Annotated in this window: 53 protein-coding genes and 1 pseudogene (1 of these 54 only partly in view); 30 read left to right on the top strand and 24 right to left on the bottom strand. The window is 59.6% G+C overall.

All coding sequences use genetic code 11. The features are described from left to right. Positions 1-420 carry the 3' portion of a DUF1109 domain-containing protein gene (locus MFF62_RS07490; protein WP_238261739.1) on the top strand. 222 nt of this gene lie to the left of the window's left edge, so 420 of the gene's 642 nt are visible here — the last part of the coding sequence; its start codon lies beyond the left edge, outside the window; it ends in the stop codon at positions 418-420. A gap of 11 nt (positions 421-431) precedes the next feature. On the opposite strand, the gene MFF62_RS07495 is transcribed toward MFF62_RS07490, so the two are convergent. Genes MFF62_RS07495 through MFF62_RS07505 form a run of 3 tightly spaced genes read right to left on the bottom strand, consistent with a single transcriptional unit; the run spans position 432 to position 2808 of the window. Beyond that, complete coding sequence (locus tag MFF62_RS07495) at positions 432-914, bottom strand: hypothetical protein (RefSeq protein WP_238261741.1); 483 nt, start codon at positions 912-914, stop codon at positions 432-434. Positions 915-924: 10 nt separating this feature from the next. Continuing rightward, positions 925-1872 (bottom strand): PDR/VanB family oxidoreductase, encoded by a 948-nt coding sequence (locus MFF62_RS07500; protein ID WP_238261743.1) that lies wholly within the window; start codon positions 1870-1872, stop codon positions 925-927. Positions 1873-1881: 9 nt separating this feature from the next. Then, complete coding sequence (locus MFF62_RS07505; RefSeq protein ID WP_238261745.1) at positions 1882-2808, bottom strand: pyridoxamine 5'-phosphate oxidase family protein; 927 nt, start codon at positions 2806-2808, stop codon at positions 1882-1884. A 135-nt stretch (positions 2809-2943) separates the two neighbouring features. On the opposite strand from MFF62_RS07505, the gene MFF62_RS07510 reads away from it, so the two are divergent. The 3 genes from MFF62_RS07510 (at position 2944) to MFF62_RS07520 (ending at position 5027) form a co-directional block, all read left to right on the top strand. Beyond that, complete coding sequence (locus MFF62_RS07510; RefSeq protein WP_238261747.1) at positions 2944-3843, top strand: LysR family transcriptional regulator; 900 nt, start codon at positions 2944-2946, stop codon at positions 3841-3843. 159 nt (positions 3844-4002) lie between these two features. Then, positions 4003-4374 (top strand): DsrE family protein, encoded by a 372-nt coding sequence (locus MFF62_RS07515; RefSeq protein WP_238261749.1) that lies wholly within the window; start codon positions 4003-4005, stop codon positions 4372-4374. 98 nt (positions 4375-4472) lie between these two features. Beyond that, a complete protein-coding gene (locus MFF62_RS07520) occupies positions 4473-5027 on the top strand; it encodes a cysteine hydrolase family protein (RefSeq protein ID WP_238261751.1) in 555 nt (184 codons plus the stop codon). A gap of 81 nt (positions 5028-5108) precedes the next feature. On the opposite strand, the gene MFF62_RS07525 is transcribed toward MFF62_RS07520, so the two are convergent. From MFF62_RS07525 to MFF62_RS07550, 6 genes are all read right to left on the bottom strand, one after another. Further along, a complete protein-coding gene (locus tag MFF62_RS07525) occupies positions 5109-6080 on the bottom strand; it encodes a Bug family tripartite tricarboxylate transporter substrate binding protein (protein WP_238261753.1) in 972 nt (323 codons plus the stop codon). A gap of 46 nt (positions 6081-6126) precedes the next feature. Continuing rightward, positions 6127-6639 carry a 2,4'-dihydroxyacetophenone dioxygenase family protein gene (locus tag MFF62_RS07530; protein ID WP_238261756.1) on the bottom strand — a complete coding sequence of 171 codons (513 nt, stop codon included), beginning with the start codon at positions 6637-6639 and terminating at the stop codon, positions 6127-6129. Between the two features lie 58 nt (positions 6640-6697). Next, positions 6698-7666: a Bug family tripartite tricarboxylate transporter substrate binding protein gene (locus MFF62_RS07535; protein ID WP_238261758.1), complete on the bottom strand. Its 969-nt coding sequence runs from the start codon at positions 7664-7666 to the stop codon at positions 6698-6700. A gap of 255 nt (positions 7667-7921) precedes the next feature. Next, on the bottom strand, positions 7922-8899 hold the full coding sequence (locus MFF62_RS07540) for a zinc-binding dehydrogenase (RefSeq protein WP_238261760.1): 978 nt from the start codon (positions 8897-8899) through the stop codon (positions 7922-7924). A 169-nt stretch (positions 8900-9068) separates the two neighbouring features. After that, complete coding sequence (locus MFF62_RS07545; RefSeq protein WP_238261761.1) at positions 9069-10100, bottom strand: LacI family DNA-binding transcriptional regulator; 1032 nt, start codon at positions 10098-10100, stop codon at positions 9069-9071. Between the two features lie 200 nt (positions 10101-10300). Further along, positions 10301-10843, bottom strand: a complete 543-nt coding sequence (locus MFF62_RS07550; protein WP_238261763.1) for a VOC family protein — start codon at positions 10841-10843, stop codon at positions 10301-10303. A 211-nt stretch (positions 10844-11054) separates the two neighbouring features. Here MFF62_RS07550 and MFF62_RS07555 point away from each other — a divergent pair, with 211 nt between their 5' ends. The 5 genes from MFF62_RS07555 (at position 11055) to MFF62_RS07575 (ending at position 14824) form a co-directional block, all read left to right on the top strand. Beyond that, positions 11055-11834: an SDR family NAD(P)-dependent oxidoreductase gene (locus tag MFF62_RS07555; protein ID WP_238261765.1), complete on the top strand. Its 780-nt coding sequence runs from the start codon at positions 11055-11057 to the stop codon at positions 11832-11834. 91 nt (positions 11835-11925) lie between these two features. Beyond that, positions 11926-12360, top strand: a complete 435-nt coding sequence (locus tag MFF62_RS07560) for an ester cyclase (protein WP_238261767.1) — start codon at positions 11926-11928, stop codon at positions 12358-12360. A gap of 165 nt (positions 12361-12525) precedes the next feature. Continuing rightward, complete coding sequence (locus MFF62_RS07565; protein WP_238261769.1) at positions 12526-13587, top strand: maleylacetate reductase; 1062 nt, start codon at positions 12526-12528, stop codon at positions 13585-13587. A gap of 39 nt (positions 13588-13626) precedes the next feature. Next, a complete protein-coding gene (locus MFF62_RS07570) occupies positions 13627-14469 on the top strand; it encodes an intradiol ring-cleavage dioxygenase (RefSeq protein ID WP_238261771.1) in 843 nt (280 codons plus the stop codon). 178 nt (positions 14470-14647) lie between these two features. Next, complete coding sequence (locus tag MFF62_RS07575) at positions 14648-14824, top strand: hypothetical protein (RefSeq protein WP_238261773.1); 177 nt, start codon at positions 14648-14650, stop codon at positions 14822-14824. Between the two features lie 128 nt (positions 14825-14952). Here the strand turns inward: MFF62_RS07575 and MFF62_RS07580 are convergent, their stop codons facing one another. After that, positions 14953-15627, bottom strand: coding sequence for a hypothetical protein (locus MFF62_RS07580; protein WP_238261775.1), 675 nt, complete (start codon positions 15625-15627; stop codon positions 14953-14955). A gap of 259 nt (positions 15628-15886) precedes the next feature. Between MFF62_RS07580 and MFF62_RS07585 the strand changes: the two genes are divergently transcribed. The 8 genes from MFF62_RS07585 (at position 15887) to MFF62_RS07620 (ending at position 22943) form a co-directional block, all read left to right on the top strand. Beyond that, entirely contained in the window at positions 15887-16417 is a 531-nt protein-coding gene (locus MFF62_RS07585; RefSeq protein ID WP_238261777.1) for a hypothetical protein, read from the top strand. 228 nt (positions 16418-16645) lie between these two features. After that, the gene (locus tag MFF62_RS07590; protein WP_238261779.1) at positions 16646-17881 is read left to right on the top strand and encodes an amidase; all 1236 of its coding nucleotides are present in this window, start codon (positions 16646-16648) and stop codon (positions 17879-17881) included. 13 nt (positions 17882-17894) lie between these two features. Further along, positions 17895-18275 carry a cupin domain-containing protein gene (locus MFF62_RS07595; protein WP_238261781.1) on the top strand — a complete coding sequence of 127 codons (381 nt, stop codon included), beginning with the start codon at positions 17895-17897 and terminating at the stop codon, positions 18273-18275. Beyond that, positions 18272-19243 (top strand): Bug family tripartite tricarboxylate transporter substrate binding protein, encoded by a 972-nt coding sequence (locus tag MFF62_RS07600; RefSeq protein WP_238261783.1) that lies wholly within the window; start codon positions 18272-18274, stop codon positions 19241-19243. Before MFF62_RS07595 ends, MFF62_RS07600 begins: the two co-directional genes overlap by 4 nt. 71 nt (positions 19244-19314) lie before the next feature. Next, the gene (locus tag MFF62_RS07605; RefSeq protein WP_238261785.1) at positions 19315-20202 is read left to right on the top strand and encodes a LysR family transcriptional regulator; all 888 of its coding nucleotides are present in this window, start codon (positions 19315-19317) and stop codon (positions 20200-20202) included. A gap of 120 nt (positions 20203-20322) precedes the next feature. Next, complete coding sequence (locus tag MFF62_RS07610; protein ID WP_238261786.1) at positions 20323-21045, top strand: glutamine amidotransferase; 723 nt, start codon at positions 20323-20325, stop codon at positions 21043-21045. After that, on the top strand, positions 21042-21974 hold the full coding sequence (locus tag MFF62_RS07615) for a LysR substrate-binding domain-containing protein (RefSeq protein ID WP_238261787.1): 933 nt from the start codon (positions 21042-21044) through the stop codon (positions 21972-21974). Before MFF62_RS07610 ends, MFF62_RS07615 begins: the two co-directional genes overlap by 4 nt. Before the next feature lie 3 nt (positions 21975-21977). After that, positions 21978-22943 (top strand): Bug family tripartite tricarboxylate transporter substrate binding protein, encoded by a 966-nt coding sequence (locus MFF62_RS07620; RefSeq protein WP_238261789.1) that lies wholly within the window; start codon positions 21978-21980, stop codon positions 22941-22943. 134 nt (positions 22944-23077) lie between these two features. Here the strand turns inward: MFF62_RS07620 and MFF62_RS07625 are convergent, their stop codons facing one another. Continuing rightward, positions 23078-23620: a 4-hydroxylaminobenzoate lyase gene (locus MFF62_RS07625; protein WP_238261791.1), complete on the bottom strand. Its 543-nt coding sequence runs from the start codon at positions 23618-23620 to the stop codon at positions 23078-23080. Positions 23621-23733: 113 nt separating this feature from the next. Here MFF62_RS07625 and MFF62_RS07630 point away from each other — a divergent pair, with 113 nt between their 5' ends. Then, positions 23734-24714, top strand: coding sequence for a LysR family transcriptional regulator (locus MFF62_RS07630; RefSeq protein ID WP_238261793.1), 981 nt, complete (start codon positions 23734-23736; stop codon positions 24712-24714). Between the two features lie 198 nt (positions 24715-24912). Beyond that, entirely contained in the window at positions 24913-25707 is a 795-nt protein-coding gene (locus MFF62_RS07635) for an aminoglycoside phosphotransferase family protein (protein ID WP_238261795.1), read from the top strand. A 779-nt stretch (positions 25708-26486) separates the two neighbouring features. Here MFF62_RS07635 and MFF62_RS07640 read toward each other — a convergent pair. Then, positions 26487-27515 carry an AraC family transcriptional regulator gene (locus tag MFF62_RS07640; protein ID WP_238261797.1) on the bottom strand — a complete coding sequence of 343 codons (1029 nt, stop codon included), beginning with the start codon at positions 27513-27515 and terminating at the stop codon, positions 26487-26489. A 142-nt stretch (positions 27516-27657) separates the two neighbouring features. On the opposite strand from MFF62_RS07640, the gene kce reads away from it, so the two are divergent. From kce to MFF62_RS07670, 6 genes and pseudogenes are all read left to right on the top strand, one after another. After that, on the top strand, positions 27658-28593 hold the full coding sequence (gene kce, locus MFF62_RS07645) for a 3,5-dioxohexanoate:acetyl-CoA acetone transferase (protein WP_283205327.1): 936 nt from the start codon (positions 27658-27660) through the stop codon (positions 28591-28593). Between the two features lie 101 nt (positions 28594-28694). Beyond that, positions 28695-30065: an MFS transporter gene (locus MFF62_RS07650; RefSeq protein ID WP_238261800.1), complete on the top strand. Its 1371-nt coding sequence runs from the start codon at positions 28695-28697 to the stop codon at positions 30063-30065. Between the two features lie 39 nt (positions 30066-30104). After that, positions 30105-30845, top strand: coding sequence for a beta-ketoacyl-ACP reductase (locus MFF62_RS07655; protein ID WP_238261802.1), 741 nt, complete (start codon positions 30105-30107; stop codon positions 30843-30845). A 31-nt stretch (positions 30846-30876) separates the two neighbouring features. Next, positions 30877-31668, top strand: coding sequence for an SDR family oxidoreductase (locus MFF62_RS07660; protein ID WP_238261804.1), 792 nt, complete (start codon positions 30877-30879; stop codon positions 31666-31668). A 310-nt stretch (positions 31669-31978) separates the two neighbouring features. Then, entirely contained in the window at positions 31979-32200 is a 222-nt protein-coding gene (locus MFF62_RS07665; protein ID WP_238261806.1) for a hypothetical protein, read from the top strand. A gap of 46 nt (positions 32201-32246) precedes the next feature. Next, positions 32247-32921: pseudogene (locus MFF62_RS07670) on the top strand (excinuclease ABC subunit A); the annotation flags it as partial. A 40-nt stretch (positions 32922-32961) separates the two neighbouring features. On the opposite strand, the gene MFF62_RS07675 reads toward MFF62_RS07670, so the two are convergent. After that, positions 32962-33741 (bottom strand): aldolase, encoded by a 780-nt coding sequence (locus tag MFF62_RS07675; protein WP_238261808.1) that lies wholly within the window; start codon positions 33739-33741, stop codon positions 32962-32964. Between the two features lie 115 nt (positions 33742-33856). After that, positions 33857-34750: a LysR family transcriptional regulator gene (locus tag MFF62_RS07680; protein ID WP_238261810.1), complete on the bottom strand. Its 894-nt coding sequence runs from the start codon at positions 34748-34750 to the stop codon at positions 33857-33859. A 1549-nt stretch (positions 34751-36299) separates the two neighbouring features. On the opposite strand from MFF62_RS07680, the gene MFF62_RS07685 reads away from it, so the two are divergent. The 4 genes from MFF62_RS07685 (at position 36300) to MFF62_RS07700 (ending at position 41539) form a co-directional block, all read left to right on the top strand. Next, positions 36300-37475, top strand: coding sequence for a hypothetical protein (locus MFF62_RS07685; RefSeq protein WP_238261812.1), 1176 nt, complete (start codon positions 36300-36302; stop codon positions 37473-37475). Between the two features lie 73 nt (positions 37476-37548). Continuing rightward, positions 37549-39663, top strand: coding sequence for an AAA family ATPase (locus MFF62_RS07690; protein WP_238261814.1), 2115 nt, complete (start codon positions 37549-37551; stop codon positions 39661-39663). Continuing rightward, positions 39656-40603 carry an HNH endonuclease family protein gene (locus MFF62_RS07695; protein ID WP_238261816.1) on the top strand — a complete coding sequence of 316 codons (948 nt, stop codon included), beginning with the start codon at positions 39656-39658 and terminating at the stop codon, positions 40601-40603. The genes MFF62_RS07690 and MFF62_RS07695 overlap by 8 nt, the downstream gene beginning before the upstream one ends. A 315-nt stretch (positions 40604-40918) precedes the next feature. Beyond that, positions 40919-41539, top strand: a complete 621-nt coding sequence (locus MFF62_RS07700; RefSeq protein WP_238261818.1) for a hypothetical protein — start codon at positions 40919-40921, stop codon at positions 41537-41539. A 211-nt stretch (positions 41540-41750) separates the two neighbouring features. Here MFF62_RS07700 and MFF62_RS07705 read toward each other — a convergent pair whose 3' ends face one another. From MFF62_RS07705 to MFF62_RS07725, 5 genes are all read right to left on the bottom strand, one after another. Then, positions 41751-43691: an ATP-binding protein gene (locus MFF62_RS07705; RefSeq protein WP_238261820.1), complete on the bottom strand. Its 1941-nt coding sequence runs from the start codon at positions 43689-43691 to the stop codon at positions 41751-41753. Continuing rightward, on the bottom strand, positions 43679-44209 hold the full coding sequence (locus MFF62_RS07710) for a hypothetical protein (protein ID WP_238261821.1): 531 nt from the start codon (positions 44207-44209) through the stop codon (positions 43679-43681). The genes MFF62_RS07705 and MFF62_RS07710 overlap by 13 nt, the downstream gene beginning before the upstream one ends. 1 nt (position 44210) lies before the next feature. Next, the gene (locus MFF62_RS07715; protein WP_238261823.1) at positions 44211-45416 is read right to left on the bottom strand and encodes a hypothetical protein; all 1206 of its coding nucleotides are present in this window, start codon (positions 45414-45416) and stop codon (positions 44211-44213) included. 939 nt (positions 45417-46355) lie between these two features. Beyond that, positions 46356-46874 carry a 3'-5' exonuclease family protein gene (locus MFF62_RS07720; protein ID WP_238261825.1) on the bottom strand — a complete coding sequence of 173 codons (519 nt, stop codon included), beginning with the start codon at positions 46872-46874 and terminating at the stop codon, positions 46356-46358. A 15-nt stretch (positions 46875-46889) separates the two neighbouring features. After that, entirely contained in the window at positions 46890-47339 is a 450-nt protein-coding gene (locus MFF62_RS07725) for a hypothetical protein (protein WP_238261827.1), read from the bottom strand. An 87-nt stretch (positions 47340-47426) separates the two neighbouring features. Here MFF62_RS07725 and MFF62_RS07730 point away from each other — a divergent pair, with 87 nt between their 5' ends. After that, positions 47427-47672, top strand: coding sequence for a helix-turn-helix domain-containing protein (locus MFF62_RS07730; RefSeq protein ID WP_238261829.1), 246 nt, complete (start codon positions 47427-47429; stop codon positions 47670-47672). A 260-nt stretch (positions 47673-47932) separates the two neighbouring features. Here MFF62_RS07730 and MFF62_RS07735 read toward each other — a convergent pair whose 3' ends face one another. The 5 genes from MFF62_RS07735 to MFF62_RS07755 form a co-directional block, all read right to left on the bottom strand. After that, entirely contained in the window at positions 47933-50377 is a 2445-nt protein-coding gene (locus MFF62_RS07735) for a hypothetical protein (protein ID WP_238261831.1), read from the bottom strand. Further along, positions 50367-51140 (bottom strand): hypothetical protein, encoded by a 774-nt coding sequence (locus MFF62_RS07740; protein WP_238261833.1) that lies wholly within the window; start codon positions 51138-51140, stop codon positions 50367-50369. Before MFF62_RS07740 ends, MFF62_RS07735 begins: the two co-directional genes overlap by 11 nt. Before the next feature lie 35 nt (positions 51141-51175). After that, positions 51176-52681 (bottom strand): TnsD family Tn7-like transposition protein, encoded by a 1506-nt coding sequence (locus MFF62_RS07745; RefSeq protein ID WP_238261835.1) that lies wholly within the window; start codon positions 52679-52681, stop codon positions 51176-51178. Then, on the bottom strand, positions 52678-54222 hold the full coding sequence (locus tag MFF62_RS07750; protein WP_238261837.1) for a hypothetical protein: 1545 nt from the start codon (positions 54220-54222) through the stop codon (positions 52678-52680). Before MFF62_RS07750 ends, MFF62_RS07745 begins: the two co-directional genes overlap by 4 nt. A 128-nt stretch (positions 54223-54350) precedes the next feature. Next, on the bottom strand, positions 54351-55808 hold the full coding sequence (locus tag MFF62_RS07755) for a Clp protease/crotonase-like domain-containing protein (RefSeq protein ID WP_238261839.1): 1458 nt from the start codon (positions 55806-55808) through the stop codon (positions 54351-54353). Positions 55809-56788 lie beyond the last annotated feature (980 nt).

The raw sequence follows: 56788 nt of genomic DNA on the forward strand, positions 1-56788 counted from the left end.
CTGTGGATGGTTACCCGGCTGGCGCGTCCCGGCATGACCACCGCCGCCGGCTGGCCAGGCATTTCGGCGCCGTTCGCCGCCGTCTGGCTTGGCGCCGCCTACGTGCTGGCGGCAACGCCGGCCGGCGAACGCGCGGCGGCGATACTGGGACAAACCTGGCGCATCTGCCCGTTCGCCATTGCCATGCTGTCCGTGCCGGCATTCATCGCGGTCTTCTGGGCGTTGCGCGCACTGGCGCCCACGCGGCTGCGGCTGACCGGCGCCGTAGGTGGTCTGCTGTCCGGCGCCATCGCCACGCTGGTCTACTGCCTGCACTGCCCGGAGATGGGTGTGGCGTTCTGGGGCGTGTGGTACGTACTGGGCATGCTGGTGCCCACCGTCGTGGGCGCGCTGCTGGGGCCCCGTCTGCTGCGGTGGTAATTTGGTGGCAACTATTGCGGGCAGGACTGCGCATTAACGGGCAAGAGCTCCCGCGCATGCTCCTTCGCCATGTGAACGGCGGTAGCCATACGGTCCAGCAAGATGCTCAGATCCACCTGGGCCATCACTTGCAGCACATCGGCTTGCGTGTAGCCGACTTCGATCATCCTGCCAAGATCGACGCGCCGTGGTGACATCGAGTCATCAAGCAGCGCCTTGACGAAGCGCAGGCACTCCGTGATCTTCGCATCGTGGCTGGTGCCCTGCAGGTTGGCTGTCATTTCCGCCCCATTGATGCCCGCCTCCCTTCCCATGGCCAGCAGCCGCTCCATGAACGAAAGGCCGTATCCGCGCCGTGCCAGATAGAGTGCGATGCTGATGGTCGTTCTCTTGCCCACGCTGCCTTCCCGCACCAGCTCCGACATGCAAGCCATCGTCTGGGCACCAGCCTTGAATTCACCGAGCATTTCCCAGTTCTGCACGAGGTTTTCCATTCCGATGGCCTCAGAGTTCGAGAACGAGAAGTTGCTCTGACGCCCAGGACACGCACGTACACATGCCTTGTGCACGCATCTCTTCCGTCAAGCAGATGTCATGGTGAATGGGCGCGCCTTCAACCACGCGCGTATAGCATTGCCCGCATTCGCCGCGCTTGCAGTCGTATGAGACAAAGGCGTCCGCGCCAATCAATGCGTCAAGCACGGACACGCCACGCGGCACATCGACGAACACTTCGGAAAGGGACAAGTACACCTTCAGTGCGTGAGACTCATGCTGGCTACGCGCGCCAAAACTCTCGAAATGCAAGGCGCTGGCGGGCCACCCCAGCGCTTCGCTGGCCTTGGCTAACGCCTGCATCAGCGCAATCGGGCCACATGCGTAAAGTTCGCGCCCGGCTTCATACGCCCCGAGCATCGCGGTGACGTCCGCACGCCCGGCGTGTTGCGAGAGGTGAGGCACAACGGTCTCATCGACTGCATCGGATAGCGCTTCCAGCAACACCGCACGCTCTTCGCTGCGCACAAGGTAGTGCACGTCGAAGGGTATGTCTTGGGCCCGCAGCGCATGGGCCATCGACAGGATCGGCGTGACGCCGATGCCGGCACCCAGGAGCGTGACGCGGGATGTCGCCTTCGTGGCCAGTAGCGGAAAGCCATTGAACGGCCCCGCGATGTCGATGGCGTCGCCCACCGCATACTCGTCATGCAGACATCGGGAGCCGCCTTTTCCCTCCGCTTCACGCTGCACGGCGATCTGATAGACATCGCCCTGCCCTAGCACGCCAATCAGGGAATAGCGCCGCTCGTACCTGCTGCCATCCACCGCGTCGAACATCACGGTGATATGCGCGCCAGCTTGCCACTCGGGCAACGGCCCACCATCGACACGCCGGATGTGGAATGCCTTGACCGCCCCACCGAGGTCCACGATCTGTTTAATGACATAGGACATGACCTGACCTCAACCTTGGCGCGGAATGAAGGGCGATGCATCGAAATATTCCCAATCCAGCGGTTGGGGTGTTTCTCGCAGAATCCATTTCTTGATCTGGAATTGCCAGTAACGTCCGGTGCCGCCGGTTTCGTTTGTGGGATCGTCCTGATCCCATAGCACTGATGCTGTCCCAGTAAGTTGAAGCACCTGGCCGCGAGAGAAATCGAGTATGCAAAGGCCCGCATGCGGGTCGACCGCAAAGTTTCCGAACGTATTGAACAGGCTGTTGCCGTTGAAATCGGGGATACGCAGTGTCGACGCGTCGACGATGTGGACAAAGCCCTCCGCGCCACCGCGATGCGAGGCATCAGCGCCCGTCTCTGGATGCCGGCTTGCCACGAAGATCGTGTCAGCGTGACGCACGATCCCTTCGACCGCGCTGGTCAGCGACGTGCCATGGACCACCGTCGTGGACTTGCGCACGGTGCCCACCTGCTTCAACTGGCGCCGCTGGATATACCTCGGGCAGTTCGGATAGGCCTCGCGAATGACCACGTCTGCCCCAGCGTCGTCCAGCCGGTTCACGGTACCGTTCACGCGGTATCGCCGCCGCGTGCTCAGTTCGATGAACAGCATGCCGAGGTCCTTGTTCTGTTCGACGTTGGCCCAGACGGGATCGTGCTCATCCCGTTCGGCAAGCGGCACGTTGATCTGAATCGCGCTGCCGTCCCCCGTGTTGACGAACCCCGGCTCGCCGAACAGCAGCGAGGACCAGAGGCGACCCGATGGATCGGTGCTGGCCACCGCGACCATCGTTTGCTTTGCGATGAAGGGCCGCGCGCCGCCTATCACGGTGTCGGTTACCAGCGTCGCATTGCGTTCGGCAATGCTGGTTTCGCCGGCGCTTTGTTGAACGTAACGCTCTCCGGCGTGAAAGGGACTGGTATCGCGCATGGACGCCTCCTGATCAATGGGTCCGGGTGGAATTCGCTTTGGTGACGCCAATTGCTGGCACGATCATTCTGCGAAATAATGCGTAGCGAAAGAAATAGTGCCAGGCGCAAGTCATAATTTCGCGGGGAGTAATGGATGGACCAGATCCACCTGATGACCGTCTTTGTCGCTGTCGGGGAAGAGGAGAGCTTTGCGGCGGCTGCGCGCCGCATGGACTTGTCGCCGGCAGCGATTACACGCGCGGTTTCCGCCCTGGAAGGGCGTCTGGGTGTGAAGCTGCTGCTACGGACCACGCGCAGCGTACGACTCACGGAAGCGGGCCGGCGCTATCTGGACGACTGCCGCCACATCCTCGCCAGCATCGAGGAGGCCAACGAAGGGGCGGCCGGCATCAACTCCGCGCCGCGCGGCAACCTGTCTGTCACCGCATCGGTGCTGTTCGGCAAGCACTACGTCATGCCTTGCATCGTGCGCTTTCTGCAGGCCTACCCGGAGGTCGAGGTGTCGGCCTATTTCCTCGATCGGCTGGTAAACCTGATGGACGAAGGCGTCGACGTGGCCGTCCGTATCGGCCATCTTCCCGACTCCAGCCTGAAAGCCCTTCGCGTTGGCCAGGTGCGGCGATTGGTCTGTGCGTCGCCGGAATATCTGGCGCGGAATGGCGTGCCGAAACATCCTGCCGACCTGGCCCGGCACACGATCATCTCGGCGATCGGCGTTTCACCGCGCGGTGAATGGAAGTTTGGGGCGGCGGAAGATCCCACGATGGTCAAGACAGCGCCGCGCCTGACGGTCACCAGCAACGATGCTGCCATTCAGGCTGCCGTCTCGGGCCTCGGCGTCTGCCGGCTGCTGTCGTACATGATTCCCGACGAGCTGGCGGATGGGCGGTTGAAGATCGTGCTGGCCGATTACGAAGAATCGCCGTGGCCCGTCCATGTCCTGCACCGGGAAAGCAAGTACGGATCATCGAAGGTGCGCAACTTCATCGACGTGCTCGTCGAGCACCTGCGCACCAACCCGCACCTGAATTGACTGCCATCTGAATATCGTTACGCCGCGCGAAAGAATCAATTGAGTATCGCGCCGTTTCACTCGCAATAGTCAATGCCTAGACTGGGCTCATCCAACGCCTGACGCAATGAATGACCAGGCCAGGACAACCCAATCCATCCACTATTGCGGGAGATTTCCATGAAAGCAGCAATCATCATCCTGTCCGATCCCAAGGCCGGTGAAGACGCGCTCGGGCGCATGTTCAACGGACTGGCGGCAGCCTACGATTTCAAGCAGAAGGGTATCGAAGTCGGTATCTATTTCCAGGGGACCGGCACCCGTTGGCCCGGTGTCCTGGCCAAGGCCGATCATCCCATCCACGCGCTATTCAAGGCTGTGGAAGACAAGGTAGCCGGCGTTTCCTGCGGCTGCGCCGATGTGTTCGGTGCCCGCGAAGATGCGGAGAAGGTCGGCTTCGACCTGATCACCGACAACAGCGTCCCGGGCACCTCTGGCCTGCCCAGCATCGCCCAGATTTCCGCCGACGGCTTCACCGTCTTCTCGTTCTGAGATCCCCCACGGTATTCCCGCACGAAGACGCGTGAGCGATCGCTTTCACATCGCTCTCCCCGTTCGCGTGCAACACCTTCGCTACACCAGGAATTGACATGTCCAAAACCGCTTTCATCGTGGTCGATATCCAGAACGACTACTTCCCCGGCGGAAAGAGGGAGCTTTATCGTGCCGAGGCGGCCGCGGATAACGCGCGCTCCGTCCTCGACGCGGCGCGACGCAACGGCGACCTTGTCGTCCATATCCAGCACGTGACGCTCACCGAGAACGCACCGTTCTTCGTGCCGGACACGCACGGTGTCCAGCTCTATCCGAAGACCGCGAATCTTCCCGGTGAGCGCGTCATCGTCAAGCATTTCATGAATCCGTACCGTGAGACCGCGCTTCACGCGCTGTTGCAGCAACACGGCATCGAGGCGGTGGTCGTCATTGGCAACATGAGCCATATGTGCATTGACGCGGTCGCTCGCAATTCGGACGATTTCGGCTATCGCACCACGGTCGTTCACGATGCAGTTGCCACGCACAACCTCGAATTTGATGGCGTCAACGTGCCGGCACCGCAAGTGCATGCGGCTTTCATGGCGGCACTGAAATTCGGCTACGCCAATGTGATCTCCACCGCCGAATTCCTCGCCACTGCGCGGTAGTTGGGGATTTGTAGAAATCCACGTCTCACTGTATTTCTCGCAACTGCGGCGGCATGGGCTGCCGCCGCTTCTTCTCAAGCCTCAATCGAGGCTGATGTTCGCTTCCTTCGCCACGCCCTTCCACACTTCGATTTCGCGCAGGTTCACAGCCGCCTGTTCGGGTCCGCCAAGGTAGTCCGGCGTAATGCCCCAGTCGTTCATCTTGGCCTTGACCGATGCATCCTCCAGCGTGTCCTTCAAGGCGGCAGAGAGCTTGTCCGTGATCGGCTTGGGCGTTCCGGGCGGTGCGTACATTGCCCAGCCAGTCCACTGATCGAAGTCGACGCCTTGCTCCTTGTACGTCTTGACGTTGGGGAAGTTCGACGTGCGCCGCGTACACATCGCCAGCGCCTTGATCTTGCCGGTCTTCACGGCGGCGGTGCCGGAGCCGATATCCAGAAAGCCCACCTTGATCACGTCGCCCATCATCGCCGTCATGACGGCAGCGCCGCCCTTGAACGGGATATGGTCCAGCTTGATGCCGGTCTTCTGTGACAGGACTTCGGCGCAGAAGTGGCCGGTCGAGCCCTGACCCCAGGTGCCGTACTGGATCGGCTTCTCGCTGCGCTTTGCCAGTTCCACGAGCTCGGGAAGGTTGTTGGCGGGCAGATCGTTCGTCGCTACCAGAATGATCGGAGACGTTCCCACACGGGCGATGGTCGCCAGCTTGGTCGGGTCATACGGCAACTGCTGGTACACGGCCGGGGCCAGTGTCGTGGTCGTCATCGTACCGAGGGCAATCGTGTAGCCTTCGGCTTTCGCATGCGCCAGTTGGCCGATAGCGATGGTGCCGGCGGCGCCCGCGATGTTCTCGACGACGAACGACTGCTTGAGCCGCTTGCCGAGTTGCTCCCCGAGCAGCCGTCCGAACGCATCCGCACCGCCGCCCGCCGCGGACGGGACGATCAGCCGGATCGGACGATTCGGGTAGTTGTTGCCCGGGTCGGCGGCGCCCGCAGTTGCGCCCACACACATGCCGATGGCCAGCAGGCCGTAGTGCAAACCTCGTTTCATGAGAATGTCTCCGTTTGCTTTTTATAGGTGGTAAAACACGTTGCCTCTACTTGTTGCCCGTGATCTCCGCGCCCCCCTTCGGCCGGATGTAGCGGGGAATCGGCAAACCCGCCTTGCGGGCCGCCGCAAGAATGCCCTCTTCGATGGCGCCGGCATCCCGCACACTCTGGAACGTGCCCGCTTCGTCGAAGATGACATTGGCGCCGTACACGACCATGAAGCCTTCTGCGGCCTCCGTGGCGTCCGCCGGGACCGAGAACGTATGGACGGAACCGCCCGGCTCATACAGGTAGCTGCCGGCCGTCTGGGCGTCTTCGGGGTACTCGACGTAGTTCCACTGGCCCTTGGTGGTGAAGAAGTGAACCGTACCCGTATGGAAATGTGCAGGCAGGCGCGTACCTGGCTCGAACTTTCCATACAGCACCCAGATGCCGTTTTCGCGGTCGAGGAACAGCGGGATGATCGTGGAACCCGGCTCAGACCCCGGGAACTCGTGCGAATCGTGGATGTTGACCGACAGCAGGCGGTCCTGGTGTGTCACAACCTTCGGCAATGCCATTTCAAATCTCCAAGCAGCTTTTTATGTGGGGAATAACCTGTGACTGGCGCCCTGGCCATCAATCCAGCTTGATATCGGCGTCCTGCGCGATGCGCTTCCATACCTGGACGTCTTGCGCATTGACTTTTGCCTGTTCACTGCCGGTCACGAAATCCGGCGTGATGCCGAGATCGGCCATCTTGCTGGTGACCGCAGGATCCTTGAGCGCGTCGCGGACTGCGGCAGTCAGCTTGTCGACGATGGGCCGGGGCAGCCCTGCCGGCGCGAACATCGCCCAGCCCGTCCACTGGTCGAAGTCCACGCCTTGTTCCTTGTAGGTGGCCACGTTCGGGAAATTGGCGGTGCGGCGCGTGCACATCGCCAGCGCCTTGATCTTTCCGGTCTTGACGGCCGAAGTGCCGCTGCCGATGTCGAGGAAGCCTACTTTCACCACGCCGCCCAGCATGGCCGTCACCACTGGCGACGTGCCCTTGAACGGAATGTGATCGAGCTTGATGCCGGTCTTCTGCGCCAGCACCTCCGCGCAGAAATGTCCGGTGGACCCAAGCCCCCAGGTGCCGAACTGCAAGGGGGCGGCGCTCTTCTTCGCGACTTCGACCAGTTCCTTCAGGTTGTTCGCCGGAAAGTCCTTCGTTGCGACCAGGATGATCGGCGAGGTGCCGACGCGGGCGATGGTGGTGAGGTCCTTGATGGGGTCGTACGGCAGGTTGCGGTACACGGCGGGTGCCAGCGTGGTGCTGGTCATCGTGCCGAGGCCGATCGTGTAACCGTCGGGCGTGGCACGTGCAAGCTGGCCGATGGCGATGGTGCCTGCGGCGCCCGCGTTGTTTTCCACTACCAGCGGCTGCTTCAATCGCCGGCCAACCTGATCCGCCAGGATCCGCGCGAACACATCGCCGCCGCCTCCGGGGGCCGTCGGCACGATCAGGCGTATCGGCTTGTTCGGGTAGGCATCGTCGGCGTGCGCGGTCGAGAGCGGAGCCGTCACCAGCGCGGCAAGCATTGTGAGGGCGGCAAACGTCTTCATGTTCTGTCTCCAACTTTTTTGTGAGGCTGTCACGTTTTCCAGCTTTCCTGTATGGAACGGAAGAAACGTTTCCATTAATTTTGTGTCGGGGGCTCCGATGCGCAAATGGTGGTTAACCCGGGACTGACTGCGTGAAGTGTGCGATAGGCGCCGTGGCAACGGCACGGCGCCGGGCAACGGCGGACTTGGGGCTCTGAGGGGGACACCTGGCGGCGTCCCTTCCCCCTTTTTCTGGACGACGGTGTACCGCAGGCGTTACGCGTCCTGGACCAGCACGATCTTTCCGAAGTGGGTGTTCTTGCGCATCATTTCGCAGGCCTGAGCGGCCTGGGCCAGCGGCAAGCGCGCGTCGATGGGCAAACGCAACTGGCCTGCGCGCAGCGCGGGCCAGAAATCGCGCTGGACCCGCTCGGCAATGTCGCCGAAGTCTTCCAGCGTTCGCGTCCGGAATGTCATGCCGAGATACTCGATACGCCGCATCGAGTGCAGATCGAAGTCGAACTCGCCCGTCTCGCCCGCCATCCGTCCGATGTTCACGATCCGGCCGCCGATGCGCACCGCGCGCATGCTGTCGTTGATGAAAGGCCCTGCCAGGAAGTCGACCAGCAGGTCGACGCCTCGCCCATCGGTAGAGGCCAGCACCTTCCTGGACCATTCCGGATCGTTGCTATCAAGCGCGACGTCAGCGCCAAACTCGGCCAGGCGCTCGCGCCGGTCTGCTTTCGTGGAGGTGCCAATGACCAGCTTGGCGCCGAAGTGCTTGGCCACCTGGAGCGCCATCAGGCCAACGCCGGACGAAGCGCCCAGCACCATCACGGTCTGCCCCGCCTCCAGCTTCGCCACATGGCGCATGGCGGTGTGCGTGGTTCGCAATGCCACGGACAGGCAGGCGGCGGTCTCGTAGTCCATGTCGTGGGAGGGGAACCGGAAAGCGCGGCGCCAGTCCGCCACGGCATACTCGGCAAACGCGCCGAGACCCGAGCACATCACCTTGTCGCCCACCTTGTAGGCGGTGACTTCGCTGCCGACCTCGACCACATCGCCCGACCATTCGAGCCCCAACGGCGTTCCCGTGCCGCCGGCCGTGCCGTGCGCCTTGCCATCGACCAATGCCAGGTCAGCGCGATTCAATGAGCTCGCACGGACCTTGACCAGGATCTCGGTCGCCTTGGGGCGCGGGATGTCGGCATCGACAAAAACCAGGCCGGATTTACCGCGTATTGCTGCTTGCATTGCTTGTCTCTCCAATCGTCGTTGTTTTACGCGCAGCACCGGAATGCCGATGCATGGATGCGAACCATTGTAGAAACGTTTCTACATAAAACGCAAGAAGCTTTGAGACAAAAAAAGCCGCTTCTCACGAAGCGGCTTCAGCACACCTGACTGGCGATCACGCCAAGGATCACGCCGTGGCCTTTTTCCGCGCCACGGCGGGGCCGCATGATTCCCGCAATACGAGTTGTGTGGTGATGACGATCGACTCGGGTTCCACTTCGGCGTCGCGCTCCAGGCGCTTCAGCATCAATTGCGCGAGCGCAGTGCCCACCACGGATAGATCCCAGGTCAGCGATGTGATCGACGGACTGAACAGTTGCGAGAGATCGGTATCCCCGATGCTGATCACACTGACATCGTTCGGCACGACCCGCCCGGTGTGGCGCATGCCCTGGAGCACCCCGGCGAGAATCCGGGTACCCAGGCAAAGGAATGCCGTCGGGGCGTCGGCGCCGGACATCAACGACAGCGCCTCGCTGAACGCAAACTCCATCGCGGACTTCTCCGACCGTATCAGCTTGGGAACGGGCTTCAGCCCGTGCTGCGCATAGGCGGCCTCGAATCCGGCGATGCGCTCGCGCCCGGGGCGCAGCATGGTGCCGGGCGTCAGCAGTGCAATGCGCGTATGGCCGAGGTTCAGCAGGTATTGGGTCGCCTGCATCGCGCCGGCGAAATGATCGACCTGCACACCGGTACCCGACGGACCAAAATCGCGATCGAGTGACACCACCGGCATGTGCTCGGCAATCTGTTCGAGCAGCTTGGGGTTTTCCGATTCGCACGGTCCCAGGATCAGCCCGTCAACGCGCCGGCGCCGGAAGAGATCGATGAGATTCTTTTCCCGCTTGCCGTCGTTGTGCGTGCTGGCGATGAGCAGCGCATAGCCCGCGGCCTGCAGCGCCTCTTCCACCGCCGTAATGATCTGTGCGTAGAGCGGGTTGGCTAGGTCGGAGACTAGCAGCCCCACCGCTCCGGAGGAACGGGTTCGCATGCTTTGCGCGATGGCATCCGGCTCGTAGCCCAGCTTGCGGGCGGCCTTCGTGACGGCCGCGATGGCCGCCTCGCTAACTCGCCCGGCCCGGTTGAGCGCCCGCGATGCCGTGCCAATAGAGACGCCCGCCTCCTTGGCCACCTCTCTAATGGTGATGCGCGACGTCATGTCCGACGCCCTCCATGCAAACCCATGCGCAACATCGACTCCCTCCCCTTTTTCGGCATGGTCACGGTAATGACCACGCCAGACTATTCTTGACGCCGCATCACGGCTCGATGGGGCGTCGCGCATTCTAGCGCAGCGGGAGAAGCCTTTCGGCCATCAGGCGCCGTATGTCCCGGCCTTGTCGCGACTTACTTCGCGACCTACTTCGGCGCGCCGACGCGACGGATGTGCTCGCCCAGGCCATCCCATGCCAGACCGGCCCGCCGCACCTCGGCAAAATACTCGGCCTTGCCACCGGCCATTTCCGACAGCTCGAACATGCCACTCGGCAGTTCCGGGTTGACGAAGTACGCGAATCGGCCCCGGGAGCCCATGCGGCCGCCGTGACCTTCCACATAGCCAGCTTCAAGCAGGTGGGAAACCATCTCGTCGAAGCGATCGTCCGTCCAGTATGCGATGTGCTGGGCACTCTCGCCCCCGCGCTTCAGGGAATCGAGGTACAGCGACGGCGCGTCGTCGCGCTGCTGGATCAGTTCGATCTGCAGGTCGCCAGAGTTAGCCAGCGCAATGGAAAGCTTGGGCGGCGTCGAATCCTTGCCGTAGTACCGAAACTCCGTCGTGCCCACGTCCTCCTTGTAGAACCACGGCCCGACGCCGAGCTTTTTCGTCCAGTGATCCATCGCCCGCTCGATGTCGGTCACGACGTAGCCAATCTGTCGCACACCCCCAAACAGAAAACTCATTGCTGTCTCCTCGTTGTCGAAAAACGCGCCCGCCTTTGCAGAAACGTTTTCACACTATAGCAGCGGCATGCGCCAATACAGGTTAGTGTTAACCATGGTTGCCCACATTTTTACACGGAACAACAATGCATTTACGTTGTGGAAACGTTTCTTCATATTCCCCACGAAGCGACACAATAAGCAACCAGACGTGCATATTGGAGACAAGCGAATGACCCAGTTTTCGGAAAAAGTGGCGTTGGTGACCGGCGGCGCCAGCGGCATCGGTGCGGCAACCGCGCGATTGCTCGCACAGCGTGGCGCAACGGTTTTCATCGGCGACCTGCCGGGCGGCAACGGCGAGGCAATCGCCACCGAGGTTGGCGGTACGTTCCTGGCATTGAACGTCACCAGTGAAGCCGACTGGTCTCACGCCGTCCAGACCATTCTTGACCGGCAGGAACGCCTTGACGTGCTGGTCAATGCAGCCGGGATCGTCGGCGACGTCGTGAACGGAACGATTGCCAACACCACGCTGGCCGAATTCCGCCGGGTGATGTCGGTCAACCTGGACGGCACCTTCCTGGGTTGCAAGGAAGCTCTGGCGGCAATGCAGAAGCACGGCATCGGCGCCATCATCAACCTGGCTTCCGTGGGCGCGTACTACCCCACGACCCAGAGCGTGGCCTATGGCGCCAGCAAGGGCGCGGTGACCCAGCTCACCAAGACCGTGGCGCTGACAGGCGCCGAGAACGGCAACCGCATCCGCTGCAACTCGGTCCATCCGGGCAAGACGGCCACGCCGATGCTGGAAACGATCTTCGACCAGTATCGGCAACGGCAGGCTGCCGGCGGCACCGACCCGCGCCCCACTGGGCGGCGCATTCCGCTGGGCGATGAAGGCACGGCAGCCGACGTGGCACACCTGATCACCTTCCTGGCCTCGGACGAGGCTGGGTACATCACAGGCGGCGAATTCACCGTCGATGGCGGCTGGCGCCTGCTGCGCTGACACCCAGAGACAGATAGATCCCCTGGATTCGGCGGCGCAGGACGGCGCTGCCGACCACTTCCCCCCAAAAATCCGATGATGGAGAATCACAATGTCTGAAGCACTGAATGCCGCACGCGTCAAAACCGTGCGCGACCACATGGCCCTGGAATGCACCCATGAGTGGGATGCCGTGATCGATACGTTCCAGCACCCGCGCTACGAGATGCATGCCACCGGCGCGGTGTTCGATGGCGAAGAAGAGGTGCGCGGCTACTTCGACGCATCGCGCGAGAGCTTCCCGGACCTGGCGAACGAAATCATCGCCATCGCGGCCGCCGACGACACCGTGCTGGTCGAGTTCTGGCTCTCTGGCACGCACCTGGGCAACCTGAAGGCGAACGGCAAGATTTTCCCGCCGACCGGCCGCAAGTTCCGCGTGCGCATGGCAGCAACGTTCGAGTTCGCCAAGGATTCGGACAAGATCATCTGCGAGCGCCCGTACTCTGCCACGGATGCCAAGCTTCGCGCGCTGGGCTTGGTCTGACTGCCTGAGCGAAGACCTTTCGGGGAGAGCAAAAGGGCTTTCTGATCGCATTCATCGGCGTGGTGCGAGCGTCGACTGATGGCGGCGGACTGGCGGCAACCTGTCGGTGCAAGCTGTGGTAGAAACAGCCGGTGACCGCCTGCGCCACATGAACCAGGAAGCCCGATGCCCGCCCCTTTCACCTACCCGATCAACCCCGGCCGTATCCTCTTCGGACCGGGCAAGCTCGCCGACGTCGCCGACGAAATCAGGCACCTCGGCGCCACGCGCGCGCTGGTGCTGTCGACCCCGTCCCAACGCGCAAAAGCCCTCGCACTCGCAGAACAGCTCGGACCGCTCGCGGCCGGCGTGTTCTCCGAGGCAACCATGCACACGCCCGTCGACGTCACCTCGCGCGCGATGGTCGCCTATGACGCCGCGCGTGCCGACTGCGTCGTGGCGCTCGGCGGCGGCTCCACCATCGGCCTCGGCAAGGCAATCGCCTGGCGCAACGACGCGCCGCAGATCGTCATCCCCACCACCTATGCCGGCTCCGAAGTCACGCCGATCCTGGGCCAGACCGAAAACGGATTGAAGACAACGGTCCGCGACGCGAAGATCCTGCCGGAAGTGGTCATCTACGACGCCGACCTGACGCTGGGCCTGCCCGTTGCCACCAGCGTTGCCAGCGGACTGAACGCGATGGCGCATGCCGTCGAGGCGGTCTACGCGCGTGACCGCAATCCGGTGTCGTCGATGCTGGCAGTTGAAGGCGTGCGGGCGCTGCGCGATGCGCTGCCCGTCATCGTCACCGATCCGCGCAACGCCGACGCGCGCGGCGAAGCGCTCTACGGATCGTGGCTGTGCGGCACGGTGCTGGGCACGGTTGGCATGTCGCTGCATCACAAGCTGTGCCACACGCTTGGTGGCACATTCAATCTGCAGCACGCCGAAACCCACGCCATCGTGCTGCCCCACGCGGCCGCCTACAACGCCTCGGCCGCCGCCGACGCCCTGCGTCCGCTTGCCGATCTGTTCGGCGGCGGCATCGGCCCCGGCCTGTATGACTTCGCCCGCTCGCTCGGCGCGCCCGTGGCGCTGCGCGATCTCGGCCTGAAGGAAGACCAGCTCGATCTTGCCGCCGACCTCGCCGCGAAGAACCCTTACTGGAATCCACGTCCGGTCGAGCGCGACGCGATTCGCGCACTGCTGGAACGCGCCTGGCAAGGCTCGCGCCCCACCCCCTGAGCCGGCCCCTGCGGCCCCCAAAATCAAAAGGAAGCGCGCATGACCACCTATTTCTCCGAGGCTGACTCCGCGCAGACGGTCAATGCCCGCATGAACGAATCGGCCAACCCGCGCCTGCGCGAGGTGATGACCAGCCTGGTCGAACACCTGCACGCCTTTGCGCGGGAAGTCCAACTGACCCAGCACGAGTGGGAACTCGCCATCGACTTCCTGACCCGGACCGGCCAGCTATGCTCGCGCGAGCGCCAGGAATTCATCCTGCTGAGCGATGCGCTCGGCTTCTCGATGCTGGTCGACGCGATCAATAACCGTCGACCGCCGGGCGCCACCGAGAACACCGTCTTCGGTCCGTTCCACGTGGCCAACGCGCCCGAGCGCCAGATGGGCGACTGCATTTCGCTCGACAGCAAGGGCGAGCGCTGCATCTTCGAGGGCAGGGTGCTCGACCCGCAGGGGCAGCCGGTTGCCGGTGCGCGCATCGACGTCTGGTCCGACAACGCCGACGGCTTCTACGACGTCCAGCAGCCCGGTATCCAGCCGCAATGGAACAACCGCGGCATTTTCACCACCGGCGCCGACGGCCGCTACCGCTTCATAGGCGTCAAGCCGGTGTCGTACCCGATCCCGCACGATGGTCCGGTCGGCCAGATGCTGGGCCATCTGGGGCGCCATCCCTACCGCCCCGCGCACATGCATTTCCTGGTCAGCGCGCCGGGCTTCGAGACCGTGGTGACGCACACCTTCGTCGGCGACGACCCGTATCTGGCATCGGATGCAGTGTTTGGCGTCAAGGAGACGCTGGTGGCGCCGTTCGAGCGGATCGACGACGGCGAGACGGTGTGGCGGTCGCACTTTGACTTTCTGCTGACGCCGGCTGGCTGATGGCCCATCCCAACGACCGCGGATGGACAAGCATCACAGCCTGCTGATGACGGGTATCGGCCGTGGATGCATGTCGTCCGACCTGGTGGCCCTGCTAGAATTAGGGAAAACCCTGTAAGGGGAATTACCTACCCCGTGCAGCACTTACCCATCGTCTACCTCAGCAGGCCACCGCACCATGACCCAACTCTCCTACGTCCCGCACGCCGCCACGCTTGCCAGCCAACCCTCGCGGCAATCCGACAAGCCGGCGTCCGGCTGGTGGGCCAACTACTGGGCGGGCGGCTGGGATCTCTACCGCCACAATGCAGAGGCGATTGCCCAGGCATTCATGCCGCCTGCCGAGGCGCGTTGATCGTTTGAACGCTGTTTCACGCTGGCGGCAGGTCTTTCCGAGGCACGCTAGCCGCGTGGGGCGTCAGTCCGGCATGCCGCCTTGCGCGGCATGCCGGCAACTACAAGAACGCGCGCTTCAAGCACGCATCAGAACAGCGCCTCCGAGATGTCGATCGACTCGCGCGGGAAGATGTTCTGCCACACCCCGTTCTTCTTCTCGGCGGTCAGCGGCAAGGCGCCCTGCCAGGCCTGCGTCAGCGGCGCGCCGTCATACCCTGCGCGCAGCTTGTCGATGGCTTCGCCATACTGCGCCGTCGTCCAGTTGCCCTTCGACGCGCGCTGCAGGAAGGCGGCGATCTTCTCGGGCGGATTCACCACCTTGCATTCGAACGCAACGCTGACGGCCAGCATGTTCTTGGGCACGTCCTGCGTGATCGGTTCGGCCTTGCCTACCGTGCAGACCGAACGCTTCTGCGCGTCGCGCACGCTCTGCATCAGCTTTTCCACCGTCGGCTGGATCGCGGCCTTGTCCTTGTCCGAGAGCTTGACCTGTTCCAGCATCACCGGCGCCAGATCCTTCGCATAGTCCTTGTCGGCCTGCACCGTATCCGCGATGTTGATGAAATCCCCTGCGGCCTTGTTGGCCTTGCGGACAGGACGCGTGTAGTCGTTCAGAGACTGCATGGCGGCCGGGTCGGAGAGAACCAGGGTACGGAGGAACAAGTCCGTAACCGCCTCGGGCGAAGCCTTGGGCGCGGCGTGGGCGGAGCCTGCCATGGCCAGCGCGGCCAGTGCCAGGGAGCGGAGGGTGTTCGCTTTCATTGCTGCTTTCCTGATGTGATGGCGTCCCGTGGACGTCTTTGCTACGCGGACGAAGAGAGATCGTCCCGACAGGGCGCCACGCCAGGGTTAGCGAATGACGCACCATGTGTGTGCATCATAGTTATCTTATAGAGCGGCGTCTACAATGCAATATGGCTAAAACGCCATATTTATCAGCGTTGTTTCTAGCTTCGATTCTGGAAATTTCCGCTTAGGCTGTGCCGCTCTTTCAGGCTCAGCGCCCGCTCGCATCTCTCTCATGTCATTCAAGCCGTTCGCCTTTCCCTCGGTGTCCCTTCTTGCCACCACGCTCGCCCTGACCACCTGCGTGAGTGTCCCCTCGCTGGCGCAGGCGAGTCCGCCTGCGGCCGCCGCCGCTTCATTGGAATACGTGCCGGCTGCGAAGGATTTTGTTGGCAAGTGGAAGATCTACGGCGCCACGGTGCGCCCGCCGGCGGACGTGGGCGCCGCCGCCACGCCCGAACAGACCAGCGCCGCACGCCAGGGCCAGCAGCGGCTGCTGGGTTTCTATCGGGCATTCGATTACCTGGAAATCAGTGCTGACGGCCGCTTCAACTTTCACCAGCCTGGCGACCAGGCAGGAGACCACTGCATGTGGTGCGGCAAATGGACGTTCCATGACGATTCGCTGTGGCTCGATCTGGAGAGCGCACCGCGACTCGACATCTACGCCAAGGGCGGCAAGATGCAGATGACCTACACGTCGGAAGTCGGCGAAGCCTCGCTGTTCCGCTGGCAGGTGGTGGGCTGGGAGCCGGTGCGGAAGTAACTGTCGGGCGATGCCGAAGACGTGACGGTTAGCCCACCGTCAGATACCTCTTGACCTCCGGATAATGCTCGATGGGTATTATCCGGAGGTCTTTTCATTAGTGGATTTGTCTGAATCAAATCGTCGCTTTGGATAATGCAACTTGTCATTATCAAGCTGACCATTACAGTGTAGGGGTGCGAACCGCGTAAACGCGAAACATGCCAGCCCCCCTTCCAGTTTGAGACGATGATTCATTATCCACTGTCTAAAAACCACCCCACAATCAATGACCTTTTGCAGCCCGGATATGCCGGCGCATTTGTGAAGGAAGGTTTCGGGGCATTACCATTTTCTCCCACGTGTGAATCGAGAACACTGGCCGGACTGACGTTGGCCGTCAAGGATGTTTTCAATGTTCGGGGGCTGCGCACTGGCGCTGGCAACCCCGAATGGCAGAAGGGGCAATCGGAATCGACTTACACCGCCGACGCAGTCGATGCGCTGCTACGAGCTGGCGCGACATGGCTCGGGAAAACCGTGACGGATGAACTCGCATTCAGTTTGGCCGGCAACAATATCCACTATGGAACTCCAACGAATCCGGCATCTCCGATGCGGATCCCCGGTGGGTCGTCCTCGGGCTCCGCGGTAGCCGTGGCGGGGGGATATGCGGACATTGGGCTGGCGACCGATTGCGGAGGCTCGGCAAGGCTTCCGGGCAGCTATTGCGGCGTGTGGGGAATCCGCCCATCGCACGGGTTGATTGGCGGGGTATCGGGATTTCCTCTCGCGCCGAGCTTCGACACGGTCGGCTGGTTTTCCCGTACGGGCGATGTCATGGCGCAAGTGCTGGAGATTCTGGCCCCGCACGCCTGTGAGCCTCGGGATTTCAAATGGGCGGCATCGTACGACGCGCTCGAAGTGTGTGAGCCCAGGGTAGGAACGGCATATCGAATGCTCGTCGACCGGCTCACGACGACGGATGTGACGTGGTGTGCCAAAGGCTCGCTTCCTGTACAGGATTGGGCGGTCGCTAACCGGCTGTTGCAGGGCGCGGAAGTCTGGTCACAGCATGGCGAATGGGTCAAAGCCAATGGCGACGCGCTTGCGCCCGTCATTCGCGACCGCTTCATTTCGACTTCGAAAATCGAGACGCATCAGCTGCTCGCGGCAGAAGCGGTCCGGAAGGGTGCTTGCGAAATGCTGCAGTCGCTCTTCGAGAATCACGGCGTGCTCATCGTGCCGACGGCGCCGGGCATTGCCCCCTTGCTCACCTCCACCAACGAAGCCTTCACTGCCGCGCGGGAACGCTCCCACATGCTGCTGGCGCCAGCGGGGCTGGCGGGCCTGCCACAGATCACCCTGCCCTGGCTCACGCTGGATGGAGCCCCGGTCGGCATCTCGGTACTTGGCCCGCGCGGCCATGACCGCAGCGTCATGGCCGCAGCGAGAAAGCTCGAAGCAATCATTTCGACTGACTGACAACGGATTGACCATGTCCCCAAAAGAAACAGTTCCGGATGCAGCGGATCCGATAGCTTCGGTGAAGTACGAGGCAGATTTCAGGAAGCGGCTGGTAGAGACGGATGAATACCGCATGACCGAATTTCGGGTGAGTCCCGGTCAGCAGAGTCCGTGGCACTTTCATACGACAACCTCCGACATCTTTTACGTATTGGCGGGCCACCTGAACGTGCTGTTGGCCGACCCAAACGAGGTCGTGCATCTCGGCGCCGGGCAGAGCCTTCAAATACCTTGCGGGCGGGTTCACAAATTCGAGGCCGGTGAAACCGAAGGTGCGAGCTACCTGCTCATTCAAGGCGTCGGCCAACCTGACTTTGTCGTGGTTGATACGGAAAGCAAGAGGCAAGCATGAAAATCAATCTGTCCGCCATTTACGGTGCATTGCTCGTTGCCGTATCGGCATTCTCGCCGGCGCATGCCGATTCGTTTCCCGGCAAGCCGGTCCGGATCATCGTCCCTTATCCAGCCGGCGGTTCGGCAGACATGCTGGCACGATTGATTGCACCAAAGCTCACGGCGAAGTGGGGTGTACCGGTTGTGATTGAAAACAAGCCGGGCGGGTCCACGACGATCGGCGTGAACACGATCGCCCGGGCCGCACCCGATGGTCTGACCTTCGGCGTCGTGGCAAACGTGTTCACCGTCAACGCGAGCCTGATGCCGAAATTGCCGTACGACACGGCCCAAGACTTGACGCCGGTCGCGCAGCTATCGTTCGCGCCAAATATCCTCGTTGCCTATCCGCAGGGAAAGATCCACTCCATGGCCGACCTTCTGCGCATCGCCAAAAAGGGGGCGGGTTCGGTCACGTCAGGATCGATCGGCAACGGGACGGCATCCCATCTGGCGCTGGAGAAAATGAAGTCCCTGGCGGGCATCGATGTGCAGCACATCCCTTTCCAGGGGTCGGCGCCCGGCATTACGGCGGTCATGGGCGGGCACACGGACTTGATGATGTCGAATCTGCCCGATGTCCTGCAATACATCAAGGCAGGCAAGCTTCTGGCGCTGAGCGTAGGGAGTGCGACGCGAGTGCCTGAGCTTCCCAACGTCCCCACATTCATCGAATCGGGATTCCCTGGTTTCACGTCGGGTGCTTGGTATGGAACGATCGTTCCAGTGGGGACGCCCAAGGCTATTGTTGCCAGGCTGAGTACCGACCTTACCAGTGTGGTGAAGGACCCGGAGGTTCAGGAGAAGATCAAGGGTCTCGGCCTGCAACCCGTCGTCTCTACACAAGCTGATTTCGCGAAGCTCGTTCAAGCGCAAATCAAGGACAACGGCGACATCGTGCGGCGCGCAGGAATAAAGCCAGACTGAAGAGAGTTTGCGACGGGTCCGCGTGCTTGATAAGCTGAACCTACTGCACCTGCAATAGCGAGTTGGCAAGCATGATGAACTACAGCCTCACGGACCTGAAGCTTTTCCTTGCGGTCGCGGAAGAAGGAAGCGTGTCGCGCGGCGCCAATCGCTGCCACCTGTCGGCACCATCGGCGAGCCTGAGAATCAAGGACCTGGAAGAAAAACTGGGGCTGGCCCTCTTTGTGAGAGGGGCCCGCGGCGTGTCTCTCACCGTTGCGGGCACCGTCATGCTCGAGCACGTTCGGCGCTGCATGGCTGGGCTTGAGCAGATGAACTCGGACCTCTTGCCATACGCCCAGGGCCTCACGACCCACCTGACCTTCTTCGCGAATAACAACGCGATCAACTCCTTTCTTCCCAAGGATCTCTCGCGATTTTTCGCCGCGTATCCCACGGTTCGGATCACGCTGGAGGAAAGAATGGGACATGAGATCGTCGCCGCGGTTTCCATGGGGCGCGCGGATATCGGCGTAGTCGCGATCGAGATCGATCATGCGGAACTCGACTTCATTCCTTATCAGGAAGACAAGTTTGTACTAATCGTGCCGGCATCGCACCGGTTTGCGGCGCGACAGTCAATCCGCTACTTCGAGTGTCTGTCGGAGACCTGGATTTGCCTGCAGAGCGGGTCGGCCGTGCACACATATCTGGTCAACAAGGCGACGGAGTTGGGGGGACGCCTGGACATCAGAGTGCAGGTTGCAGGGTTCGACGGTGTGACCCAGCTCGTTTCGTCTGGAGCAGGCGTCGCCATCGTTCCCATGTCGATCCTTCCCGATGTGCGCTCTAACAGCATCGCTATTCTGGATCTGGACGAGCCCTGGGCGCTGCGCCATCACAGGGTGTGTCTGAGGAAGGGAGCCATGGCGTCGAATACGCAGCTCAGGAATCTCGTCAGCATCTTATGTGAGCGTTGAGAGCCAGCGGTTTGGCGAGCCGAGTGATAACCACTAGCGAACACGATAACGGAAAGAATCTTCCCGGGATATTTTCGTTATGACATTCTCAGGCCACGAAATCTATCAAGCAATGAAGTCATGGACGTGGCCAAGAAATCTGTTGTTCTGATTCAAGCTGGATCGCCCCCTGCTGAAATTTTTGACGCGCTAGGCGACTACCCTTCATGGTTTTGCAACACGTTAGGCCTGCCGATCGACCAAGTCGAGATCGTCCGGGTCTTCCATGGCGAAAAGTTGCCGCCCGTCGACCCTCTTCGCGTTGCGATTATCACCGGCTCGTTCGCCATGGTGACAGACCGCCTGCCCTGGAGCGAAGCAACCGCACAGTGGATTCGCGATGCCATGGCAGTCGAGATGCCGCTGTTTGGCGTCTGCTACGGCCATCAGCTCATGGCGCACGCGTTGGGTGGCCGTGTGGGCTACCACCCCGACGGTGCGGAAATCGGCTGTCACGACATCCGACTGCTCGCTGGGGCAACGGACGACCCATTGCTCATGCATATGCCCATGCGGTTCGCGGCGCATCTGACGCACATGCAGACCGTCATCGAACCGCCACCTGGCGTCAAGGTGCTTGCCGCTTCCGATCACGACCCGCACCAGATCATCCGGTATGGCCCGAACGCCATCTCTGCGCAGTTTCATCCAGAGTTCACGACGGATGTTTGTGCGGCCATCGTTCGCTTTCATGCCGAGACGCTGCGTGAGGAGGGCAAGGACCCCGACGTCTTGCTGAAGCAGATCAGTGCAACGCCCGATGCAACGGCAGTCTTGCCCCGGTTCGTCGCGCAAGCGCTATGACGCTGCAGCAGCTTCGGGACTTCATGGCTATCGTCAATCACGGCGGCGTACGGGCTGCCGCGCGTGAGCTTGACGTATCCCAGGCCGGCCTCACGAAAAGCGTTGCCCGACTGGAGGAAGCCACGCAAGCCGAGTTATTTCTGCGGACATCCCGCGGCGTCACGCTCACTGCTGTTGGGGATCAGCTTTTCCAGCATGCCATCTCCATCATCCGGGAATGCGATCGCGCGGAGTCGCATCTGAGGCAGCTAAGGGGAGATACGTCAGGGAAGGTCGAACTGGGGCTGTCACCGGTAGCCTCACTCAATCTCTTGCCGACAGTTACCGCCGAGTTTCGCCGCCAGTTTCCGCTGGGGCAGATCAGTGTCACGCATGGCATGTCCCACTCGCTGATCCCCTTGGTCAGATCGGGGCGACTGGAAATTGCCGTGTCCTCGCTTCCAGATGCGTTCGACACCACCGGACTGGTCACGATACCGCTGTTTCCTACTGAACCTGTCGTTGTCGGCCGAAAGGGCCATCCGCTTGCGCAAAGCCGCGCGGTGAAGGACTTGCTGGATTGCCATTGGGTGGAGACCGGGATGACCGATCGGTTTGGCGCGCCTGGCAGCAGCGTCGGTGCGATGTTCCACGAGGCGGGCTATGGAAAGCCGCAGATTGCCGTCGTTTGCGACTCCTTGTCCGACACCATCCTGCTGCTTTCTCGCAGCGATCTCCTGTCCGTACTACCGGTCGCCATCTTTACCGAACAATTCATGCAATCGGAACTCGTTGTCTTTCCGATCGCGACCCCGCTGAAGACATTCCCAACCGCTGTCATCCATCGGGCGACGCCGCCCCTCTCGCCACTCGCTGCGTCATTGACTTCCATGCTGGTGTCATACGCAAAGATCCGAACAAAACTCGTGGGTAGATTTAACAGGATTTAAGTCATGCATGCTACGTCCCGGTTGTTAGTCATTTGTCTGTTCATCATGTCGGCGGCGATGGGATTTCATCCCGCGAATGCCGCCGAAGCGCCGCTCAGGGTCATCGTGCCGTATCCTGCTGGCGGCAGCGGCGACGCGGTCGCGCGCATGCTGACCGATGGCTTGCGAGAACAGCTCGGTCGCACAGTGATCATCGAAAACAAGCCCGGAGCTAATGGGCGTATTGCGCTGTTGACGCTCAAGAATGCGCCCGCCGACGGTTCCACTATCGTGCTGGCGTTCAGTGGCGTGCTGGTCAACGCGATCATCTTCCAGAATGCCAAGGGTATGGATTTCAAGACTGATTTCATAGGCCTTGCGCAAGTCGGAAGCATGCCGGCGGCGCTGGCCGTCCCCTACGCTCACAAAGCGAGCAGCATTGCGGAGTTCGTGCGTATCCGCAGACTGGAGGGCGACTTCCCGTATGGCATGCAGGGTTCAGGATCGGTCTCGCACCTGGCGGGACTACGGTTTGCAGCAGCGGCCAAGCTGAACGCCAATCCTATTGGCTATCAAGGAGGCGCACCGATGGCCAATGACCTGATGGGCAATCAACTGGATGCTGGCATTGATACGGCGGGCGACTTCGTCGAACGCCACAAGGCCAAGAAACTGAAGGTCCTGGGTGTCTTCGGCTACAAACGATTCCCGCTGCTTCCCGACGTACCGACCATGGCTGAACAGGGGTTTCCGAACGTCGAGGCCGAGATCTGGCTCGGCTTCATCGGTAGCAGCAAGCTTGCCGATGCGTGGACCAACAAGTTTCAGGCCGCGCTGAAGAAGACCATGGAAAAGCCAGAAACCAAAGAGAAGATCGCGAAACTGGTGAACGTCGAATACAAGTCGCGAGAGGATTTCTCGAAGGTCATGGCAAAGGACTTCGAGGTATGGACGCCGCTCTTGAGTGGGTTCGGATTGATCAACAAGTAGGCTGGCCTGGAGCAAGGAGTAGTACGCGCCTTATCAGCAGTGGAAGTGCGCCGGCGACTTGATATCTGCTGGACGTATGGATGCGCGATGGTCTCCTGAGACCATTCCATGGAGGTACGCAGCATGGCCTACTCCTAGGGGACATCGCGATAGGAAATCCGACCGGAAGGCAGGAAGAATAGCGCGATCACGGCACCACCCTTGGCCTCCGGATAGTGATGGCTGCCCGGGGCCGGCGCAGTCCACCCTCCTGTACACCAGCCATTTGGCCCGTTCAGCGCCGCACCTGGATCAAGGGGGACGACCATGTTGAACTCGCCGTAAGGATGCCCGTGGTACTGCCCTCGGAAGCGACGGTCGGGATGCCCTTGCTGGTTGCCGGTGCTGTCCATATAGACAGCGGTAATGCTGAAATGAAGCGTACGCCCCGAGGGCTCCGCGATGCGGCTACGGCGGTAGCTTGCGCCCTCGATGCCGACATTGGCAGCCCAGCCATCCTCGACGCCTTTCCTGATCAAGGCTGCCAGCGTCTCGTATAGCTCGCTGCCAAGCCCGTACTTCGTGTTCAGCCACTGCTCTACCGCAGTACTCGTGGTGAGATCCTTCACTTCCTCCAGAAAGGGAATGCAGCGCTCGATCAGCGCTTCGCGATCCAAGTTGATGCTTTCGACCGTCATGATGTGGGTTCCTCTCGACATGTTGGCCACCATCTTGCGCCGCCCGCGAATTGAATGGAATTGATATCTATGCAATTGCATAATGAACACCATGCAATGGCAGGAAAACGATCATGAGCATCGGAAAGACAGACCTCAACCTCTTGAAGGTGTTCGAAGCGGTATATGAAGAGCGGAATCTGATTCTGGCCGGCAAGCGGCTGCACCTGACCCAGTCGGCAGTCAGCCACGCGCTCCGGAGACTGCGCGAACTGGTGGGCGATGAATTGTTCATCCGTATGGGCAAGGGCATGGTGCCGACGGCGCGCGCCGCGGCGATGGCGCCAACGCTGCTGGATTCGTTGCGGCGTATCGAAGCTGCCCTGGGTGTTGAGCCATTTTCGCCGGAGCATTCCACGCGGAAATTCGTGATCGCTGCGAACGATCACGTCACCGAAGTGATTGTGGCGCCGCTGTCGCACGCCTTGCAGCAGGTCGCCCCCGGCGTCGATCTGGTGATCCGCCCGTCCACACGGCTGGATCTTGCCGAGCAGATCGACCTGGGTCGCATCGATATTGCGATCGGGATCTTCTCGCAGGTGCCCTCGCGCTTTAATGCACAGGCACTGATGTCGCAGGGCGAGTCCATCCTGATGTGCAAGGGCCATCCTGCCGCACGTCGCAAGCTCAGACTCAAGGACCTGACGCAGTACCCGCTTGTGACCTTGTCCGTAGGTGGACAGGAGGAAGGTGCGGTAGGCGGATTTATCGTCGAGCGCGGACTTGCACGCCAATCGGAGATGTTCGATCGGCGTGCGTTAGAAGAGGCGCTTCTGGAATTCAAGACGCCGCCGCGCCTGCGTGTCACAATCCCGCACTCTCTCGCCATTCCCGCATTGCTGCGGGGCACCGACATGTTGTCGATCGTGCCCGCATCCCTGGCCATGGCGCTTGCAGATCGCGGTGGCCTGGCTCGCCGTGATCCGCCGTATCAGGCAACACCCGCGATCATGCAAGCGGTCTGGCATGGCCGCGACGATGACGACGTCGGTCACGCTTGGCTGCGCGAGATGATTGCGAGCACGGCCCGCGCCGCCGAGAAAGCGCTCAAGTGACGAAAGTGCCTTGCAATGGCCAGTCGGCCAGATCAGGGACCCGTCCGGTATCATCATCCGGACGCCTCGGCGCGGTTGCATCCTTGAGTCATGGATGAAGCGCCAGCAAAGAGGGGGCCTTCATTGCATGGACAGCGCTCTACCACCCGAAATTTCAGTTAGTGCAAAGCGAGGAGAACCGCTACGTTCTCCGTTACCATGCTCAGCGACTACATCCGCCGTTGGCACCTCGTGCCAGATGCCGAACCCATCCTGACTGCGAGCAGTTGCCTTCTTGCGTCGACATACCGTGGACAGCCCGCAATGTTGAAGGTCGCCATGTGCGACGAGGAGCGACGCGGCAATACTGTCATGGCGTGGTGGGATGGAGATGGGGCAGCACGGGTACTCGCTCGTTGTGACGACGCCGTCCTGCTCGAACGTGCATGCCCGGGGCGTTCACTTGCCGACCTGTCACGGACCGGACGGGATGACGATGCCGTGCGAATCGCATGTGAGGTGCTCGCCGTATTGCATTCACATGGTGCTATGCAACGGCCGCCTCTAGTGCCTCTTGGTACGTGGTTCGAGTCGTTGACGGCCGGTTCGTGGCCAGACAATAACCTTCTCCGTTCGTCCGCCGCTGTTGCGAAGGCGCTGCTCTCGGAGCCGCCCAGGGATGAGGTGGTTCTTCATGGCGATGTACACCATGGCAACATCCTTCAATTCGGCGAACGAGGCTGGCTCGCCATCGATCCGAAAGGCCTTCTCGGTGACCGTGCATTTGACTACGCGAATCTCCTGTGCAACCCGTCGCATGAGATTGCAGTAGAGCGGTTCGAGCATCGAGTCTCAATCCTTGCGGCCGATGCGGGAATTGAGCGAGACCGGCTGCTGCAGTGGACGCTGGCCTGGTCTGGCTTGTCGACGCTATGGATGATGGAGGACGGCCTGTCACCTGAAACGCCACTAGGTATCGCTGAACTGGCGGCAAAAGAGCTTCAGCTCTTGTAGCACCTGCTACCTCGGTGAACTGCGGACGTTACAAAGGCTGCGCAGTGCCTAAAGCCCCAAAAAGGGGCTTCTTTCCATGATTCAGAGGACCTCAGCGTTGACCGTGAATTGCAAGCCGCCAGCAGGCTTATCAACTCGGCCTAACTAATTCGAGTTGCGAAAGCAGCCTTTCGGGAAGGCAATTTCGCACCGCACAGATCGTTGCCGCGGCGTTCCCGAACAAGGTTGTGTTGAGCTCGAGTTTTGTGCCATCCACGCTAAGAAAATGGTACGAACTTTCCCGGAACGACACGCGTCGTATTTGATCCCATTCGATATGAAAATGATCACAAAGCTTGCCATTGCACAGGACGAACGACTGCTGCACTCCATCGTTGCTCACCACAATGGAGCAGAGCGAATATAGTCGCGCGAGCAGCCACACAAAGACAGCGATGATCGTGCCGCAACAAATTACCGCAACTGGCACGTTCCCATTGGGCAGCCTAGCTTGCCCCCGCACGACCCAAAGCATCAGCGCTATCACGAGCAAACACAGACCGCACATTAGCAGCCTGATCCAGGCGCGCACATGCACTGGAGAGGTTTGGTCTTCACGAGAAGTAATGTTCATTGCGCTACCCTAGCGACTACTTGGTCGGTGGCGCATGCCGAAGGGGGGTGTCATCACAGTGCCACAGCCTAGCGCGTCGCTAAGACCAGCGCGGATACCCAACAACCCCGCTTCTCGCAATCCGTCGATGCGATATCAGCCTTGAGCTGACGCCTGTCGACGCCTTCTACAGTCCGCGAAGCTCGGTCAAGCTCTTTCCCGTCCAGCGCTTGAGCGCGCGGCGGAAATTCGCGGTGTCACTGAAGCCCAGTAACATCGCGATGTCGTCGCCGCTCATTCTGGTCGTCTTCAGGTATTCCGTTGCGAGAGAGCGCCGGACGTCGTCGATGATGGCGACGAATGACGTGCCCTCCGCATCGAGCCGTCGACGCAACGTCCGGCTCGTCATGTTGAATGCGCTAGCAACCGCCTCCATCGACGGAAACTCTCCGGGGCTGCGCATCAGGAACTGGTAGATTTCTCCCGATGCGCCAATCGATGTCTTGGCTTGCCCAATCAGCCGGTCGCAGGTGTCCTGCAGCAGTGCTGCCGTGTGCAGATGTGCGAGCTGGGGCTTGTGATCGAGGATCGAGCTATCGTAGATGAGTTCGCAAGCCTTCTGGTCGAAGGCACAGGGGCAGCACAGGTATTCCTCGTAGATTGCAGCGTAGGGCGGAGCCGGATAGGAGAAATTCGCCTGCACGGGCGGGCAGCTTTCTCCTGCGACATCCTGCAGATGCGTGACGTGCTGTGTGAACTGTTGCTCCAGCAGGAACTGCTGGACTTCACGGGATTGATTCGAGGCGAAGGCATCCGGAAATGTCCACACGCCCCGGTCTGGATATTCCGTCCAGGCGATGGTCAGCGTGGGCGTGGCAAGGCGATGGTATTTGACCCCGAGCCTGAAATAGTCACGCAATGACAGGCACGACATCAGCGCGTACCCATACATCCCGTAGGCGGACAGATGCAGCCGGGAACCCGTCCTGAAAGGGGTCGCGGGATCGGCGGACAAGGCCACCGCATTGCTGCAGACGGCAGCGTACTGACGCACGGAGGTCAGCACCGCGGCATCATAGATCTCGTCCGGCTTGATACCGGACCCCTTCAGGCTGTCGGCGGGGTCGATACCTTGCTCGGCCAGCACCTCGACCAGTGCCGCGATCTTGTACGGCGCGTGCACGCGCTCATTGGGAAGCGAAAGTTTGGACGACACGATGTTGTTCCAGATTGTCCTGCAAAGACTCCCTCTTGTCCGAAAGAGACCTTACGAGACGCATCCTATCTCACTACTATCCGTGTCACAAGACTCGGGCGACAACGGACTGCCACTGCCCGAAGGACACCGGAGACAAGCTTTGAGCAGCAATCGTAAAGTCATCATTTCCTGCGCCGTGACGGGTTCGGCACACGTACCGTCGATGTCGGAATACCTGCCCATCACGCCAGCCGAGATCCGTGCGCAAGCGCTGGAAGCCGCGCAAGCGGGCGCCGCTATTCTTCATCTGCACGCGCGTGACCCGTCGGACGGACGGCCCACTCCGAAACCAGAAGTCTTCCGCGAGTTCGTGCCCGACATCGCCCGCGAGACCGAAGCCGTCATCAACATTTCCACCGGCGGCAGCACCCGCATGTCGCTCGACGAGCGACTCGCCTACGCGCGATTCGCCAGGCCGGAGATGTGCTCGCTGAACATGGGTTCGATGAACTTCTCGTTGCATCCGATTGCCGAGAAGATGACCTCATGGCGCTTCGACTGGGAAAAGGAATATGTCGAAGGCATGGAGGACATGATCTTCCGCAACACGTTCCGGGACATCAAGAACATCCTGACCGAATTCCGCGATCACGGCACCCGCTTCGAGTTCGAGTGCTACGACGTCGGCCACCTTTACAACCTCGCCCATTTCGTGGACGCGGGCCTGATCAAGCCGCCCTTCTTCATCCAGTCGGTCTTCGGCATCCTGGGCGGTATCGGCTCCGATCCCGAGAACCTGTCCATCATGCGGGCCACCGCCGACCGGCTCTTCGGCCGCGAGAACTATCACTTCTCGATACTCGGCGCAGGCCGCCACCAGATGCCGCTCGTCACCATGGGCGCCATCCTGGGCGGGAACGTCCGTGTGGGCCTGGAAGACAGCGTCTACCTGTCCAAGGGCGTGAAGGCCAGAAGCAACGCCGAACAGGTTCGCAAGATCCGGCGAATCCTTGAGGAGCTTTCCTTTGAGATCGCCACCCCTGCCGAGGCGCGGCAAATGCTGGGCCTCAAAGGCAGGGACGCTGTTTCGTTCTGACGGACCCCTTCATTTTCTTGTCCCGTGCGCGAGGCCAGATGCCAGCTACCGGCATCCGGCCATAACAACAAGAGCCATGGGATCTACACCGGAGACAACTCATGACAACGAATACCGTCGAGCACAGTGACGATGGGCTGCACACGCGCGCCACGCTCAAGGCCATGCTGCGGCTCATCCCGCTTCTGTGCGGCATCTATTTCCTGTCGTTCATCGATCGCACCAACGTGGCACTTGCCAAGGCACATCTGGCTGCAGACCTGGGCATCAGCGCCGCCGCGTATGGGCTTGGCGCCGGCATCTTCTTCCTGGGCTATGCGTTGCTGGAAGTACCCAGCAACCTCATCGCGCATCGCATCGGGCCGCGCCGCTGGATCGCGCGCATCGCCGTCACCTGGGGGGCATTGTCGGCCGGCATGATGTTCGTCCAGGGCGAATGGTCGTTCTACACGCTGCGCGTGCTGTTGGGCATCGCCGAAGCGGGCCTGTTCCCGGCACTGATGTACATGGTTACGCTCTGGTTTGCGCCGAAGGATCGCGCGGTGGCTGTAGGCTGGATCTATACGGCGCCCGCGTTGGCGCTCATCATCGGCAACCCCATCGGCATCGGCCTCATGCAACTGGACGGTATGGCCGGACTCCATGGCTGGCAATGGATGTTTCTGCTGGAAGGCCTGCCTACCGTGGTGATCGGCGTCATCCTCTACTTCATCCTGCCCGATCGGCCGACCGATGTGAAATGGCTGACGCCCGAAGAAAGCCGCTCTCTGGAAGCGCGCGCCGTGATCGACGCACATGGCCACGCGCACCTGCTCTCCGGTGACTGGGTGTCTGCGCTCAAGCGACCCACCACGCTGTGCATCAGCCTGATCTACTTCCTGAACCAGATTGCCTTTGTGGGCCTGTACTTCTTCACACCCTCCATCGTCTCGCAGATGCACGTGAAGTCCCCGGTGCTACTCGCCGTCCTGTCGAGCAGCGTGGGCTTCGGCTTCCTCGTCGGCGTCATGCTGCTGCCGCGCATCCATCGCCGGATGCAGAGCGATTGTGTCTACCTGGGCATCCTGACCGCGGGACAGGTGGTGGCCGCTCTCGCATTCGTCTCCACATCGAACGAAGGCGCGCAGATTGCACTACTGGCCGCAGCAGGATTCTTCGGCGGCGGCGTGTTGCCGTCGTACTGGTCCATCGCCATGAAGCGTCTGCACGGCGTCCGGGCGGCAGCCGGACTGGCGTTCATCAATACCATCGGACTGCTCGGCGGATTCGTCGGCCCCTATCTGTTCGGCTTGGCCGAAACGGCGTCCGGCAAAAGCTCCACCGGCTTCTACGTCATCCTGGCCGCCGCAGTACTTGGCCTTGTCATGATTCCGATGCTCGCGCGCGCCATCCGTACCGAAGGCCAGCCGCTGGCTTCCGACTCCACGGCAGCAATCCGAGGGTCCGGAGTCACGCCCGATTACCAAGGCTAACGCCCGACACTTAGCAAGAAGTACGAAAGAGAGGCAGTCATGAAGCTAGCAGGAAAGGTCGCGATCATTACGGGCGCGGCACAGGGGATCGGCGCGGCAACGGCGCGCAAGTTTGCACAGGAAGGTGCCATTGTCGTGCTGTGCGACCTCAAGCAGGATGCCGTGGGCGAAGTGGTCGATGCGTGTCGGGAAGGCGGCGCGACCGCGCTCGGCTTCGGCCTGGACGTGACCAATCCCACCGCCATTTCCGACATGGTTGCGGAGGTGGTCGCACAATTCGAGCGCGTGGATATCCTGGTGAACAACGCCGGCATTACCCGTGATGCCAAGCTTCAGAAAATGACGTCCAAGCAGTTCGACGACGTCATCGACGTCAACCTTCGCAGCGTGTTCCATGTCACGCAGGCCGTTGTCGACGGCATGGTGGAGCGCGGCTCCGGCGTTATCCTCAATGCCAGCTCCGTGGTAGGCGTGTACGGAAATTTTGGTCAGACGAACTACGCCGCTGCCAAGTTCGGTGTCATCGGCTTCACCAAGACCTGGAGCCGCGAGCTGGGGCCGAAGGGAATCCGTGTGAATGCCGTGGCACCGGGCTTCATCGAAACGCCTATCCTCTCCACCGTGCCTGGCGACGTGCTGGATAAAATGCGCAATCAGGTGCCTTTGCGTCGATTGGGAAAGCCGGAGGAGATCGCGAATATCTATGCCTTCCTCGCCAGCAATGATGCAAGCTATATCAACGGGGCCGTCATCGAAGCGTCCGGCGGCATGACCCTCTGACTTCCCCACCGAACGACATCAGGAGACACGAATGAACGCACTAGCACTGCTGCGGCCACGCCCTGGTCTGCGTGTGCTGATCACGGGTGCCGGCTCCGGCATTGGTGCCGGCATTGCCGAGGCCTTTCTGCAGGCCGAAGCCAGCGTCTACGTCTGTGACGTCGACGGTGCTGCGCTCGACGCGCTGAAAAAGAAGAACCCGGCGTTGCACACCGGCGTTGCGGACGTTGGCAAACGCGAGGACGTCGACCGCATCGTGGCCGATGCCGGCGCCAGGCTGGGAGGCGTCGACATTCTCGTGAACAACGCGGGGATTTCCGGGCCGACCGGAGGCGTGGAGACTATCGACCCGCAGGATTGGGAGCAGACCGTCACGACGAATCTGCACAGCCAGTTCAACTTCGTGCGCGGCGTCGTGCCGTTGATGAAGCAGACCTCGGACTGCCCCGCCATCATCGCCATGTCGTCCGTCGCGGGACGTCTCGGCTATGCCTACCGCACGCCCTACGCCGCAACAAAATGGGCCATCGTGGGGCTGGTGAAATCACTGGCCATCGAACTCGGACCCAGCAACGTCCGCGTCAACGCCATACTGCCTGGTGTCGTGCAAGGCGAACGCATGGACCGCGTCATCGCCGCAAGAGCCGAATCGCTCGGTATCTCGTTCGATGCGATGCGCGAGCAGTATCTGCAGAAGATCTCGTTACGGCGCATGGTGACAGTGGAAGACATCGCAGCCATGACGCTGTTTCTGGCATCACCCGCTGGACGGAACGTTTCCGGGCAGGCCATCAGCGTCGATGGGAATGTCGAGTATCTCTGAGGACGACCGCCGACTACTTCTCAACGAATGCGTGTAGTACCAAAAAAGTCTGAGAGGCCGGCCAGATAAAGCAAACCAAGTTTTGCAGGCCAAGCGCATTCTCAGACTTTTTTTGTTCAGTCACAGGTGCTGTACCGGAGCATCCTTAGGGCTGGCCACCTGGCCGCCGACGCGTTGATGGCTGCGCTCCGCGAAGGCGGCATCAAGACCCCGCGTCGGTGACTGCCCTTTCATCATCGCCATCGCCACTGGCATGCTTCCTGCGGCATTGCAGCAACGGCGCGCTGGTCGTCGCTACAAGGAACCCGCGATGAAAAACCCTTGGCTCAAGAAGAATCCGATGCTGAGCATGTGGCTCAGCGATGCGAATGCGGTGGCTGGCGCAGCGCGGGGGCGCGCTGTGGCCGAGGGCAGGCGCCAGACAGCCGCGGCCACAGCGGCGATGTCACAGGCCGCAACGGATGCGTGGATTGCGGCGCTGACGCCACCGAAGCCTGCGCGCAAGCGTTCGACCAAACGCCGCGGCAAGTAGGCGTGTGCATGCTCTCCGCCGGCAATTTGTACAAGCAAGGGTGTGTATGAGCGACGATATTGGCCCATCCAGGCATAAGGCCCGCCCGGTTCGGCAGACGGACCACGCCCTCGCGGAACCGGACAACTTTGTCAGGGTACGCGGCGCGCGCGAGCACAACCTCAAGAACGTCGATGTCGATATCCCGCGCAATGCGCTGGCGGTTTTCACTGGCGTGTCGGGCAAGTCTTCGCTGGCGTTCGGCACGCTTTACGCGGAGGCGCAGCGGCGCTACTTCGAATCCGTCGCGCCGTATGCAAGGCGGCTGATCGACCAGGTGGGCGTGCCGGAGGTCGACAGCATCGAGGGCTTGCCGCCCGCAGTGGCACTGCAGCAGCAGCGCGGTGCGCCGAACGCGCGATCGACGGTGGGCAGCGTCACCACACTGTCGAGCCTCGTGCGCATGCTGTACTCGCGCGCCGGCACCTATCCTGCGCGGCAGCCGATGCTATACGCCGAGGACTTCTCGCCCAATACCGTGGAGGGCGCCTGCCCGGAATGCCATGGGCTTGGGCGCATCTACGATGTCACCGAGCGGTCGATGGTGCCCGACGATTCGCTGACCATCCGCGAACGCGCCGTGGCCGCCTGGCTGCCGGCGTGGCACGGGCAGAATCTGCGCGATATCCTCGTGACGCTCGGCTACGACGTCGATACGCCGTGGCGTGATCTGCCGAAGAAGGTCTTGTCTCCTGTTTTGTCTCACGCGTAGGACACGCGCGTCATGCCTTTACGTAGGGCGCAATGCCGTGCGTCTGGCGGGCCCAGTACGAGAACGTGGTGTTGACGATGGACGGCTTCAGCAAATAGTCATGCGCTTCCTTGGCGAGGTCGTCGTTGACCGGTGTGAGAGGACCGAAAGCCTGGGCTCGGATCTGCATGCGGGCAGCGCGCTCCAGATAGACGGACAGATAGGTCGCCTCTTCGCACGTATTGCCAGCCGTCAGATAGCCGTGATGCGCGAGGATGATTGCCCGCTTGCCGCCGAGTGCCTCCGAAATGATCACGCCTTCCTGGTCGGCAATGGGCACGCCTGGCCAATCCCCAAGAAACGCGCAGTCGTTGTGCAGGGGCGTCATGTCCATCTGCGCGATCACGAGCGGCTGTCGCGCAGCGGCAAGCGCGCTCGCCCATGGCGAATGGGTATGAATGATGGAATTGACGTCGGGCCGGGCGTCGTAGACCCACAAGTGGAAACGCGTGGCGGGGTTGGCCATGCCCTCCCCGCTCAGCGTGTTCAGATCGCGATCAACCTCGATGAAGTCTGCGGGTGTCGCCTCGTCAAAGCCCAGTCCGAAACGAAGGGTCCAGTACACGCCTGGCCGATTCGAACGGACGCTGATCTGGCCCGCCAGGCCGGCCTCCTGTTCCGTCATGGCCAGGATGCGGCACGCATAGGCCATGGTCTCCTGGGTGGTCCGCGGCTGGCTCCGCAGATGCTTCGCCATGTCGCTCGTGGCGCGCTGGTCGAAGTACGACTTGTCTCTCAAGGGGGCGTTCATACTGGTCTCTCCGGGGTTTTTCCGTTGACCAATGGTCCAAAGGATTGAGAGCCAGTATGGGATTCGGGCTTCCGACGAGCTACGGAGCCGGAGTCATAGCTGCTATTTCAGCGCGTCACGTGTCCATCGACTGAGCGACTTGCAGCGCACGCGACAGCAGCGCCTCCACCAGTGGAAATGGCGGTCGATCGGGATGCGTCACGGCCACCATCCGCCGTCTGAGCAGAGGGGTGTGGATCATGGCCTTGCACAGGCCGTATTCGGCGAGCAATTTGTCCGGCACGCGACTCGGCAAGATACAGGCGCCAACGCCCGTGGAAACGAGCTTCAGGATCGCGTCAACGGTCTCCGCTTCCGCTACATACGTGGCCTTCAGCCCGGCACTGTCAAGCATCCGCCTGAGCGCATACCCCTGAGGAAACGTGACTAGGCGCAGTTCGCGATCTCGTAGGTCCACGCCAGGGGCGCTAGCAACCTGAGACAAGTCGCCGCGCTCCACCAGGCACATCGTATCCTCGAAAAGGGGATGAACGGCAAGGGCCGCCGTGTCCACCGTCGTGTCGTAGGTCACGCCCAGATCCGCCTTGCCGCTCTCCACCAGGGCAACCACCTCCGGAGAGCTTCGCCCCATCATCGAGAGATTGACGCCAGGATGTGCGCTGACGAAGCTTGCGACCACATCGCCGATGAAGTAGTAGCTCACCGTATGAACGAGCGCGAGCCTGACCGTACCTTCCGTATGGCCATGCGCTTCGCGTATCAGATCCACCGCGTGATCGATGGCGCGATACGGACCTTCAATGGCCTCCTGCAGCTCTTGCCCCGCCTCGGTCAATGCGACACCGCGCCCGGTACGCGTAAACAACGCTTTACCCATGTGGGCTTCCAGCGCGGCAAGTTGCTTGCTCACGCCCGATTGCGTTTGTTCGAGGTCGTCCGCAGCCTTCGACAAGGACTTGAGCGACGCAATACGCAGGAAACTGCGCAGCAGGCGATCTGGTGTTTCCATGATGGGGGCGGGGTAGTTTTTCTGCAATTTAGCATGCGGCTTGAGGTTGGCCGCAACAGCCCCGCGGTGTTCGGCGGCGAAGCCACCGCCCGGATGGCTCCCCTGATGCGTGTAGCAATAAAAAAAGCCTGAGAGCCACGCCAGGCATCTCAGACTTTTTTAGTCACTCACAAGCGGCTGTACCCAAACAATAAAGCCTGAGAAATCCGTCCAATAAAAATGGAGATGGCGGAATATTCATTCCAAACAAGGAGTTGTCGCCACGACAACTCCTTGCACGCACAAATGCGCCCTCAACGCCACACTCAGCTATCCGACAATAAAGTCTGAGAAATTTTTGGGAGGGCTACGGCCTGTTTGAGCCAGACCGCTGGCATGACTTGCCGCGAGGGAGCCGGGGACCAACCATCATGCATTCGCCGCCTATGTCACACGTCTGCCGACCACAATGGCGCCCCGACGGGGATGCCTAGCCTTTCAAGCGAGAAGGCTTTGGTGGTGACCGCTCCATTGGTCGGCTAAAGACGGCAGCGATAGGGGGAAACTGGTCTCTGTGGAGAAGAGCTGGAACGACCAGCGCGGGGGCGAAGATAGCCCGTGACTCGAAATGAAAGTCGGAATAAACGGATGATGGAAGGAGCCGACATCTTGCATGCAGGGGGCCTTCAGCATTCCCTTTCATACCTCAAAGAAGATGTCCTCACTAAAGAAGCGAGGATAGCTCACTACCGCTCACTCCGTTTGCAAGGGCTCCACGCATATGCCCTAATAGCTCCTTGGGGCGATTCAATGCAATAAGCATCGAAACCGTGGCCAGACTGCGCAAGGGATTCTGCACATGAAGGGCATAGCCTGCCGCGTGCAACGCCTTTCCCAAGTCTGAATCCAGCCGCCACAAGCCTCTCAGCGACGCAGATCATCTCGGCTGTTTGGCCGCTGCTCAAAAATCGCGTCGAGACCAGCGACCGGCATAAAAACAACTTTAACGTCGCGGACGTGGTGCAGAAATTCAAATTTCCGCAATCCCTTGTCCACACTGGGCTGGCGGGAAATTTCGGCGACCGAAAAAGCGTACTTTTCATCTATCCGCAAAAGCCCGACACGCTTTTTCCCGAATTTGGCTTTACGCTTCTGCCTATCGCTCGACCTCGACTCGAGGGCGGGTCACAGCCGAAAAACGAGGTGAAGGACGCCCTGCGCTAGCTGTAGCAACCAGGTGTCAACCCTGTGCGTGGTGGAGTGCTGTCGCAAGATAGACGCCCGACACGTCAGGGAAAAAATTCCATTTAAAATCAATATCTTGCAGGAGCGCTCAATTCCTCGACAAAGTGGCAGTGGCCAAAACTCCGATCGGAAAATTTCCACCGGACATGAGGCAATGAGTCGTGGCTTGGGCTGAAAATCCGGTGAAACATAGGGGTAAGGAATAGCCGATAGAGGTCTATCGCCCCCTTCGCGGGTTGCGTGGGGTCGATTGATATTTGAGTACCATTTCCTCCATTGCAGGACGAAGAACGCAGCGATCAGGGTGAGAGACGGGGCCAGAGACATGTTGAAGGACAGTAGCAAGCATCTCCTCAAGAAGGTGTTGGACAAGATGTTCGACTCGGTATGGCCGGTCGCGGTGGTCTATGGCAGCTCCATATCCGCATTCCTATTCCAGGACTCCCGGCAATGGCTGGCACAAGAAGTTTCTATCGAACGTTGGGTATGGATCCTGTCCGCGACTGGCCCTTTGGCCCTCCTTCTCACAGCCGGATACCTTTACCGCTGGTGGCGCCGTAGGGACCGGTCGCTCGTGCATAAGGCTGAAGACCAGTCGACAGGATCAATCGCCGACACTACGCCCAATGCACCGTCAAATGCCCCTGAAGCACTACCTGAGCCCTCCACGTTTGAGGAAGGCGAGTTCGATGGAGTGTATTGGCGATGGATCATCGTCGCCCCCGAAGAATTGCGCTCACTGAAGCCTTACTGCGTCCAGTGCGACTACGACCTGAAGCTTAGGAACCCGGATTTGCACTTCGAAGGGCATAACTTCCTGACTTGCAGCGAATGCGGGCACGAAACTCGATTCGACAGCTATGAGGGAGTACCGGGCGTGATTGAACGCGCTGCAAACAAGATTCGCAGGGCAATGCGCAATGAAGGCATACGAAAGACCATCGGGCGGAATGCGAATACACGAAAAGTTAGGCTCGCCAAAGGGCCCTCCAACGTCCCAAAGCCACTCGGAAACCCTTCTCGTGAGGCAGTCCGAACTGCGCTGGATGCAGCTATTGCACTGGAAAAGTATGCACGTGCCTGCGGCGACCGCATTACTGAGATTGAAGACGCCCTAGCTGAGTCAGCTCGTACTCACAGTCACGACCCGCTAGGCGCTCATCCATTTCCAACATTCGCATTTCCTCCTACCTTAGATTGGGACTGCCTTCGTCCTGAAGACGAAACCATCTTGAAGCAGATTGAGGTCGCGAGTGATTCAAGTGCCCGACACCTGAAGGGCCTCGCCGACCAGATTTGGGTCGACCCAGAAGAACATGCGATCGCTAGACAACTCGAATGCGGCAAGTTGGGTTTTGGCGCCTGGAGCGTCGCCACAGTGCTGCGGAACAACTACTCCCTACCCGAAGCCCAGCTAGGGGAGCATGACGCGTACCTTCTTGACATCTTGCAGCGTCCAATCAATGAAGACGAGCAGCTGAACGGCAAGATGGCAGCATAGTGGCGGCTGTACAGCGACGCCGACTCAAGCTTTGGAATAGCCGCACGTCCCACCGCATAAGCAGGCGCTAAATATGATAAAGATCCACCGTTCGGCAGTGCAACCTCCGATGTCATTGGCAAAGGAGGCTATCGAAGTCCGTCTGCAAGCTGCGGAAGCGTTCTTTGCAATCACGGAAATTCAGCGCGGACAGAAGCGTTTCAATTTCAATCTTCAGTTTGCCCAGCCAGAGCTACAGGAGCAGGTACATGCCCTTTTCTTCGACAAGTGCGCATACTGCGAAAGCTACATCCCTGCAAAGGGCAAGCCCACCCCATATCTGGACAGATTCCGCCCAACTTCCGGAGCTATTGGCGCAAACGGGGCAGTTTCACCTGATGCTTATTGGTGGCTCGCCTACGAGTGGGAAAACATGTACTCGTGCTGCGTACATTGCAACCGGGCCAAAGGCAGCCGATTTCCTGTGCGAGGAAAGCGAGCCAGTCCCGGCACGAAAGGCGATGCGCTGAAGAATGAGAAGGCGTTGCTTGTAGACCCTTGCAACGATGAGCCGGACGACCACCTGTTCTTTCACACTGATGGATTGGTGTCGGGGAAGACTTACAAAGGTCGTACCACGGTGGAGGTATTCGCCCTCAACCGAGATGAGCTCGTGAAGCGGCGTGCTGAAGCGGCCCGTCAGTTTGAGATATTTGAGTTGTACGGCATATCGGTAGGAGGAGATGTTGCTTCGAGCGCGCTAGATCCGTCACGGGAATTCACTGCGCTGCGTCGCCAAATGGCTCGGGACTTTGTGAATCAGAGGGAAAACTCCGAGCAAGCAAACGCCGCCAAGCGCCTACAAGATGCTCACGGGCACGACATTCGTGACTATAGCTTGGCAGACCCGGAATCAAATGCCCGCAGATCTCGCGTGCGCACCAGGTATGTTGAGTCGGTCTCCTTAGTCAACGTGGGCATACACGAACACACAGAATTTCGCATTGCCTCTGCAGCGACCGCAGGCGCACCGTGGATGGTCCTTCTCGGAGAGAACGGTGTTGGTAAGAGCACTGTCCTCAAGGCCATCGCGTTTCTGCTTGCAGGCGAGGAAAAGTGGCGAGAACTAGGAGAGTTTTCGGAAGCCTTGATGCCGCGCCGAAACTCAGTCAAGGGGACAATCGGTAAGATTACGTTGGGCCTATCTGATGGTCAGGAGCTCTACATGACCATCGATGCGGATGGGCAACGTATTGAAACTAATGCCCAAGCTCCCAAACTCTTTTTATTGGGATTTGGCGCTACCCGGCTACCGCCCAACAAGCATCATCGCCCGCCCGTAGAGAAGCGTTACACCCGCGTTCTGAACTTATTCGATCCATTCACACCGCTTTGCGACGCCCCATCTTGGCTAGCGTCGCTTTCGCGATTGCAGTTCGAGCGTGCTGGCCGAACGTTGAAGGCACTACTGGACTTGGCAGAGGAAGCGTACTTCGTAAAACGGACTGGGAACGTATATCTGATACATGGCGATTTCGAGCAAGACATCAGAAGTTTGTCGGATGGCTATCAGACCATCATCGGAATCGGCTGCGACATCATGTCTGTGCTGCTCTTGCCGGGTCTGCCAATAGAGCAGGCTGAGGGTATCGTATTGATTGATGAGATAGGTAATCATCTGCATCCGTCTTGGCGAATGCGATTTGTAGCTGCACTGAAGAACGGATTCCCGAGAGTACAGTTCATCGCCACTACTCATGAGCCACTATGTTTGCGTGGCCTCGAAAACGATGAGGCAGCCGTTCTCAAAAGGGACAACGCTCATCGCGTCAGACTAGTGGAAGACCTTCCGCCCATCCGGGGCTTGCTCGTCGATCAAATACTCTCATCGCCCCACTTTGGCCTCCGGAGCACCGTTGATCCTGAGTTTGGCACAATGTTGGACGAGTACTATGAGCTAATAGCGAAGGACGAGCCGACCAAAGACGATCGCGAACGTATGAAGCTTCTCGAACCCGTCATAAGCGACTTGCGTCTCGTCGGTGACAGCCCGCGAGAACAGGCATTACTTCGGACAATTGATTCGTACTTGGCGAGCGCGGAGGCATCGTTGGAGATGATTGACCCTGCTCATTTACCTGAAGAACTAGAAAGGGAACTTTTCTCACTGCTGCAGGCGTCGGGGGACGTTGGGGGCTCCAATGATTAAGGTTCCCAGGAACGTGGACGCGCCTGCGGACCTGGTCAAACTCGCAGCGGTTGAGCTTGCGGCATCGATCGCGCACTATTCGGACCCGGCGAACAAGGAAACGGCCTTCGAGGGTTACAAGGCCTATAAGCACAAGTCTGTCAAAGCGGCATTGAGCAAACTTTTCAATGACAAGTGTGCCTACTGCGAAATGGACTACGGCGGCGCCCCGCTGGACGTGGAACACTTTCGACCGAAGTCGGCGGTCGTTGAGTTGCATCCTACAACCTTCAAGACTGTCAAAAAGGCCCCGGTCATCAAGCCCGGCTATTACTGGCTAGCTGCCGACTGGAGCAACTTGCTTCCATCTTGCATCGACTGCAATCGGCCTCGAACTCAAACCTTCGCCGATGAAGCCGACGCAGTTAGTGGCAAGAGCAATTACTTTCCCCTGGTTCACGGAACCGCTCGGCCCCTTGACCGCGATATCGATATCGAGCAGCAGGAGCAAAGGTTGTTGCTCGATCCTTGCCGCGATGACCCCGAGAGACATCTAGAATTTGGTCGTGGAGGAACAATACGACCGAAGTCGATCCCTGGGGGAACAGACCCGAAAGGCGAGGCTTCGATAAAGGTATATGGGCTTCAGCGCGACCCACTAGTTCGAAAGAGAGAGGCCATACAGATTGCGCTCAGATGGCGGATATACGAGGTCAACCGTGCTGCCAAAACTCTTGCAGTGGACCCTCAGAACGTCGACGCACAACGAGCTCTCCGACGCGTCATCAAGGAGATTGAGGCGCTCTACCTTGCCAAAGACAAGCCCTTCCTCGCGATGTGTCGCCAGATGGTTCGTCAAGGAATAGGGGCACAACTCCGAGCCAAGGCTATTGCAGCTCATGCTGAGCAAGGCGATGTGCGTGAGGCTGCAAACCAGAAAGCAGCTCAATTCCTCGCGTAGATTATGCTGTCCAATGCATCGTGCAAGGACTGGTGTTGCATCTCAGACTTGAAACCGCCCTCACTAACGGCCACGTGCGCAGAAACTTGAAGTCTATGACGTCAGCTACGTATGCCGCGCTTAACACGCGGCATACGCCCCGGAATCTCATGCTTCCACGCCGAAGCGCTCCTTCTTCAAAGACCCATATCTGCTGCCGATATACGTTAGTTACTCATAAGATTCGCACCTAACATTGCCACACCTTCGTCTTCGACCGAGAACTGCAGAAAGAATCACGATGACCTCTGCTCAGGCCTGTAAAAACAATCCGTGATGAACAAATTTCTTGCGCTTTGTATCATCAGCATACCGCTGTCACTGATGTTCAAGTATCCGCCAAATGACAGCGGACAGTGGGCCTCTTGGGTCCAAGCAATCGGTTCAATTGCGGCGATCCTTGGCGCTGTATGGGTAGTCCTACATCAGATAAGGCTGGCCGAAAAGGCACGGCTTAACGCAATTTTGGCAGTTGCTGGGGCTGCGCGAGATTTGGCCACGCAGTTTCGTACGAAATTGAAGAACGAAGAGGAGGGGTACGAGTTAGTCGCGCGATTGCACCAGCCGTCTGTCCTAGGCAACTACTCTGGCGCATTGGCCTCGCTCCAACCTCATGAGATTCGCTCGGCGGTAGGGATTGCAGCGTTCCTAGAACTGCGTAAAGAATTTAACTTCATGGATAGAGCGATTGACGAATATCTTCAAGGCCCCGAGGCCCATCGCACCTTTTCGAGAGCCCTTGTTGACTTCAAAGAAGAGTACCCAAACGATCCTGCCGCCTACCGGGAAGAGTATAAGAGGTGGTCGGAGACCCTCGCAGTACTGGCCGACGAAAGTATGCGAAACGTTGAGAACGCCTTCGACAGGCTTCGTGATTCTGTCGGAAAACACGCCTAACCAGTACCATACGACAGTCGAGCAACAGTTGGCCCGCTCTAGCCCTACGCCTGCATAACGCACGCACTTAAAGAAAGCCTATCTTTTCTTATAGGGGTGCGTCGACCAGTGACACTCAAGCATAGAATACAGTCCGAAACTGGCCGTCCGATACCGACAAACGCCCCACTATCGGCCTGAGTCGGCGTCCACCGTTACTCCCTCTACTCCTTTAGAGTGTCTGTTGCCGCCGCTCTCGGAGCAGTTTGGCGTCGTGTCTGAGTTGTATAGAGACAGACTGCTGATATTCGGGAGGGAACTTGTCCACTCCGGTCGAAAGCAATACCTGATAGTCGGTGTTCTCCTCGTCGAGTACCTTCATCTGCCGCAGCATAAGCACCAGGTTGTCTCGGTCGATCCCCGCTGTCTCCGGGGTATCGATCATTAGCAATCGCGGAAACGGCATGTCATTTTTCAATGACATCACCAAAAGTGTTAGGTAGTAGAGAAATCTCTTCGGAACCTCAGCACTCGCCTCCCGATATTCGCCATTGTTGATCACCGGCATATAGGTGTCTTCATCGATACGCGCGGAGCGACATCTGGCTAGCACCTTCGTCATGAAGCCATCGTAGATCTCGTTAAATCCAGCGATCCGGCCGCTGAGTTCCGCTTTAGACGCCAATTCTAGCTGCTTCACTAGCCCATCAGCAGCTGCACAAATTTCTCGCTTCGAATCAAACGTTTTTTGAAGTCCCTCGACTTTCTCTTCCATCTTTAACGCCTGAAAGAGGTCGTTCTGTTCGTTCTTCAAATCAAAGATCTTTTCGTCGATCTGTTCAACCTGCCAGTCAGCGGCTTCTGCCTGCGGTAGCGCATACGACTTCTCGATTCTGTCTGTAAGCTGCCGGACATCGTCTTCTAATGCGGCTTGATGCGTCATCGTGTCAGAGATTTCGGCGTCCATATCCTCAATGGTCGACAGCATCGTCATCAGCGACTTTTTCTTGGCGCGATAGATGTCTACATACTCCGTGGGACTGTAGAAGAACCGTTGGTAATCATTCTCGTCGACGGGATTTCCGCACACGCAATGCCCCTCTATCCTGGACACTGCATTCAGGCAATATGGACATGTGTCGCTCGAAAAGAGCTTCAACTGCTCATGCGTGAAAATAACCTTGCTAACACGATCAATATCGTCTCGAATCGAGGCTACTACGCTCGCAAGCCTGCCTTTATCCCGAACAAGTAATTCCGCCTCTTCTCGTGTCTGGCGCAGCGATGACACCAGCTCGCCCAGGCGGCGGCGCTCGGCATCAATCGATTGCATGAGCTGAGTCGGCGCGGGATGGGATAGACGCTCCGATCTCGCGCGGACGAGTTTGTCCAGTTGCGAATCGATGTCGGCGATTCGATTCCCGAGAAAATGCGTATTCTGGACCGTTGCGCCACCGCGCTCTCTGAGTACTTCGGCCACAATCTTCTGATACTCAGCCAGAATCGCTCGAGCGGCGTCCAGCTCTCGCTCCGAGCGCTTCAGATCGCCCATCGCTTCATAGAGTGCGAGCAGGGTCTTTCCCACGAGCACCTGAAATATCGCCCGTCGCACCTCCAACGAATCGGACAGGAAATTGCTATTGTCGGCGGGCTTGTAAATGCCATGGGGATCCGGCGCCTGATTGTGGTAGATCAGGCGCATCAGATCGGAGATGTTGAGCTTAAAGTTTCGGCCGCCTTGAAAGATCTCAACGACTGGGATGCCCAGCTTCTCAAGAATCCAGTCAGAGAAGATCCGAGTTTCTGCATCACGCCTAAACAGCGGAAAGGTATCTGCGCTTTGTTCACCGACGTCCCCGAGAGAACCAAGCGACCGGACAGTGATGAGATTTTCCCCAAACTTTCGAATAAGCAAATAGTCAGTAAGATCGATCCGTATCTTTAGCCATACGAAGTTATTCGTATCGCCGGCGATCTCCGCATGCCGATTGTCACTACGCAACTCAAACTCATCCACTTTCCCACCCAATCCGAAATAGATCAGATTGAAAAATGTGGATTTGCCGCTACCGTTGGGCCCTTCGACGATAACAAGTCGCTGCCCGAACTCAGGCGACTCGAACTCGTACCTGTCGCCCTGGTAGCCAACCTGAATAATTTTCAGAGCGCCCATACATTTACCCCACGGCTCTCATACACTTTCTGCAGAAAAGTTTCCATGGTCAGTGTGGACAGCCTCGGAACAACCTTCCTGATTCTGCTGATCCGGGCACGGTCCGCCCCAAAGACCTCGTTGCTCAGGAAATCGCCCGGAAACACGGACCGGTTCAGTTGCACATCTACGACTTCCGGTGTCGCAGACCGTTCGACGCGCAGGAAGCCGCGCCGTTCGAGCGCAAACACCAGCTTGAAAATCTCCCGCTTGTTCAGCTCTCCGTTCGCAAACGTCACAAACAACTGCTCCCGGTCTTCCGCATTACTGATGGTCCTGTCTTCATAGCGCTCGAGGATGCGAACGACCTTCTCATCACCGGCCAACTGCACCAGATAGGAAAGCTTGCGATGATCTTTGAACATACCGTTTGAAGCCGTCAGGATATCGATCAGCAGGAGCAGTTCATACGTGAGGAAGTAAAAATCCTCGCCGCTGATGAAGTTCAGTCGCCGCTTGATGCCGTCTCTCTTGTCCATGTCAGTCAAACGCCAGATAGCATTCATCGAACAGCGACAGAATCGCGCCGCGCAAGGTGTTTTCGTCTTGTATCCGGTAGTGGTAAGTCTTGTTTAGACGCGTCAGCTCTTCCATCGATCGAGTAACCATGTCGGCGAGGATGGCGTCAATTTGCGCGGGGGTAAGCGGCGATGTACGCCCACCCCGACTCGCCTCCAAAATGTCTTCACAGACATCGTATAGCCTGCGCCGCAATGACACATACTCCCGCTGCCATAGGCGCGCCTCGTCCTTTGCAAGACCTACCCGCAACTTCAAGCGTCTCAGCCCTTTTGGCGGGTAGCCAGGTGTTACGGCCTCGATCTTCTCCTGCAGACTGCGCACATCGCTTACATCGATCTCGCTCCAGCTCTCGTGCGCAGGGTCGAATGGCTTTCCCGGAGACTGAACACCAAGCGTTCTCAGAAAAATATTCTCGATATCAGCAGTGCCCAAAAGGCGTGCCATCGGCACTCCGTGCTCGGAGCGCTTCTCAAACTCGCTGCAGATGGCGCCGACGATCACGGACTCCATGCCTTCGTGGCGATAGCTGTAGAACGGGCATTTTCTCACGCAATCGACGGCGGCCTCCTCCAGTTGAGGGTTGCTATCCGTCGTCACAATCCACTCAATCTTAGACAGAAATTGTCCGAACTGCTCGGGCGTCCACGCGGTGATTGCAGCCAAGTGGCCCTGGCCGGTGATTTCGGCATACTGCTTCGCATACTCGTCAAGAATTGACGTCTTGCACAGCGCCAGGTCATCTCCGGATAGCGGCTCCTTCGTGCATAATTTTTTCAGGATTGACGTCTTGCCGGGCGATTCAAGACCGGCTCGCTCGAAAAGCGACTTATCGAACCGCTCATCGCCGGTACTGGCAGAAGCGTAAAAGCTGAATCGGATCGGAGAATCGCCGAGGAACCTGAAATCGAGATCGATAAAGGCGACGACCGTGTTCTTGATCGGTGACGAATTGAATGTCAGCGCAGAACCGTAGTTCTTGTTCTCCTCGACGCACGGTGCATCCGCACCCTGCTCGTGGACTAGGAAGGAATCTTCAAGCAACTCGATCGCACAATAAATGCGATTGTTCCTGTCGAGACCGATTTCCGTGAGCAAGCGGATGCACGCACGCAGCTTCTGGAAGCGATCGCCCTTCTTCTTGTCCCCAGCTTCTCGATCGATCATGATCCCATTGGTACCTAAAATCTGGCTGGATCGTTCTACCTTCACGTCCCTTATAGAACGCAGCGCCACTTCGCATTAGACGCGCGCAAATATAGCAGATATAGCAGATCTACGGCAGGGCGGACCAAATGCCACCGGGCCTGAACGTATAACGGGCTGGCACCGGTCGAGAAATCAGTGGTGCGTGGATCTACGTGGAGCATTGTCCGCGACAGCGCCCCTCTTATCCAATGGGCGTCTTTTTTGGCAATTTTATGTTCGCATACGCAACGCGCTCATACGCCGTTGAACATGCGCAATGCCGCATGCAGTTTTCTGCGAATCGAGCGAAGTGCTCTTGGAAGGTGACCTGCCGTAGCCGCAGTAAGGACCTAGCGTTCACGAACGCGAACTCTCGCCTTCACGCACAACGCAAAAGGGCGAGGGTTGTGCCCTGAAAACTCACCTATATGCCGCCATAGATCGACAATCTGCAAATGGGTCGGTAGCTACCTTCGCCCACAGAAATGCATGCGCGCCAGGAAACGTCGTGGAGAGCTCACCATGCGCAAAGCTACGTCCACACGCGCTCCACCATGATCTTTGCGAGCGTCCACTGCGCAGATTGGCCCGCGAGCTCCTTTTCCTCAGCGAACCAGCCCTGAGCTAGCGGCCGCATCGAGAAGATCATCCGGAATGGGCGATTGCCAACATGAGGCGCGCTTCGAACTCGGGCTCGTCGACGGGATGGCACACTCCAAGTTTCCTTCGCCAATGCACGAACCGTTGAGCACCTGCATGCCAGCGTGCGATCCACGCGCTCCGAATTCCGAGGTGATCGTCGTCACGCAAAGTGCTCATCAGCGGATCAATGAAGGTACAAATTGGGTTCCCACGGCAGGTTCCCCCTTCAGATACCACGTTCACCGTACAGTGGAGGCGACCTAGCGAAACGTGGTGCTAAAAGCCGCAAGCGTATGCATTGGCTCGCGCATCGTGCAACGCGTGATGCTCGCCGCCATGCTTCAGGAAATATGCCACCCGGCGTGCAGCGTTGAGCTGACCACTAATATTCTCCAAGGCCCAGCCGGTTGGCAGCTGGCCACCAAGCAGGATTCGCAGCATTTCGACGTCCACGGTGTGGTCGTAACAGAGGACGGGCTTCGAGGAAGTAGGAATATCCGCAACCCAGTCACGCAACTCCTCCCGCAGACGCTCCAAAGTCATCGCCCTATCTTTGAATTGGCCGAGCTGCGGCACCACCACTGCCCGAACAAAATCACTGCAATACGCCTCGCTATAGTCCGAGCGTTCACCGTAGAACTCAATCCCACTCTCACCAACGATAGCGATACTGAGTACCTCAGGTGCCTGGAAGTCAGTGAATTCCGTGTCAACGAAATAGCGATTACGCCAACCGGAGTGGCTTTCGGGCGACCTCGACCAATTCATTGCGTCATGGAAGCACGTATCGGTCATCGCGGTCTTTGCCTTTCATTTCTCTGCGTGAGCCCGCCAGACGCGTCGGCCCCGCGCATAGCCCGTTGCAAAGCCGTGCGGCACCGAGAATTTCCGGCCTTCTGTTGTCGTGAATTGCGTCACGGTGAGTAGTTTCCGATGGCTCTCGCTGTATTCGCTAGCCCCGACCCGGATCTCGCTCAAAGGATCTAGGTGCCAGTTCTCAGCATGGTCCATCTGACGAGTGCTTACTACTGCCGCCCCGCGTACCACGCTGGCGCCATCGAGAAACTGATTCAGGGAGGCGGCTCCCCGGGTGAGATCCATCCAGACGACTCGCGGTATTTCACGAGTTCGCTTCTGCGCCACGCGAAGAACAAGCAAATCACCCGGCGTCCATTGCTCGAGCACTGCCCACACACCCGCGCCATCGCCAACGAGCGCCGACTGAAGCGGCAAACGATTTTCGTCCTGAATCAGAAACATATCCATAAAAGCCAAAGAGCCACAACATTCCCAAAATGGGTCGTAAATGCCGTGGCCAAGTAGCCATCATACCGTGACCATCGCGGGATGCAAAGAGTGTCAGTCAAACAGGACGATGCAGGACACTTGGCCGCGATTGGGGCGGCGGTTCGCGCTCGCCGGTTTGAACTCGGCGTCTCCCAAGAAGCTCTTGCACACGCAACCGGTATCGACCGCAGCCATATGGGCCGCATAGAGCGCGGCGAGCGCAATCTGTCCGTACTGAACCTCATAAAGGTTGCATCCGCGTTGGACATCGCCCCATCCAAGCTCCTATTGGTATCGGGTCTGTAGGAGCACAGATGGCCTCAGGCCTGACGGTTGAGGTGCCTTCTGAGAGGCCGTTTGATTCCGACGCCAGGCAATCGGATGGAACTAGAGCTGTCTCACCAATCATGCGAGACCGCAAGCGTCCGCAGTTTGTGCATCGAACACGGCGATGGTGTACCCAAACTGAACACCGTGGAATACATCGCTGCCGTGCCACACTTGCGGCTGTCCCTCATCGAAGGATGAAGAGCCAGTAACGAGTCCGGATAACCTCCCCTCCCAAGTCAGTCGTCACTGGAAAAATACTCCTCAAGTGAAAGTTTGTCCTGCTGACGAGCCTCATGCTCGTCAATAGACTCTTGCACTTCAGGAAAGACTGGCACGCCAGCAGCAGCGGCTGCGAGTTCGCCGCGCTCTTCCTTCTCGCGCTGCTGCAGTTCTTTTCTTGCCGCCTTGTCTATTACTGCAGGCCCATGCCACGCCGCCACTTGTGCATCATGGATGTGCTTCAGTTCCGCCAACCCGTCTGCCGGCACCCGGCTTGACATTTTTCGCTTCGGATTGTCGAACGTCGCTCTCAATTCCTCCAGGCGGGCTTCTTCCGCATCCATATGCCAGCAATCCTCAAACGCTAGCACCTCGAGGCGATCGCGATCAGGATTGCAGTGCGCCGCCGAGTCGTCGATCGGCGCGAGAAGCACCCAGTCCGCTTCGCCCCGCCGCCACCAGGCGAAATTCCTGTACGGCTTCACGAAGACCTCAATTTTCGCTTCACTAGGGATTGTCCCCGTGTCTACAAGCGCACCAGCATAGTCCAGCAACGCTCGGGCGCCCTCTTCTCCTTCCGCCACGCTTGACGGGCTGCCGTAGAACAACTGCCCGACCTTGACCCTCCCCCCGGTGACGGTGCAGTACTTGCATTCCACAATCGAGGCAAGCAAATCGACAGCAGGCCGTGCGAGCGCAGCGTTGCCGCGGCGCAGCTTCTGGTGTTCGGCCAGCAGACGCGCAGGGGTTGGCTCGACGTGCGCGAGAAACATTTGCTCATCCAGTGCCGTCGGCTTTTGACTCCGCGTCAGGTTCAGCCTGTTGATGGCCTCGATGACGAGAATCTCGAACGCTTTCGGGGTGATCAAAAGCAATTCGTTCGAGTTTCGCTTGCTCCGCTTGCGGAGTCCTGCCTGTTGGATTGACTTGAGCGTGATCACTCCGGCAGGCAGCGCCCGTAGCCGACGCAGGATCCTGTCGCGCAACAGTTCGCCCATGGGACCGATGGCGCGCAAGATCCTGTTGGCGCGCATCGCCCCCTTAAATCGACCAATCCCACCTTCGATACCGCCCTTGTCCTGCGGTGCAGCCGCCCTTGTCAGGCGCACGTCAATCTGGATCCCATCGACGGTCCAATCCAGCATCTTGTGCGCGGCCCCGGGACCTCGATCCATGACGACCTGGTCAAATTGTCCGGTCACGATACCCGGATAGTCGGATGGGTCCAGGCCAAGCTGCCACAGCCGCTCGTCTTTGGGCGTCAGGATGTTGTAAAGCAGATGCCGATACTGCTCTGCACTTTCCTGCCCTGCGCTGACGAGCCATCCTGCGAAGGCATTGCTCTTGCGGCAGATTCCCAGTAGCACAGTGGGGAGCCCGCAATGCCGACAATTATCGGACGAGACATTCTGGCTCTTGTCGTCGGCCAAAACCAGACAGACCTCCGGAAACTCGGCACCGTCCAGATCCGAGATATCCAGCGCTCCAAAAGTCAGGTCCTTGGCACTACCTCCCTGGACATTGGCATGTTGGCGGTCGAGTGGCTTCAAAGTGGGGTATTCGAGCAGCAAGGCATTCCTGTGATAAATGAGCGCCCGAGGGCGAGGAATCGTCTTGGCGTCGACGGGAATCTTTGTTCCATCCCCCAGTTGAGTCTGCCAGCAGCAATTTTGCTTGAAGAACTCCAGGAAGGCTTTACGGTTCCAGATCAATCGACGAGCACCATCCTTATGGAGCTCGATCATCCCGTCGATCGCCATTCGCAACCGACCAATCCAGAACGCATCGACGCGATTGACGCCCTGGCGATTGACTCGCCCATAACGACGCTGCGCCGCGTCACTACGACCAGACTTTCGCGCGCCTTCCAGTTGCCATTTCGCATAGCCTGGCCGGCCGCAATTGCGGGTACGGGGTCGCAACCCGTCATAACCGCCAAATCGGAGAAAGATGCCCATCACACGCTCTATCTCATAGCGCGTGGTACTCGTACCCGCAATGACATCGTCAATCAAGCGGTGCCGCCAGACCGGGTCGAGATACAGATCTGCAAAACTATGCTCCCCGAGCAAAGACCACTCGATATGTTTTGGCGATACCATACCCTTGATCTTGTCCCAGCGACGGGTCCACTTTTCCGCAACTTTCTTCTTGCTCGCCTCGCTTTCACGATCCGCCCGTTGCGCATGAGCCGTCTCAGATTCCGAACGCTCAACGGTGATCGATGGAAAGGGATCTGGTACGGCTTCCACGGCCGCGTCTGGGAGCCTCATCAGCTCGTCATAGCTTTTGACCACCAGTTGTCTGTCCAGAGAGAATCTCTTGTCATCCAGATCAAAGAAGACCATGAGTTTCTTGTCGGGATCGGCATGCACGAACCGATAGCAGTGTGGTCCACGACCCGTCAGGTCACACCGCAGCGTGGTCCGGAACGACTCAAAGGGGCAAGGATCAAGGTTCACGGCACGCCTCCTTTAGGATCAGATTCTGATATGGCAGCAATCTGTGCTCGGGATCAATCTGAAGGAAGCCATAGGCGTGCGCCGTACACAACAAATTGAAGGCATGGCCGAATCCACATCCAACACTGGCGGCCATCACATGCATGCAATCGTCGAGTGTCAGGTCGTCAGCTCGGAACCGCTCGTGGTTCGCCAGTAGCAGGCTGGCGAAATGCCGGGCCTCGGCCTTCAGTCCGCAGATGTCGAGACCCAGCAGGGTCTGGTAGCAGCGTGCCGCATTGTGCAATGCCACCTTTGAGATCGATCTGACGTCCACCAGTTCGACCGTCACCCCCCGCGCGACAAGCGGTGCCTCCAGCCGGGCCATCCGACTCTCGGTCACAAACAGTGCATGCAGATGGGGTTGGCCGGGATTACTGAGCAGCTCGATGGTCAGCATGCAATCCACCAGTGGCGGGAGCGAGCGCCCAGTTTTCGCGAAGGGATCCACATAGGCATAGTTGCCGCGCACCTCATATACATAGGGATTTAGCTTCAGAAGTAGATCCAACGCGGCAAGGCCAGCGCCAGGGGAAACGTGACGCTGGTTTCCCTTCAGACAGTTCGTGATGGCGACCGTCGCGTAACGACGCTTTCGTATCCTGGCAAACCGTTCGGGCGAGTAACGAACGCCCGTGAGATTGCCGAGCGCGTCGCGTTCGGGCATCGACAACTGCGGATCCGGCACGCAGAGATCAGGAAACCGTTCAAGTTGCACGTTCATTTGGCGAACTCCTACCCTAGCCGAGGGGGCTTGCATCATCCAAGCGCCTTCTTGATCGCCTCTGCGATCAAGGGCGAAGCCTTTCGCCAGCGGTCGAAGAGGTAAGGCGTCACGCCGAGCGCGCGGCAGAGTGCCGCACGCGTGCACCGCGCCTTGCGTCGACCTGACAGGATTGCCCGATGCACTCGACGCACCTGGGCGGCAATGGTGGCGGCACTCCCCGGCGTGGGCAGTAGCGCACGCCGCCAGCCCTTTCTATGCGCAAACGCTTGACATTGTCGGCGCAGCCATGCCTTGTCGTGAGTGATGAGCCACTGGTAGGCGCGAGGTTCCAGCTTGCGAATAGCATTGCGCGATCGACTAGGGTAGCGCTGGCATGCACGTATCCACGCACGACGTACGTCAGACCGCACCTGTTCGACGCGCGCCATTGTTGCCAGCGACCGGAGGCCGTGGACTGTGACGTAACGCGACACGGTACTCTCGCTAATCCGGCAAAGCCCGGCGATCTGTGCATAAGTGCAGTGGGCGTTAAGCAGTCGCTCGATATCGGACTGGTCATAGCGTTTCCTGCCATCAACAGGCAGTCGCGCACGGCTGTAGCGCCCCGCCCATCCCGTCACCCGGCGTTTCAATGTCCGGCCGCGTTGCGGGTATTGCGGTGGCGGCAGCAGCAGACTGATTGCCGTGGATTGGGCGGCGAGGCGCAACCAACCGAGGAGCAGCACGAGAAGGAACGGCGGAATGAACGTCACTCCCGCGGAGCGAACCCAGTGCAAGACGTGCCGGCCGAAGCAAGGCCGAATGAAGTATCTGTGCAGTGCGGGGACGCCGATCCGGGTCATGCAGAACTCCCGGAAGCTGCGGGAAAACTGCGCGGTGGCATACGTACCGCTAGACCGCCGCACACCGGCTGCGGCGAGTTGCATCTGGAACTCCAATGCGGCTTGCTCGCAGTTGGCACCCAATTGACATACCATGACGGTGTCCTGCGCAAATTGCCACTGCGCGGCAGTCGCCTCTCGCACGCAGTCAGCGGGATAGCGAGGCTCCGCACCTGGCAACATCGGAACCACCTGCACCCCATGACGCCAGCAGGCCTGCACTAATGGCGCCCGGTGCGGCCAGAGCATGGAACGTGTCCCATATTCGTTCCACGACGCGATTTCGCACAATGGGCAGACAACGTTGCCGGGGTACGTCGCGATCATCCAGGGTGCCCGGCTTGGGTGCCGAATCGCCCCGCCGCCCGTTCGCGCGCGCTGGCGAAACGCCTCGCGCATCGCTGGCGTCATCTGGAACGCGCAGTAATTGACCAACGTGCGCTGAGCGAGCAGTTCATCCGCCGTTCCGAAAAATCCGGAGGCCACGTTGGCCAGATGCTCCAGCGCGACGGTAACCGTCCCATAAGCGAGATCGGGCTCGCGCGAGATGCCCCCACGCTTGATGTACGCCGGATGTCCCAAGACATTCATAGCAAGGCTTGACGCGGCCTCGAACGGATCATGCGGTAAGGCCACGCAGATTTCGCCGGACATCATGACGTTTTTCTGTCGCGCGTCGGCCGCACATTGGTTCCATCAAGGGCCCGAAGACGTTTCCGTATGGCTTTCGGAGCGTTAATTCCTTGGGGATGAAACAATGGCCACATGGCGCGCGCAAAGCCTTCGTCAGCGAACATCCATAGCCGAAAGGCAGAGCGCCGGATGCCTGCTTCCCTCAAGACTTCGCAACAGTTCAGCGGCACACCACGCCCCCCCTCGATAAGCGCGGCTATTGCATCTCGCAGATTGGCTGCGATTCGAGACTGTTGCTCTGGTAAGCGAAAGGCGGCGTTTGTCATTCGCGCTGCGGAAGCGTCGATGTTACGCGTTAGCAGCCATTCTCGATCGTGCTCCCGAAGCCACCGATATGCACGTGGCTCGGCCTTCGCAACGGCGGCAACGCCGAGGTCTCCAAGTCGCTGAAATGCTGTTTTCCATGCCGCGCGTGCCGTACGTCGGAGGAATGTGTGCCGGGCCTGACTCGCATCCGCTTGGCGCCCACTCTTAGAAACTTTCTCGAATCCCCATGCTGAGCTCATACCTTTGATTGCCGCTGCGGCCGGTCCGCTGTAGCCCTTTAGCCGAAGCGCGACCACTCCATTGCGCTCGGGACGGCTCAGAGTCGGCTGCTGCGCGGCGCTCCACGTACCCACTCGTGGGCGTCTGCTGGCACAGTGCGAACTCGGCAGGACTGCGGCGGCCGAAGCGTCGAGCTTGTGCAAGAATCCTAGGAAGATGGTGAGTAAGATGGGCGGAACGAGCGCTCGGTTTTGTGTGAGGAGTCTCAAGATGCGGAGCGCCGCGCGCTCATTGCAGGCGATCGCCTGCAATAGAGGACTATGAATCTCCTTTCCGACATACGATAAGAAAGCCTCCCTCAGCCTATTGCGACATAACAAGCCGTCTTGGTACTGAAAGCCCGCCGCTCGGACGCGCTCGGAGATGCTCGCAGCCATGCCATCGACATCTCGAGCCATTTCGCAGAGAAGGACGACGTTTCGCGCAAGCTCGACTTCCCAGGCCGCAGCCTGCGCAACACGGCCAAGCACATCAGCGTAAGTCGGCTTACCGTGCACGTGCACAAGACGCACGCCGTGCTGCCAACAAGCGTCGACGAAAGCCGCCTGATGTGGCCACAACAAGGCGTGCGTCCCGTAGCTCGCCATGGATACCTGCGCGCAAAGTGGACATACCTTTGGCGAACGAACATCCCCATAGAGATAAGACCCGTCCGAAGCCCTCGTGTTCGAACCGTCGATTGCGCGGCGCCTCAGCTTCTCGAAGCGCTCGATCGACATGGCACACCTGTCATAGTTCAACAGCGTTCGCGTATTGAACAACTGATCGACGTCGCCATAGAATCCGTGGCCCAACTCGGCCAATTTCTGCAATGGCCAGGACACAGTACCGTAGGAGAGGTAAGAGCTCTCCTTCCCGTTAGGATTAAGCCGAGGCTGTATGCCGAGTAGATCATTCGCAATGCTGCTTGCCGCCTCATATGGGTGACGGGGGAAAAGCGGGGCAATCAACTCGAGCATGATGGTTGTCCTTTAGGCTGGGTTTCGTGCTGCCTGCACAGCGGCGAGCGACACGGCAAACAGCGCGTGGCAATACAAGACACCTGCCGGAAACGGGACGGACCGTGGCTTGCTCGCCGGCCTTTCTATCACTCGGTTCGCGTTACCGAACTGCGCGCCTTGGTCCGAGGCTTTACCCGGGCACGATAGGAAATCCAGTCTGCGTACCGGACCGCTTCGAGGTACTCCAGTTCGCCTTTTCCATACAATTTGACGTACTTCATCAGCCGGGGGCAAGACGCCTCGATCAGGCCGTCCGTCAGCTTGTTAGGGTCATACAGCCGCTGCCGGTGTAATCGCCGGTTAATCTCAAAGAACATCAGCGGAAAAGCCATGCGGTGGCCTTGCACTGCGCGAATCAGCACCGGAAGATTGCCCGGCATCGGCTCCACCGTCGGCAGTTTGCTCCAGAAAAGATTGGCGATCAGTTCGTCCTCCCCCGGTCCATGAGGGACAATCTCCTGAACCGCCCCCACGGAGAGCAGGTCCAGGGCGTCGCGAGCCCGACCGTGCAGCAGACCCGAGGCAAGGAAGACGGCGACGCCGAATCCCGCATCGGCAAGGTTGCCGAGCGTCTGAAAGAAGTCGGCCAACTCCTGCATATTCTTGGCATGACGCGAATTCAGCCCGATGATGGCAATCGCACTCACATGCAGCGCACTGAGGGTGCGGATGATGATTTCTAGTGCCGTCATTCTGGACCGTCGATATGCATCCAGTAGTCCTTCATGCAGGAAGGCGTCCATACTTTGCAGGAGTGCAGCGACGAAATGCACGTCGTTCAGTCTTACGCTGACACGAATGACGAGGAATGGCCAATGGTGGATGCGTCCCGTCGTCGTAGTCGGTTGGCCCTGCTCATCAAACTCGTCTACCCGTTCGTATCTGCGACAGACACCGTAGTGCCACTGCATGGCAAAGGCTAGCTTATGGGCTTCCATGGAAAGTGGCGCGGCGACCAGCAAGACACGACGCGTCCGCACTGATTGGTCCTGTGAGCACAGCTCCTGCATGCCTAACCGGGCGTGATAGATAGCCCGCGTCGCATCCTGCCGGACCTGTACCAGGGAATCTCCCTTGGCTTGCGTGCGCACTTCCACCATTTCTTGAATGAGCCGTGCGACATCGATTTCCGCACGCGTCGGCATGAAGGCGCCCTCGATATCCAATTCGGTGCGGACCAGAGACGATCGGGCCTGGGCGCGAATAGTGGAATCCTCGAGAACATCCGCCTGCTTTAGTCTCGCGTGGAGCTCACGCTTTCCGAGCGATTCCGGAAGGGCTCGCACCAGAAAATTGCGTTGCACGGCCAGGTGCACACGTCTGGATCGTTGCGGCTGAGCTGGCATACCCATAGCTGTCTCCTCTAGGCATTGCGGACAAGCAAACACTTCCTGCAGATCCCTCGCCGAAGGTGTGCAAACACTGTTTTCTCGGTTGAGAGGCCCCAACGAAACCCCACAGGCAACGTTCGAGCGGTAGACCACACAGACCGGGATGGTCAGATATGGCTTGCGCACAATCTCCCCGGCGGCTTCGTCGATCAACGCCACATCGCATTGGCTCTGGCCGACTTCGCTGTGCCGACCGGTCCCGCGAGGATTTTCGCGGGACGCCACGCCGCCCATGCAGCGGCCTCGTCCTTCCGCAGTTGTATCGGCAGACCCGAATTCGATGGACGGCGCAAGCAGCGTCAGCGTGACAATCCCTGTTCGGCGCCTCGCCCGGCAACACGGCGTGCGCACCGGCGAATCGCAGATACGAACCCGACGCACGTGACAAATGGAATCGCGGCGATTTCGAATCTGCCTTCCCGTCGACGCCCCCCGAGCGTTCACGGCATGGCTGGATGTGGAGCAAGGTGGAGCAGGCCTCCGGGACCGCGACGGCCGGCAGCAATTCTCATGCACATGAGAGACCTGACCGACGTTAGAGTGGTCACGGCCATGGACAGCACTCGCTGGCAGCACAGTTGCGGCTCGGCCCATCGCCGGGGATGCTGAGCGCGCCGTGCACGGGCGCACGAACGCAGTGACAAGCATGCCAGTTCTCCTGAAGTACATTGTTCAGTACTTCACAGCCGACGGGACGACAAATCCCTTGACCTGGCATGTCCCCTGTCCAATACTGGGGTAGTCCGACACCAGTATCAGCTAGGCAGCACGCGCAGGCCTTGGCGGCCTTAAGCAGTACTCTGAACCGCACCACTCAGTTCGAGCTGAGTGATGCGGTTTTTTGTTTCCAGTGGAAATATTGGAAACAGCGAGTCAAGCATAGTGGGCAAGCGGAAAGTATTCAAAGAAAATTGGGTCCATAAATCCCGAATGTGGCACGTACAAAGGTCATGTGAATTCTCCCAAAAAACTGACCTTTCGCCGGAACCTGCGGTCACGACACCGACGATGGTGTAACGCAAGCCGCTACGGGATTCACATGGCCAAGTGAAAGAACGCGGCGTGTTCATCCTTGACACGCGCGGGCAAGCACGCATGCACTCCATACGCAGCCAGCGTGCGCGCGCCGGTCG

Source organism: Cupriavidus pauculus, from assembly GCF_022179805.1.
GTDB classification, from domain to species: Bacteria; Pseudomonadota; Gammaproteobacteria; order Burkholderiales; family Burkholderiaceae; genus Cupriavidus; species Cupriavidus pauculus_E.

Excerpts from the sequence above, each read along its gene's own strand:
- MFF62_RS07495 (WP_238261741.1), bottom strand. The coding sequence starts at position 914 with ATGGAAAACCTCGTGCAGAACTGGGAAATGCTCGGTGAATTCAAGGCT.
- MFF62_RS07500 (WP_238261743.1), bottom strand. The coding sequence starts at position 1,872 with ATGTCCTATGTCATTAAACAGATCGTGGACCTCGGTGGGGCGGTCAAG.
- MFF62_RS07505 (WP_238261745.1), bottom strand. The coding sequence starts at position 2,808 with ATGCGCGATACCAGTCCCTTTCACGCCGGAGAGCGTTACGTTCAACAA.
- MFF62_RS07510 (WP_238261747.1), top strand. The coding sequence starts at position 2,944 with ATGGACCAGATCCACCTGATGACCGTCTTTGTCGCTGTCGGGGAAGAG.
- MFF62_RS07515 (WP_238261749.1), top strand. The coding sequence starts at position 4,003 with ATGAAAGCAGCAATCATCATCCTGTCCGATCCCAAGGCCGGTGAAGAC.
- MFF62_RS07520 (WP_238261751.1), top strand. The coding sequence starts at position 4,473 with ATGTCCAAAACCGCTTTCATCGTGGTCGATATCCAGAACGACTACTTC.
- MFF62_RS07525 (WP_238261753.1), bottom strand. The coding sequence starts at position 6,080 with ATGAAACGAGGTTTGCACTACGGCCTGCTGGCCATCGGCATGTGTGTG.
- MFF62_RS07530 (WP_238261756.1), bottom strand. The coding sequence starts at position 6,639 with ATGGCATTGCCGAAGGTTGTGACACACCAGGACCGCCTGCTGTCGGTC.
- MFF62_RS07535 (WP_238261758.1), bottom strand. The coding sequence starts at position 7,666 with ATGAAGACGTTTGCCGCCCTCACAATGCTTGCCGCGCTGGTGACGGCT.
- MFF62_RS07540 (WP_238261760.1), bottom strand. The coding sequence starts at position 8,899 with ATGCAAGCAGCAATACGCGGTAAATCCGGCCTGGTTTTTGTCGATGCC.
- MFF62_RS07545 (WP_238261761.1), bottom strand. The coding sequence starts at position 10,100 with ATGACGTCGCGCATCACCATTAGAGAGGTGGCCAAGGAGGCGGGCGTC.
- MFF62_RS07550 (WP_238261763.1), bottom strand. The coding sequence starts at position 10,843 with ATGAGTTTTCTGTTTGGGGGTGTGCGACAGATTGGCTACGTCGTGACC.
- MFF62_RS07555 (WP_238261765.1), top strand. The coding sequence starts at position 11,055 with ATGACCCAGTTTTCGGAAAAAGTGGCGTTGGTGACCGGCGGCGCCAGC.
- MFF62_RS07560 (WP_238261767.1), top strand. The coding sequence starts at position 11,926 with ATGTCTGAAGCACTGAATGCCGCACGCGTCAAAACCGTGCGCGACCAC.
- MFF62_RS07565 (WP_238261769.1), top strand. The coding sequence starts at position 12,526 with ATGCCCGCCCCTTTCACCTACCCGATCAACCCCGGCCGTATCCTCTTC.
- MFF62_RS07570 (WP_238261771.1), top strand. The coding sequence starts at position 13,627 with ATGACCACCTATTTCTCCGAGGCTGACTCCGCGCAGACGGTCAATGCC.
- MFF62_RS07575 (WP_238261773.1), top strand. The coding sequence starts at position 14,648 with ATGACCCAACTCTCCTACGTCCCGCACGCCGCCACGCTTGCCAGCCAA.
- MFF62_RS07580 (WP_238261775.1), bottom strand. The coding sequence starts at position 15,627 with ATGAAAGCGAACACCCTCCGCTCCCTGGCACTGGCCGCGCTGGCCATG.
- MFF62_RS07585 (WP_238261777.1), top strand. The coding sequence starts at position 15,887 with ATGTCATTCAAGCCGTTCGCCTTTCCCTCGGTGTCCCTTCTTGCCACC.
- MFF62_RS07590 (WP_238261779.1), top strand. The coding sequence starts at position 16,646 with ATGATTCATTATCCACTGTCTAAAAACCACCCCACAATCAATGACCTT.
- MFF62_RS07595 (WP_238261781.1), top strand. The coding sequence starts at position 17,895 with ATGTCCCCAAAAGAAACAGTTCCGGATGCAGCGGATCCGATAGCTTCG.
- MFF62_RS07600 (WP_238261783.1), top strand. The coding sequence starts at position 18,272 with ATGAAAATCAATCTGTCCGCCATTTACGGTGCATTGCTCGTTGCCGTA.
- MFF62_RS07605 (WP_238261785.1), top strand. The coding sequence starts at position 19,315 with ATGATGAACTACAGCCTCACGGACCTGAAGCTTTTCCTTGCGGTCGCG.
- MFF62_RS07610 (WP_238261786.1), top strand. The coding sequence starts at position 20,323 with ATGGACGTGGCCAAGAAATCTGTTGTTCTGATTCAAGCTGGATCGCCC.
- MFF62_RS07615 (WP_238261787.1), top strand. The coding sequence starts at position 21,042 with ATGACGCTGCAGCAGCTTCGGGACTTCATGGCTATCGTCAATCACGGC.
- MFF62_RS07620 (WP_238261789.1), top strand. The coding sequence starts at position 21,978 with ATGCATGCTACGTCCCGGTTGTTAGTCATTTGTCTGTTCATCATGTCG.
- MFF62_RS07625 (WP_238261791.1), bottom strand. The coding sequence starts at position 23,620 with ATGACGGTCGAAAGCATCAACTTGGATCGCGAAGCGCTGATCGAGCGC.
- MFF62_RS07630 (WP_238261793.1), top strand. The coding sequence starts at position 23,734 with ATGAGCATCGGAAAGACAGACCTCAACCTCTTGAAGGTGTTCGAAGCG.
- MFF62_RS07635 (WP_238261795.1), top strand. The coding sequence starts at position 24,913 with ATGCTCAGCGACTACATCCGCCGTTGGCACCTCGTGCCAGATGCCGAA.
- MFF62_RS07650 (WP_238261800.1), top strand. The coding sequence starts at position 28,695 with ATGACAACGAATACCGTCGAGCACAGTGACGATGGGCTGCACACGCGC.
- MFF62_RS07655 (WP_238261802.1), top strand. The coding sequence starts at position 30,105 with ATGAAGCTAGCAGGAAAGGTCGCGATCATTACGGGCGCGGCACAGGGG.
- MFF62_RS07660 (WP_238261804.1), top strand. The coding sequence starts at position 30,877 with ATGAACGCACTAGCACTGCTGCGGCCACGCCCTGGTCTGCGTGTGCTG.
- MFF62_RS07665 (WP_238261806.1), top strand. The coding sequence starts at position 31,979 with ATGAAAAACCCTTGGCTCAAGAAGAATCCGATGCTGAGCATGTGGCTC.
- MFF62_RS07675 (WP_238261808.1), bottom strand. The coding sequence starts at position 33,741 with ATGAACGCCCCCTTGAGAGACAAGTCGTACTTCGACCAGCGCGCCACG.
- MFF62_RS07680 (WP_238261810.1), bottom strand. The coding sequence starts at position 34,750 with ATGGAAACACCAGATCGCCTGCTGCGCAGTTTCCTGCGTATTGCGTCG.
- MFF62_RS07685 (WP_238261812.1), top strand. The coding sequence starts at position 36,300 with ATGTTGAAGGACAGTAGCAAGCATCTCCTCAAGAAGGTGTTGGACAAG.
- MFF62_RS07690 (WP_238261814.1), top strand. The coding sequence starts at position 37,549 with ATGATAAAGATCCACCGTTCGGCAGTGCAACCTCCGATGTCATTGGCA.
- MFF62_RS07695 (WP_238261816.1), top strand. The coding sequence starts at position 39,656 with ATGATTAAGGTTCCCAGGAACGTGGACGCGCCTGCGGACCTGGTCAAA.
- MFF62_RS07700 (WP_238261818.1), top strand. The coding sequence starts at position 40,919 with ATGAACAAATTTCTTGCGCTTTGTATCATCAGCATACCGCTGTCACTG.
- MFF62_RS07705 (WP_238261820.1), bottom strand. The coding sequence starts at position 43,691 with ATGGGCGCTCTGAAAATTATTCAGGTTGGCTACCAGGGCGACAGGTAC.
- MFF62_RS07710 (WP_238261821.1), bottom strand. The coding sequence starts at position 44,209 with ATGGACAAGAGAGACGGCATCAAGCGGCGACTGAACTTCATCAGCGGC.
- MFF62_RS07715 (WP_238261823.1), bottom strand. The coding sequence starts at position 45,416 with ATGATCGATCGAGAAGCTGGGGACAAGAAGAAGGGCGATCGCTTCCAG.
- MFF62_RS07720 (WP_238261825.1), bottom strand. The coding sequence starts at position 46,874 with ATGACCGATACGTGCTTCCATGACGCAATGAATTGGTCGAGGTCGCCC.
- MFF62_RS07725 (WP_238261827.1), bottom strand. The coding sequence starts at position 47,339 with ATGTTTCTGATTCAGGACGAAAATCGTTTGCCGCTTCAGTCGGCGCTC.
- MFF62_RS07730 (WP_238261829.1), top strand. The coding sequence starts at position 47,427 with ATGCAAAGAGTGTCAGTCAAACAGGACGATGCAGGACACTTGGCCGCG.
- MFF62_RS07740 (WP_238261833.1), bottom strand. The coding sequence starts at position 51,140 with ATGAACGTGCAACTTGAACGGTTTCCTGATCTCTGCGTGCCGGATCCG.
- MFF62_RS07745 (WP_238261835.1), bottom strand. The coding sequence starts at position 52,681 with ATGATGTCCGGCGAAATCTGCGTGGCCTTACCGCATGATCCGTTCGAG.
- MFF62_RS07750 (WP_238261837.1), bottom strand. The coding sequence starts at position 54,222 with ATGCTCGAGTTGATTGCCCCGCTTTTCCCCCGTCACCCATATGAGGCG.